The sequence below is a fragment of the Microbacterium ulmi genome (assembly GCF_011759705.1).
GTDB classification, from domain to species: Bacteria; Actinomycetota; Actinomycetes; order Actinomycetales; family Microbacteriaceae; genus Microbacterium; species Microbacterium ulmi.
In genome coordinates, this window is record NZ_JAAOZF010000001.1 from 2,457,634 (window position 1) to 2,513,556 (window position 55,923).

A 55,923-nucleotide genomic window follows, 5' to 3' on the forward strand; every position below is an offset into this window, starting at 1 on the left:
GCGTCGAGGACGGCGACCCCGCCGACTGGCAGTGGATGTTCGAGGTCAACGTCCTGTCGTCGCAGCGGCTCGTCGCGGCGCTTCTTCCCCTGCTGCGGGAGACCGCGGCATCCGACGGCCACGTCGACGCGCTCTTCGTCACATCGACCGCCGCGCAGACGGCGTACCCCGGGGGTGCCGGCTACAACGCGGCCAAGGCCGGCGAGTCGATGCTCCTGCACGCGCTGCGGCTCGAGCTCAACGGCGAGCCGATCAGGGTCGTCGAGGTCGCCCCCGGGATGGTGCGCACGGACGAGTTCACGCTCAACAGGCTCGGCGGCGACCGCGCGGCGGCCGACAAGGTCTACGACGGCGTCGAGGCCCCGCTGACGGCGGGCGACGTCGCGGACGTCATCCGCTACGCGCTCGAGACACCGGGGCACGTCAACCTCGACCTCATCACGATGCGGCCCGTCGCGCAGTCGGCCCAGCACCTCCTCGCGCGGGGGCCGCTGCGCCCGCGCGGCTACTGACGCACGCGGAGGATCCCGGGATGGCGATGACGCTTCCGGAGCTCGCCGGGGCGGGCCTCATCGACGCGGGGTGGGCAGACGCTCTCGCGCCCGTCGCCCCCGACATCGCGGCCCTGGGCGATCGCCTCCGCGCGGAGACTGCCGCCGGACGGCGGTACCTGCCGTCCGGCGACCGCGTCCTGCGCGCCTTCCAGCGCCCCCTCGACGACGTCAAGGTGCTCATCGTCGGCCAGGACCCGTACCCGACGCCGGGGCACCCGATCGGGCTCTCGTTCGCCGTCGACCGGCACGTGCGGCCGCTTCCGCGCAGCCTCGCGAACATCTATCAGGAGCTCGAAGCAGACCTCGGCATCCCCCGCGCGGCGCACGGCGATCTGTCCGCGTGGAGCGATCAGGGCGTGATGCTGCTCAACAGGGTGCTGACGGTCGCGCCGGGGATGCCGGCATCCCACCGCGGATGGGGCTGGGAGAAGGTCACGGAGCACGCGATCCGCACGCTCGTCGCGCGCGATGCGCCCCTCGTCGCGATCCTCTGGGGGAGGGACGCCGCCAACCTGCGACCCTTGCTGGGGCCGACCCCGATCATCGAGTCGCCGCATCCGTCGCCGCTGTCGGCGAGCCGCGGGTTCTTCGGGTCGAAGCCGTTCTCCCGCGCCGACGCGCTGCTCGAACGGCAGGGAGCCGCTCGGGTCGACTGGCGGCTGCCCGCGTAGGCTTGTCGGCATGCTGGAGGAGGAGTACGAGAAGAGCCGCCGCGTGCTTCCTGCACACCTGCGCAAGCGGCCGGAGCCCGAGCGGCCGTTCTCGTACGAGATCCGGTCCGTGCAGGAGCGCGACCTGCCCGACATCCGCGAGATCTACAACTACTACGTCACCAACTCGGTCGTCACCTTCGACGAGAAGAGGTGGACGATGGCGCAGTGGCGCGACAAGGCGCTCTACCTTCAGCGGCTCAAGATGCCCTTCCTCGTCGCGCAGTCGCCGTCGGGGCAGATCCTCGGCTACGCGCTCGTGCAGCCGCTCTCGGGCAAGTCGGCGTATCGCTTCACGGTCGAGAACTCGATCTACCTGGGGCACGCCGCCACCGGCAAGGGGCTCGGCCGGGCGCTCCTGGTCGCCCTCATCGAGGCGTGCGAGCAGGCGGGCATCCGTGAGATGGTCGCCGTCATCAGCGACAAGGGCGCCGAGGCATCCGTCGCGCTCCACGAGAAGCTGGGCTTCGTCGAGACGGGGCGGCTGGGTCGCGTCGGCTTCAAGTTCGGTCGCTGGCTCGGCACGATCTACCTGCAGAAGTCGCTCAAGCCCGTCAAGAAGAAGACCCTGTTCTCCCGGAAGGCCGACGCCTAGGCTCGTCCGGCGCTCCGTAGGCGCGCACCTCGTCGACGAGGTCCCGCCACGGGCCGCGCAGCTGATCGTCCGACAGGGCGGCACTGCGCGGCGGGTCGTCGGCGCACCGTGCACTGATCCGCCACTGGAACGTGTCGGCCCCGCGCGCAGGAGCGGGGGATGCCGCCGCCTCCCACGGGCACTCGTCGATGAGGCCGATCCAGCGGGGCGCCTCGTCCGGTGGGGGCTCGGCCTTCCACTCGCGCCGCAGCCCGGCGAAGCCGCCCGTGCGCACGACGCGCACGACGAGCAGCACGTCGCGCGCGTCGCCGCGTCCTGCGTCGTCAGCCGGCTCGTCCAGTCCCATCGTCGATGACGCCGACGTCCGTCCACCCCGTGCGGACGGCGGCGACCTCCTCAGATTCCTCACCGTACTCCGCGGTCGCGGTGTCGAGGGTCGCTCGCGCGAACTCGGCGAACGTCGCCGTCTTCGACAGGATGCCGGAGGTCAGCGTGCGATACCAGACGAGGCCCGCGCGCTCCCACGCGTGGCCCCCGAGAGCCGTCGCCGCGAGGTAGAACGCGTGGTTCGGGATGCCGGAGTTGATGTGGACGCCGCCGTTGTCGTCGGTCGTCTTCACGAAGTCCCGCATGTGCGCCGGCTGCGGGTCCTTGCCGAGCACGTCGTCGTCGTATGCCGTCCCCGGGGCCTTGAGGGAGCGGAGGGCGACGCCCTGCACGGCCTGCGTGAAGATCTCCGCGCCGACCAGCCAGTCCGCCTCGTCGGCCGTCTGGCCCCGCAGGTGCTGCTCGGCCAGGACGCCGAACACATCCGAGATCGACTCGTTGAGCGCACCGGACTGCCCGTCGTAGACGAGACCGCCCGCATGCTCGGTGACGCCGTGCGCGAGCTCGTGGGCGATGACGGTGAGCGAGTTCGTGAATCCTGTGAACACCTCGCCGTCGCCGTCGCCGAAGACCATGCGCTCGCCGTTCCAGAAGGCGTTGTCGTAGTCGCGGCCGAAGTGCACCGTCGCCAGCAGGGGGGCGTTGTCGCCGTCGATGCCCGTTCGCGCGAACGCCTCCCACCAGAAGTCGAAGGTCGCCCCGAGCCCGTCGAAGGCCTCGTCGACGGACTCGTCGCCCGTCGGCGGGTCGTCCTCGCCGCGAACGCGGACGCCGGGGAGCCGCTCGCGGTTCTGCGCATCGGACACGACCCGGTCGGGTGCCGGCGACGTCTCGGCGACGAGTGTCCCGGGCTCCTCGATCGACAGCACGAGGCGCTTGCGCACCGGCCGGTACTCTCGCGAGACCGCGAGCGTGGCCCGTGCGGCGTCGGCGGCGCGCGGGAAGCGCGGCTCGCCGATCGCGGCGATCCGGGCCAGGAGATACGGGGGGACGATCGCGGTCATGATCCGAGGCTATCCGCGCGGTGGGACACGCGGCCCCGGCGCGCGGAGGGCCGCACGTCGGCCCCGAGGTCAGTTCGGGTCGATGACGGGGATCGACGACAGGAGCCGTCGCGTGTATGCGACCTGGGGCTGCAGGAGCACCTTCTCGGTCGGCCCCTCCTCGACGATGCGCCCGTCCTTCATCACCACGACGTCATCGCACAGGTTCTGCACGATGCCGATGTCGTGCGAGACGAGCAGGAGGGTCAGGCCGTCACGGGCCTTGAGCTCGCCGAGCAGCCCGAGGACCTGCGCACGGACGGTCACATCCAGCGCCGACAGGGGCTCGTCGCCCACGAGCACGCGCGGCCGATGCACGATGGCCCGGGCGATCGCGATGCGCTGACGCTGCCCGCCCGAGAACTCGTGCGGGAAGCGGTCGGCCATCGCGGGCTCGAGCCCCACCTCCCTCAAGACCTCGCGAACGCGCGCGCGGTGATCGCCCGGGATGCCCAGCGCCCACAGCGGCTCCGCGACGATGCGGCCGACGCTCATGCGCGGGTCGAGCGACGCATAGGGGTCCTGGAACACGATGCCGGTCTCGCGGCGCAGCCAGTGCAGCGAGCGCGCCGGGGCCGCGGCATCCACGGGCCTGCCGTCGAACTCGACGGTGCCCGCCGTCGGAGCGTCCAGCGCCAGCAGCAGGCGCACGAGCGTCGACTTGCCCGAGCCCGACTCGCCGATGATGCCGACGGACGCGCCTTCGCGCACATCGAGGTCGACGTCGTCGAGCGCCGTCGTGAATCGCGCGGGCTCGAAGAGCCTGGTCTTGGGGGTCGGATACCGTCGCGTCAGCCCCCGCGCGCGGATGAGGTCGCTCACACCGGCCCTCCCTGGCCTTGGCCCCCGACCCCTGGCGCGCCGTCGGGCAGGCCACCCGGACGCCACAGGGTCGCCGTCGCGTCGCGCAGGAGACCCTGTGTGACGGGGGAGACGGGGGAGGTCAGCAGCGTCGGCACTGCGGCCTGCTCGACGACGCGCCCGTGTTCGAGCACGACCCCGTCCGTCGCGATCTGGGACAGGACCGCGAGGTCGTGCGTGATGAACACGAGCGACATCCCGTCGTCGTCGACGAGCGAGAGCAGCAGGTCGAGGATCTCGGCCTGGATCGTGACGTCGAGTGCCGTCGTGGGCTCGTCGGCGATGAGCAGCCGCGGCCGGCACGCGAGCGCCATCGCGATCGCGACGCGCTGCCGCTGTCCGCCGGAGAGCTGGTGCGGGTATCGCGCGACGATGTGCTCGGGATCCGGGAGCGCGACACGTGCCGCCTCGGCGACGGCGCGCTCTCGCGCTTCTCGCTTCGAGAGCCCCTCGTGGATGCGGATCGACTCCGCGATCTGCCGGCCGACCGTGCGGATCGGGTTGAGGGCCGTGCGCGGCTCCTGGAACACGATGCCGATGTCGTCCCCGCGCAGCCGCGCGAGCTCGCGGTCGGGAAGGCCCAGGAGCTCGCGGCCGTCCCATCGGATCGACCCGCCCGTCTCAGCCCCTTCCGGGAGCAGCCCCAGGATCGCGAGCGCGGTCAGCGACTTCCCCGAGCCCGACTCGCCGATGAGCCCGATCCGCGCGCCGTCGGGGACGTCGAACGACACGCCGTCGAGGACCCGGCGACCGCCGAGGTCGATCGTGAGATCGCGCACAGCGAGACTCATCTCATCGTCCCCTTCGGGCGATCGGCGCGCCGGCGCGCGGGACGCGTGCTCATCCGACGACCCCCGGGACGTGCCGGATCGCGCCGCGCGGCGGGTGCAGCGGGTCGCGCCCGTGCGACAGGGTCGGGTCGGTCGCCTCACGCAGGGCGTCTCCCAGGAGGTTGAGCCCGAGCACCGTCACGGTGATCGCGAGGCCGGGCCACACGACGGACAGCGGGTACACCGTCATGAACTGCTGCAGCTGCGCGAGGAGGAGCCCCCACGACGGCTCCGTGACGGGCGCGCCGAACCCCAGGTAGGACAGGCCCGCCTCCGCGAGGACGGCGACGGCCATCGCCCACGACAGCTGCACGATGAAGACGGGCGCGACGTTGGGCAGCAGGTGCCGGAGGAGGTTGCGGCCCGGGGTCAGGCCGGAGGCCCGGCCGGCGAGCACGAAGTCGCTGTGCAGCACGCGTCGCAGCTCGGGCCTCGTGACGCGGGCGATGTTGACGCCGAACCCGATTCCGACCGACACGATGACGACCCACAGCGACCCGCCCCAGATCGCCGAGATCATCATCGCGATCAGCAGGACGGGGAAGGCGATGAGGATGTCGACCAGGACGGCGACCGACTCGCGCACCCACCGCGCCGTGAGGGCCCCGAGCGCCGCGAGCGCGATCCCGATCGCCGTCGCGACGAGTCCTGCGCCGACCGCGACCCACACGGTCGTGCGGGCGCCCGCCATGAGAAGGCTCAGGATGTCGCGTCCCGATCCGTCCGTGCCGAGAACGTGCGGCCACCCGGGGCCGAGCCATCGCGCGGAGATCTGCACCTGCTGGGGGTTGAACGGCGTCCAGAACCGGGCGACGATCGCCGTCACGACGATGACGCCCACGACGATGAGGCCGAACCGTCCCGTCGAGATGCGCCAGAGGCGCCCGAGCCACGCCCAGCGCGACGGAGGGCCGTCGTCGACGGCGGGCACGGCATCCGCCGGCGTCTCGCGCGCAGCGCCGGCGTCGGGTCGCGAGCGCCTCGAAGGGTCGCTCATGCCGACTCCCTCTGCCGGGGGTCGATGACGCGGTGCACGAGGTCGACGAGGAACCCCACGATGAGGACGAAGCTCGTGAGCACGAGCAGCTCGCCCTGGACTTTCGGCAGATCGCGGTTGGCGACGTCCGCGACGAGCATCCGGCCGATGCCGGGAAGCCCGAACAGCTGCTCGATCACGACGGACCCGACGATGATGCCGGCGATCTGGAGCCCCAGCACCGTGATGACGGAGAGGCCGACGTTCGGCAGGCCGTGCCGGATGAGCGCCGCGTCGCGCGTGAGGCCCTTGGCGGCGGCCGTGCGCACATAGTCCTGACCGACCGCCTGCAGGGTCGCGCTGCGCACGAACCGCAACAGCATCGCCCCTTCGACGATCCCGATCGTGAGGGCGGGGAGCAGGAGGGACCGCAGCGCGAGCGCCGGCTGATCCCACCCCGCCCGCGGGAACCCCTGTGCCGGAAGCCAGCCGAGCCACACCGCGAAGACGACGACGAGCACCATGCCGGCCCACACGACGGGGACTGCGGCCAGGCCCTGCGCCGTCACGCTCAGGGCCGTGCCCGCCGCGCGCCCGCGCCACATGGCGGACAGGACGCCGAGCGGCAGGCTGATGGCGAGCGCGATGACGAGGGACAGGATGCCGAGCGGCACCGTGACCTCGGCCTTCTCCGCCAGCTCGTCGGCGACGGGCGTGCCCGTCAGCAGCGATCTCCCGAGGTCTGCGCGGAAGACTCCGCCGATCCAGTCCAGATACTGCACCGGGAGCGGACGGTCGAGCCCGAGCCGCTCCCGGATGCCCGCCACCTGCTCCGGCGTGCTGTTGGTTCCCGCGATCACCTGGGCGATGTCGCCCGGGAGCACGCGCAGGGTGAGGAAGATGACCGCGCTGGCGACGAAGAGCCCGAGCACAAGCAGGGCCAGACGTGTCAGCGCGTACCTGGTCACCCGTCGCTCTTGGTGAGCTCAGCGATGTTGAGACGCTCGTTCACGTTGACCGTCGGCATACCCGCGATGTTAGCGCCGACGGCCACGACGGAGGAGCCGTTGAAGAGCCAGTCGGCGGCCATGTCCTCCGAGACGATGCGCGCTGCCTGCTTCAGCAGATCCGCGGCCTCCTCATCGCTCGTCGCCGCGACCGACTCGGCGTACAGGCGCTGCACCTCGGGGTTGTCGTACGTGAAGTAGTAGTCCGGGTTCGCCCAGTTCTCGAAGTCGCGCGCCTCCGTGTGCAGGACGAAGCTGAGCTCGAAGTCCTTGTTGACGTAGACGTCGTTGAGCCACGTCGGGAACTCGACGGACTCGACCGTGAGCGTGATGCCGACGTCGTTGAGGTCGGAGACGAGCACCTGCGGGATCGTCGTGACGTAGAACGACGGGATCGTGAGCGTGAGGGAGAGGTTCTCGGCGCCGGCCTCCTTCAGGAGGGCCCTCGCGGCGTCGGGATCGTACGGCGCGACCTCGGAGAGGTCCTCGTAGCCGGGGTCGAGCTCGGGGATGGGCCCGAACTGCGTCTGACCCGCGCCGAGCGCCTCGACGAGGGCGTCGTGGTCGATCGCCTGACGGATGGCCTGGCGCACGCGCTTGTCGGCGAGCGGGCCCGTGGTCTGGTTGAACGCGAGCGTGCCCTTGTCGGTCGACTTCCCGAGCACGACCTCGAAGTCGCCGTTCGCCTCGATGCGGTCGCGCAGGTTGGCGTCGAAGCCCGTCACGACGTCGACCTCGCCGGCGAGCGCCGCGTTGAGGGCGGCCTGGTTGTCGGGGATGTAGTCGAAGACGACCTCGGCGACGGAGGGCTTGTCGCCCCAGTACGCGTCGTTGCGCTCGAACGTGATGCTGTCGCCCTGCCGCCACGACCCCAGCACGAACGGCCCCGTGCCGTTCGTCTTGGTCTTGTAGTCGATCGTGTCGCCCTCCTTCAAGACGAGGCCGGCGCGTCCCGTGAGGTTCCACAGCAGCGTCGAGTCGGGAGCCGACAGCGTCAGCGTGATCGTCTGGCCGTCGGCCGTGATCGACGAGACGTTCGCCAGACGTGCGGAGTCGCGCCAGGTGGGGGTGCTCTGGCGGGTCTGGAGCGACCACACGACGTCCTGTGCGGTGAGCTCCTGACCGTCGTGGAACGTGACGCCCTCGCGGAGGGTGAACGTGTAGGTGAGTCCGTCGGGCGAGATGTCCCAGTCGCTCGCGAGCGCGGGCACGATCTCCTGCTCGGGCGTGCGCGCGACCAGGCCCTGGTAGATGTTGTCGACGAGGATCTGATCGAGCGCGGCGCCCGCCGTCTCGCGGATGTCGAGGTTGCCGGGCTCCAGGACCAGACGGATCGCGACCGAGGCGTCGGCGTCGGGCGAGGCGCCGCTCGTCGGCGTCTGGCCGCCCCCGCCCGTGCAGGCGGTCAGGAGCAGTGCGCCGGCGGCGAGAGTCGCGGCGACGATGGCGGTGCGGCGAAGCATGGGATTCCTTTCGGAGGGGCATCCCGTGCTGCGGGGATGCCGGAGTGAGCCGGATGCTCGGTGCGGTAGACAAGCCTAGAGAACGCGGCAACCTCGTGTCGCACGGGGGTCCCGCAACGAAACAGAAGCGTCAGGCGCCGTCCGCGCGCGCCCGCAGACGCCTTCCCAGGTCGACGGGGAGCTCCTCCTGCACGTTGTGGCCCGACACGACGACCTCGACGGATGCCGCGGGCAGCCGCCGCGCGAACTCCGCGGCATCCTCGTCCGTCACGTAGCCGTGGTCTCCGCGGACGAGCGTGACGGGCGCCTGGACCCCTTCGAGGTCGTGCCATCCGCTCTCCGAGAGCACGGCGCCGAGGGCGTCCTGTCCTGCGGCGGCTGCCGCGGCCGCCTCGGGCGAGCGCGACAGCTCGTTCGCGAGGCGGGCGAAGTGATGCTTCCACTCGACCCGCCCGTCCGGGCGCACGCGCGAGTTGTGGAACACGCCCCGCTCGGCCGCCGCGCGGGACCCGCCGAGCCCGAAGGCGAGCGCACGGTCGACGAGCTCGTCGCGCGACGCCCAGTCGGCCGGCCCCGAGAAGAACTCGCGCAGCTGCGCGGGCCCGCCCGTCGACGCGATGCCTGGGGTGATGTCGACCACGACGAGCTCGCGGACGAGGTCGGGACGGGATGCCGCGACCGCCGCCGCAGTGAGCCCGCCGAGCGACTGCCCGACGAGAAGCTGCGGCCGGTCGGTCCACGCCTCGACGCCCGCGACGACGTCGGGGGCCAGCGTCGCGGCGACGTACGCGGCGTCGGGGCGCCACGAGGAGTCGCCGTGGCCGGGAAGGTCGACCGCGAGGGCGGGAAGGCCCAGAGCCAGGATGGTCGAGTCCCACGTGTGGGCGTTGAGCCCCGCGCCGTGCACGAAGGTGACGACGGGCGGGCCGTCTCCGTACCGCAGCGCGCTCAGAGTGCGTCCGTCGGGGAGCGCGATGCTCAGCCGCTCGCCGCGGGGGACGGGCCCGGGAATGCCCCAGTCGGAGGCCTGGGCCGGAAGGAACGAGAACTCGTCGACGGGTTCGGTCACCCGCCCATTCTGCCCCGCCCGGGCCTGGCCGGGCGCTGGGTAGGCTGACCGCATGAGCGAAGAACGACGCGTGCACCTCTCCCGCTCCGCCCCCGAGGCCTACAAGACCCTCGACGCGTTCTCGAAGACCGTCGGCACGATCGCGGCGGAGGCCGGCATCGACGGGCGTCTCAAGGAGCTCGTGCAGATCCACGCGTCGCAGCTGAACGGATGCGCGTTCTGCGTCCGGGTGCACGTCGACAGGGCCGTCGCGGCGGGACTCGACGCCGACCTGATCGCGCAGCTTCCGACGTGGCGCGAGTCCGGGGTCTTCACGGAGCGCGAGCGCGCCGCCCTCGAGCTGGCCGAGGCGTTCACGTTCATCCACGACGGAGGAGTGCCCGACGACGTGTACGAGCACGTCGGCGGCATCCTGAGCGAGCCGGAGTATGTCGCGCTGAGCTGGATCCTCGTCTCGATCAACGCGTTCAACCGGGTGGCGATCGCGGGGCGCTACCCCGTGCCGCCGCGTGTGCCCGCGGCGCAGGCATGACGACCGGCCCTCTCGTCCCCGGCGCCGTCAATCTCCGCGACGTCGGGGGGCTGCCGGCGCAAGAGGGCCGAACGCGCGCGGGCGTCCTGTACCGCGCAGGCCAGCCGGGCCGTCTCGGCGCGTCGGGGCGCGCAGCGCTCGCGGGCCTGCGGCTGCGCCGCGTCATCGACCTGCGGGCCGACGAGGAGATCGCCTCGGCTCCGAGCGTCTTCGAAGGCCTCGGCGTCACGGTCCAGCGCGTGCCGCTGTTCCTGGGCTCGGTCGGCTCGTTCTTCGCCGACGACGTGTCGCTCTCGGAGCTCTACCGCCACATCGTCGACGACGCCGCCCCCGCCGTGGTCGAGGTCGTGCGCGGGATCGTCGCCGACCAGCCCGTGCTCATCCAGTGCACGGCAGGCAAGGACCGCACGGGCGTCACGGTCGCCCTGACGCTCGCCGCCGCCGGCGTCGACGAGGAGGCGGTGGTCGCGGACTACGCGCGCACCGAGACGTTCCTCCCCGTTCGGCGCAGCCGCGCCGTTCTGGGTTGGCTGCGGGCGCAGCATCCGGATGCGCGCAATCTCGAGGACCTCGTGAGCAGATCGCCCGCACCCGTCATGCGGGAGCTCCTGGGCGGGCTCTCTGCCCGGTTCGGGTCGGCCGCCGGCTATCTCGAAGCGCACGGCCTCGAACCCGACGAGCTGCGCGAGCTGCGCCGCGTCCTCATCGAACGCGGAGAGAGCTCTCAGCACAGCAGAGGTTAGGCATGCCTATCTTCGGCGTATAGTGGGGGTGTCATGTCCAGCACCTCAGAGCACAACGCCGCGTCCTGCCGCTCCTCGCGCCACACGCGCGTGCAGCATCTCATCACGGCCGACGAGGCCTCGCTGGCCGAGCTCGAGGCTCTGCTGGCGACGCTGCCGATCTGCTCGACGGGCCGCGTGTTCATCGAGGTCCCCGATGGCTCGTGGGAGGCTCCGCTGTCGGTTCCCGCGCGCATGACGGTCACCTGGCTCGACCGTTCGCGCCGCACGGGCGACCCCGGCACGGGCCGCAGCTGCGTCTCTGGACAGGCGCTCGTGCGCGCCGTCACGGCATGGGCCGACGAGATGCTGTGCGATGCCGACGAGCGCGGCGACGCGACCCGCGTGCACCTGCTCGGCGGATACCTGGGCACTGCCGACATCGTCGACCACCTGACGTCGCACCTCGGCATCCCGGCCGCCGGCATCCACACCCCGGAGCGGTTCGGACTCGCGACCGCGCGCTGACGCGACATTCCGCCGCGGGCGGCTATCCTCGCGCCATGACCGCGACCGTCGCCGCCCCTGCCGTCCGCTCGAGCGACCTCCGGCTGCCGCCGTGGGTCGTCGTGTGGCTCACGATCTCGGCGATCATCCAGACCTACGACGCCCTCTATGTGCTGCTCGGGCCCGTCTCGCATGCGGGCGGACCGCTCGCGGGGATGTGGCCGGGGCACGTGTTCTACTCGTCGTTCGACCACCGGTACGCGGGGTTCGACGCCTTCGGCAGTGCGCAGAGCTGGGCGAACCTCGTCGAGGTCATCGCGATCGTGTGGGTGCTCGTCCACCGGAGGCGCTGGTCGGGCGTCGTCGTCGGGCTCATCGTGAGCGTCGCGACGTTCTGGAAGACGGTCATCTACTTCCTCGTCGAGGCCTCGAGCGGGCTCGAGATGACGCGCCAGTCGCTCGAGCGCGGCGACATCGTCGGATTCCTCATGGTGGCGCTCCTGCCGAACCTGTTCTGGATCGTCATCCCGGCCATCGTCATCGTGTCGCTGGGCCGCGCCGCGCATCGCGTGGGGCTCGCCGCGTCCGCGCACGCCTGACCAGGCGCCGCGCACGGGTCACAGACTTCGGAGGATCGTCCGAGCGCGGGATGCCGGCCCGAAACGGCGTGACTCGTCAGCGCGCGCCGCGCGGGATGTAGTTCCCGTCTTCGAGCCCCGCCTCGATCTCGAAGCGGTTGCGCAGCGGATCGCGCCCCGCGAGCGTGTACAGCAGCGGCATGAGGAAGCCGTAGCGGCGCCACTGCCGCGCGTGCACGGCCTCGTGCGCGAGCAGGCGCTCGGTCACGACGGCGTCGCCCGTCAGGAAGCAGCCGCCGACGCACACGCCGCCGCGGGGGAACGCCCAGGTCGGCAGGCCGGTGAAGACCCACAGGCCGCCGCGACGCTCGATGCGCCCCGTGCTCAGGATCGAGCCCCAGAGCCATCCCACCGCGCTGCCGTACCAGTACCCCGCCAGGCTGATCGGGCTCTCGAGCAGGAACGGGGGGATGAACCGGTCGATCGTGCGGCCGCGGACCAGGGCGCGCTCCGCGGCGGCCCGCCACCCAGAGGGAGGGGACGGGATCGGGCTCACGCGAGGGCCCCGACGATCCGCAGGATCGCGCCGAGGTCGTCGGCGGCGGCGTCGACGGATGCGGGGGAGTAGCCCGCGATGCTCGCCCCCACGAGCGGGAGCTCGGCGCGCAGGCGCGCGAGCGCGGCCGTGAGATCGGCGAGGGCCGCGCCGAACGGCTCGGGATGCGCGTTGCCGGCGATCGCGGACGGGTCGAGCGCGTCGACGTCGACGTGCACGTACACGGAATCGGCGCCCGTCGCGCGGACGGCCGCGAGCAGCGCCTCGGGATCGGCCAGTGCGTCCGCGGACACGACCTGGATCCCGCTCGCCCCGACGAACTCGTCCTCCTCGTCGTCGAAGGATCTCGCAGCCGCGAGCACGACGCGGGAGGCCGGGACCGAGCCCGTCGCGAGCGCGAGCCCCTCGGGGCCGTCGCCGAGGATCGCGCGCAGCACCATGCCGCTGAACGCGCCCGAGGGCGACGCCTCGGCCGTGTTGAGGTCGGGGTGGGCGTCGATCCACACGACGGCGAGCCCAGGATGGCGTGACACGGCGTGGGCCACGGGAGCGACAGCGACGCCGCAGTCTCCGCCCACGACGAGCACGGGCTCGGTGTGTCCTGCGAGCGCTTCGGCGAGGATGCCGCGCACGCGCAGGAGCGCGCTGAGCCGGTGCACGCCCGTCCCGAGCGATTCGCCGGCCTCCATGGGGACATCGAGCACCGTCGTCGCCGCGCGGGGGAGGTCGCCGGCGATGGCCTGCGCACCGTCGATGAGCTGCATCGCACGCGACGATGGGGATCCCTGCCATTGCGGCACCACGACGAATCGGGTCATCCCCTCATCTTGGTGCACGGCGCGGGGCCGCGGCATCCTGTGCAGCCGGTGACATGCCGCAGGCCGCGCACGCGTCGACGCCGGACCCCGAAGGAGCCCGGCGTCGACGTGCCGACGTGCGGCTACGGCGTGTACGGCGCGCTCGGCGCGTCGATGGCGGACTGTGCGGGGGTCGACCCCACCTTGAGCGCGGCGAGGCGCGCCTCGACCTCCGTGAGCTCGCCGAGGTCCTCCAGGTTCTCGAACTGCGCGTCCAGGCTCGACGCCGCGAGCTCGGCCTTGCCCTGAGCCTGCGCCTCGACGCGACGGACCTTCTCCTCGAAGCGGCCGAGGTCGCTCGTGGGATCCATGACGTCGATCGACTTGACGGCGTCGACGACCTTGTTCTGGGCCTCCGCGGTCTTCTGACGCGCGACGAGCTCCGCAGCCTTCGTCTTGAGCTCGCCGAGCTTCTGCTTCATGCCGTTCAGGCCGCTCTTGAGCTTGTCGACGACCTCGGTCTGCGCCGCGATCTGGGGCTCGGCCGCCCGCGCCTCGCGCTCGGAGCCGATCTGGCGCTGGAGGGCGATCTTGGCGAGGTCGTCGAACTTGTCGGCCTCGGCCGTGTGGCCGCTCGAGCGCAGCTCGTCGGCCTTTCGGCTCGCGGCGAGCGCCTTGTTGCCCCACTCCGAGGCCGCCTGGACGTCCTCTTCGTGGTCGCGCTCGAGCAGGCGCAGGTTGCCGATCGTCTCGGCGATCGCCGACTCCGCGTCCGCGATGTTGTTCGTGTAGTCGCGGACCAGCTGGTCGAGCATCTTCTGGGGGTCCTCGGCGGAGTCGAGGAGCGAGTTGATGTTGGCCTTCACGAGGGTCGAGATGCGACCGAAGATGGACTGCTTTGCCATCGGTGTTTCCTTCCTGATGAGGTTGGTCGTTCACTGGGAGAGTGGATGCCGCGGCGCGGCCTGCGCGGAGTGTGCCTAGAAGCGACCGCCTCCCCGGCGGGCGCGCGTTCCGCCTCCGCCGAAACTCCCGGGGCTGAGTCCGCCGCCACCGCCGCCACCGCCGAACCCGCCCCCGCCTCCTCCGCCGAAGATCCCGCCGAGTCCGCCGGACGAGCCTCTGCCGCCGCCGCCGCTGAGCAGGGAGTTGATGACGATGCCGCCCAGGACGGCGCCCAGCATCCCGCCTCCGCCGCTGTTGCCACCGCCCCCGCCGCCGAGCATCCCGCCGAGTCCGCCGCCGCCCTGGAAGGAGCCGACGTCGTTCTGCGCGTACTGGATCGCCTGGCCCGCGAGCTGGTTCGCGCGCTGCGCGTGCTGCAGCGCCTGTGCCGGGTCCGTCGCCTGCAGCTGCTGGGCCTGCACGATGGATGCGCCGGCCTCCGCGAGCCGCGTGCGGGCCTCGGCGCCGATCGCGCCGCGGCGGGCGGTGATGTAGTCCTCCGCCGCCGACACCTGGGCCTGCGCCTGCGTGATCGTCTGGCTCAGCTGCTGTCGCGCGCGCTGCGCCTGGGCCTGCGCGTCGCGGATGCCCTGCACGACGCCGTCGATCTGCTGGTTTGCTGCTTCCAGCGCCTTGAGCGTCGCGAGCGGGCGCTTCTGCGTGCCGGTCAGATCTGCGCGGGCGGCGTCGACCTGCTGACGCGTCGCTGCGACGATGCCCGCGAGCCGACCGTCCGGGTCGGGCAGGGCCGACGCTGCCGCGATGTCGCTCTCGAGGTCTGCGATGAGGGCGGACGCGTCGGTCTCGCCCTTCGCGAGGTCGCCGCCGAGCTTCTCGATCGCGTCTTCGAGGAGCGTCGCCTGCCCGACCGCCTCCTCCGCAGCGCGGATGCCGACGGCGGCCTGGCCGCCGTTGCCCGCGCCGATCGCCTGCTGCGCCGCGGCGAGCTGCTCGTCGGCGAAGGCGATGCGCTGACGCGCCTGGTCGGGGTTGTCTGCGACGGTCGCGAGGGCCTGCGGCGCGTACGAGCTCGCCAGCGCGTGCAGCATCGTCTCGGCGCGGTCGATCTCGGCCGCCGCCTTCGCGCGGAGCTCCTGCACGCGCGCGAGCGCTTCGGGCGCGTTCTGCTCGAGCTTGCGCAGCTCGTCGAAGGCCACGGCCTTCTCGTCGAGCTGCGAGTTCGCCTCGCCGAGCAGCTGCAGGATCTCGGAGTTCCACGAGCGGACCTCCGACTCGGAGTCCGGCGTCGCGTCGTCGAGCCTCTGCTTGATGGAGAAGGCCTTGTCGAGGTCGGCTTTGGCCGTCGCGAGCGCCTGCTCGAACTCGACGGTCGCGGCATCCCCGAACTGGGCCTTCGCGAAGCCGAGCTCCTGCTCGCTGGTCTTGACGGCGTCGTCGGTCTGCACGAGGGCGGATGCCGCGCGCCGCACGAGCTCCTTGGTGTCGAGCCCGTCGAGCTCGGACGGCGTCGGGGCGCCGACGACGGCAGGCTGCCTGGCTCTGCGACGGCTGCGGACGACGAGCCAGACGACGACGCCGATGATCGCCGCGATGACGACGAAGATGAGCAGGCCCGTGAACAGACCGCCCCCGCCTCCGCCTCCGCCGACGGCGTCGGTCAGTCCGTCGGCCGCTGCGATCGCGGCGCCCGCCCAGTCGTCGTCGCTGAGCGCGGGCTGGATGCGCTGCTGCTCGATCGCGTTGAGCTGCTCGGGCGACACCGGCCCGCTGGAGTCGCCCGAGAGGTAGAACTGGCGGCCCTCCGTGGCGACGGCGAGAAGGTACTGGCTGGGCCCGAGCCCGTTCTGCTCCGCGGTCGTGTTCGCCCAGTCCTCCGGGCCCGAAGCGCCCGTGAAGTCGTCGACGTAGACGACCCAGAGGTCGACGTCGGTGTCGGCCGACAGACGCTCCAGGCGCGCCTCCACCTCCGACGCCTGCGAGCCGAGCACCCCCGCCTCGTCCAGCACGTGGGCCGAGCCGAGCGTGACGGGATCGGTGGCGGATGCCGCGCCCCCCGCCGCCGCGAGCATCAACGCAAGAGCCGCTGTGAGCGCCGCTGCCCATCGCGCACGCATGTTCTCCCCTCCTCGGGGACGCAGATCCATGCCCCCGCTGGTGAGTCTATGCACGCGGGCGCATGCCGCGGTAGGTCCAGCGGGGCCCTGTGACGGGCGGGTCGCTGCTCCGCGTCGAACGGTCGCGCCGGTAGCGTTGCGGGTTCGGAGGCATCCCATGGACGATCGTTACGGCACCGACGTGCTCGCCGCCGGGTGGCGCGAGCGCCACCGGAAGACGGTGCCGCGGGTCGCGGCATCCCGCGATCTCGTCGTCGAGGTCGCGGGCGACGGCTTCTGCGGCGCCGTCGTCGCCGTCGCCGCGGGGCATGTCGAGCTCGAGGACAGGCTCGGACGACGGCGGCTGTTCCCGCTGGGACCCGGATTCCTCGTGGACGGCGAGGATGTCGTGCTCATGCCGCCCGCCGCAGCCTCCGCCGGCCCGAAGCGCACGGCGTCGGGGTCGTTCGCAGCTCCCGACACGCGTGCGCGCGTCGCGCGGCCGAGCCGGATCCTCGTCGAAGGGCGCCACGACGCCGAGCTCGTCGAGAAGGTCTGGGGCGACGATCTGCGGGCCGAGGGCGTCGTCGTCGAGTTCCTGCAGGGGGTCGATCTGCTGGAGGCCGCGCTCGACGAGGAGCCGCCGTCGGCGCAGCGTCGGTACGGCGTGCTGGTCGACCACCTCGTCCCGGGCTCCAAAGAGGCGCGCATCGCGGAGCGGGTCCTCGCCGGACGCCACGGCGCACACATCCGGATCGTGGGGCATCCCTTCATCGACGTGTGGCAATGCGTGACGCCGCGCGCGCTCGGCATCGCACGCTGGCCGGAGGTTCCGCGCGGCACCGAGTTCAAGGTCGGTGTGTGCCGCGCGCTCGGCTGGCCCGCCGACTCGCAGGCCGACATCGCGCGCGCCTGGCAGCGCATCCTCGCCCGCGTCTCCACGTACCGCGATCTCGAGCCGGCCCTCCTCGGGCGGGTCGAGGAGCTCATCGACTTCGTGACGGCGTAGTCGCGCCGGCCGCTGTCGACAGCAGGGACCCGCATCCCGAGTCTCGGTTCGATCCGCCGGCGGGATGCCGGCCGGGGCTCGCGCCGGGAGAGCCGTCCGGGTCGCCCGCCTCGCGTCGGTAGCCTGGAGAGGTGCCTGACAGTCCCGCCGAGCCGCGCGTCTTCCGCGAGCGCCCCGTCTCGTTCGTGCGGCGCAGCGGACGGATGTCGGAGGCGCAGGACCGCGCGTGGAGCGAGCTCGCACCGCAGTACGTCATCGGCGTGAGCCGCGACGTCGCGGCGACGAGCATCCTCCCCGGCTCCGCGATCGACCCCGTCGCCGTGTGGGGCCGCGAAGCGCCGCTCGTCGTGGAGATCGGGTCGGGCCAGGGGCACGCGATCGTGCATGCCGCGGCATCCCGCCCCGACACGGACTTCCTGGCGATCGAGGTCTTCCGCGCGGGGCTCGCCCGCACGATGCTCGACGCCGACCGTGCCGGCGCGCGCAACCTCCGCCTCGTCGAGGCGAACGCCCCCGAAGTCCTGCAGCACCTGCTGCCGCCTGCGAGCGCGACCGAGCTGTGGATCTTCTTCCCCGATCCGTGGCACAAGAAGAAGCACACGAAGCGCCGTCTCGTGACGCCGGAGTTCGCGGCCGTCGCAGCCGCCGCGCTGGAGGACGGCGGGATGCTGCGCCTGGCCACCGACTGGGAGGACTACGCGCTGCAGATGCGCGACACCCTCGACCCCGCCGACGACTTCGAGCGCGCGTTCGAGGGCGAGTGGGCCCCGCGCTTCGACGGGCGCGTCCTGACCGCGTTCGAGCGCAAGGGCGCGCGGGCGGGACGCGACATCCGCGACCTCGTGTACCGACGCGTGCCGCGCCCGACCGCCGGCGCGACGGACTGATCGGCATGCCGGCCCTCCCCGCATCCGGCTCCCGGCCCGCCTTCTCGTGGGCGCTCGCACCCGCGCTGCTCGTGTGCCTCGCGGCGCCCGCCTTCTTCGTCGCACGCGTGCCGTGGCTCGGATGGGCCCTGCTCGCGACGGGGCTCGCGGCGTCGGCCATCGTGGCGCGCGCGCCCGCCGAGGCGGATGCCGAGGTGCGCGCGGGCGCTCGGCTCGACACCGCACGGCTCGTCGGCGCGCGACGCGCTCCGAGCCTTCTGCGCGATCTGTCGCTCATCGCCGTGGGGCTTCTCATCGTCAGTGCGATCCCGCTCGCGGCCGAACTCGGCAACCTCGCCATGCTGCGGTTCGCGGTCGCGCTCGGCGGCGCGGTCGCGGTGCCGTACTTCGTGTCGAGGTTCGTCTTCGGCGACCGCGCGATCCGGTTCCCGTGGCGCGGCGGATCCCGGTGGTCGGCGTTCCAGTGGGTGTGGCTCGTCGCCGTGCTCGTGCTCGGGTGGCTGATCCTGCCGTTCTACTTCATCACGTCCGGCGTGTACCTCAACTGGCCGGTCGTCGACACGCCCGAGCTCATCGCGCGCCTGTTCGTGGGCGTCGGCGCCGTCGGCATCTGGGACGAGCTCTTCTTCGTCTGCACGGTCTTCGCGCTGCTGCGTCGGCACTTCCCGGACTGGCAGGCCAACATCCTGCAGTCCGTCGTCTTCGTGTCGTTCCTCTGGGAGCTGGGCTACCGCGCGTGGGGACCCGTGCTCACGGTCCCGTTCGCGCTGCTGCAGGGCTTCATCTTCCTGCGCACGCGCTCGCTCGCGTACGTCGTGACGGTGCACCTCCTGTTCGACGCGATCGTGTTCCTCGTCCTCGTGCACGCCCACAATCCGGGGATGCTGGACTGGCTCTTCCTCGTCTGAGGCGGCATCCCGAGCGCGACGTCTCGACTCTCACGTGAAGGTCGAAGTGACTTCGAGGTGAACTCTTGACGACGTCCGAGTTCGGAGTACGTTCGGTTCTGCGAGAGGAAAACGGAGACGAGGAACCCGAGAGGGAACCAGACACGGAGACCACGACTCGCACCTGATGATCGCCCCGAGGCCTCGGCCCCGGGGCGATCTTCATGTGCGCTGTCAGGATGCCGCGCGGCGCGGTGATAGCCTCGTTCGGTACGCCTCCGTAGCTCAGGGGATAGAGCGTTGGTTTCCGGTACCAAAGGTCGCAGGTTCGATTCCTGTCGGGGGCACTGAAGAAATCCCAGGTCGAGCCTGGGATTTCTTGCGTTCCGCGTCCGTGGCGCCGGTGCTGCTGCTCGATGCTCCGGCTACGCGAGCCGTGCGGCTGCGGCCCGCACGAGCGGCTCGCGGCGCTCCCGCATGATCGCGGGAAGGGCGTCGACCATTCCTCGATCGACATCGGGAGCGGTCGGCGACCCCGCATCGAACGGCGGTCGGGGGTCGTACTCCATCGACAGCTGGACGCGCTTGGCGGCGTCCGCCCCGAAGAGCTCGGCCGCGACGACCAGCCCGAAGTCGATCCCGCTCGTGATCCCGCCCCCCGTGATGAGGTCGCCGTCCTGCACGACCCGTGCCTGCACGGGGATGGCGCCGAGCATGCTCAGCATGGAATGCGATGCCCAGTGCGTCGTGGCCCGGCGGCCTCGCAGCAGGCCTGCCGCCCCGAGCACGAAGGCGCCCGTGCACACGCTCGTGACGTAGCGGGCGCGGGACCCCTGCCGGCGGACGAACTCGAGAGCCGCCTCGTCGGCCATCAGCTCGAACGCGCCCTGCCCGCCCGGCACGAGGAGGACGTCGGCCTGTGGCGCCGTGTCGAACGTCGTGCTGGGAAGGATCGAGAAGCCGCCGTCCGTCGCGATCGGCTCGATGCGGTGCCACGCGACGTCGACGACGGCTCCTGGCAGCTGCGCGAACACCTGAAGGGGACCGGTCAGGTCGAGCTGCGTGATCCCGGGGAAGACGAGGGCGACGAAGCGGATGCCGTTCTCCACGCGCCCATTCTGCCGGTCGGGCGCGAGGCCGCGCGCTCAGCCGCCGTCGGCGGTGACCGCGGCGCCCGTCGCGAACGCGGTGAGCGCGGCCGCGAGCCGCTCGGCCAGGTACGCGTGGCCGTCGGTCGAGGGGTGGTCCTTGCCCGCCCCGGTGTCGATCACCCAGGCGTAGTTCGCGTCCGTGATCCACGCCTCGCGGATCGGCGAGACGTACCGCCAGCCGCGCTCCGCCGCGAGATCCGCGAGATCCCGGTCGATGCGCGCCGTCGCCCTCTGCACCGGCAGGACCTGCGGCGCCGGGCCGAGGACGACGATCTCGGCGTCCGGGTAGAGCGCCGCCAGCGCGTCCCATGCGGCGGCCACGGCATCCCGGTATCCCTCCGCGGCGAGCCGGCGGTCGTTGATGGAGCCCTCGACGATGACGAGGTCGGGATCGAGGTCGGGGTCGAGCGCGGCGATCCGCTCGCCGTAGGTGCCTCCATCGATCCCGGGCTTGAGATAGCCGCTGCCGCGCACGCCGTCGACGACGGCATCCCATCCGAGCCGGTCGGCGAGGACGTACGCATAGCCGAGGGTCGGCGCCTTCGCGGCCGATCCGTACGTCCACGAGTCGCCGAAGACGAGGACTCTCGGATGCTCGGGCAGCGCGAGCGGCGCGGGGGCGGCGGCATCCGTCCCCGACGCCTGCGCGACCTGGGGAGCGGGAGCCGCCCACGGGCGCCAGAGCGCGACAGCGCACACGAGCGCGACGGCGACGGCCGCGGCGATCAGGATGCCGTACGGGCGCCGCACGCGCAGGCGCCCGGGCGGGTTCATGAGCCGAGGGTACGTCACGTCGGGGCGGGTGCGGCACGAGTCGTGCGAAGAAGGGGCACGAGTCGTGCGAAGAAGGGGCCGGACGGCGTCTTTCCGCGTGCATCGACAGCCCCGAACGGCCATTCCTGGCGCCCGTCGATGGACTGTGCACAAGCGATTGCGGCGCCCCCGATCCGCCGTGCGAGGATACCGAGGTGCAACGCCTCGTGACCGCCGAACTCGACCTCGAACTGGGGGCGTCGATCGACCTCATCCTGCAGATCACGGCGGCCCAGCAGGTGCCCGTCGTGAGCGAGGAGCTGACGTTCACACAGGGCGATCGCGTCTACACGCCGACCGAGATCGTCGACCAGTCCGGCAGCCGCCTGCACCGCCTCACGGGCGAGTCCGGACTCCTGCACGTGCGATACGAGGCCGCCGTCGAGGGGCAGACCTCGACGAGCCGCACGAGCGATCTCGAGGCCATCACCTACCTGCGCCCGAGCCGCTACTGCCAGTCCGACGAGGTGTTCCAGCAGGCGCGCCGCCAGTTCAAGGGGCTGCACGGCTACGAACTCATCGCCGCCGTGTCCGAGTTCGTCGCGTCGAGCACGACCTACACGCCGGGGCTCAGTCACGGCACCGACTCCGCCGTCACGACGCTCATGACGGGTCAGGGCGTGTGCCGCGACTACGCGCACGTCGTCATCGCGCTTCTGCGCGCCATGGACATGCCCGCCCGCTACGCCGCCTGCTTCGCGCCCGGGCTGCGCCCGATGGACTTCCACGCCGTCGCCGAGGCCTACTTCGACGGCGCCTGGTACGTCATCGACGCGACGCGCCTGTCGAACCGCCGCTCCCTCGTGCGCATCGCGACGGGACGCGACGCCGCCGACTGCGCGTTCCTCAGTTACCACGGCGGCTACGTGGGTCTCACGCGCATGCGCGTCGACGCGATCGTCGTGCCCGACGACGTCGCGGGCGACGACCTCGCACCGGATCTCGCGGATGTCTCCGACCCTTCCGCCGACGACTTCCTCGAGCTCGTCCAGCTCGCGTGACCCCGGGGACGCACAGGCCCTCCCCGTAGACTTGACGGGTTATGGATCCTGAAGCGCTCTCCGCCGTCCTCGTCTCCGTCATCGCCCCGCTCGCCGAGGCGCGACGCCCTGGCGCAGGCGACGGTCTGCTCGCATCCGACTTCCCCCTCGAGCGCCCCAGGAACCGCGACCACGGCGACTGGGCGTCCAACGCGGCGCTCAAGCTCGCGAAGGCCGTCGGCGCGAACCCGCGCGAGTTCGCGGCCGAGATCGCCGGCAGCCTCGCCGACGCGGACGGCATCGCGAGCGTCGAGGTCGCGGGCCCCGGCTTCATCAACATCCGACTGGATGCCGCCGCCGCCGGCTCGCTCGCCAAGACCATCGTCGACGCGGGCGACGCGTTCGGCACGGCGGCGACGCTGTCGGGCGAGATCATCAACCTCGAGTTCGTCTCGGCCAACCCCACCGGCCCGATCCACCTGGGAGGAACGCGCTGGGCCGCTGTCGGCGACTCCCTCGCACGCATCCTCGCGTCGCAGGGCGCGGCCGTGACGCGCGAGTACTACTTCAACGACCACGGCGCACAGATCGACCGCTTCTCGCGCAGTCTCGTCGCGGCGCACGAGGGCAGGCCGACGCCGGAGGACGGCTACGGCGGCGCCTACATCGGCGACATCGCGCGTCGCGTGGCGCTCGCGTACGAGGGCGACATCGACGCCCTCGACGCCGACGCGAAGCAGGAGGCGTTCCGCGAGATCGGCGTCGGCTTCATGTTCGACGAGATCAAGCAGTCGCTGCACGAGTTCGGCGTCGACTTCGACGTGTACTTCCACGAGAACGACCTGCACGACTCCGGCGCCGTCGAGCGCGCCGTCGCGCGCCTGCGCGAGCTCGGCCACATCTTCGAGGCCGACGGCGCGACCTGGCTGCGCACGACCGAGTTCGGCGACGACAAGGACCGTGTCGTCATCAAGTCCGACGGGCAGCCCGCCTACATCTCCGGCGACCTCGCGTACTACCTCGACAAGCGCGAGCGCGGCTTCAACCGCTGCATCATCATGCTCGGCGCCGACCACCACGGCTACGTCAAGCGGCTCATGGCGATGTGCGCCGCGTTCGGCGACGAGCCGTACGTCAACCTGCAGATCCTCATCGGCCAGCTCGTCAACCTCGTCAAAGAAGGCCAGCCCGTCCGCATGTCCAAGCGCGCCGGGACGGTCGTCACGATGGAGGATCTCGTCGAGATCGTCGGGGTGGATGCCGCGCGCTACGCGCTCACGCGCAGCTCGGCCGACTCCAACCTCGACGTCGACCTCGACGTCCTGCAGAAGCGGACGAACGACAACCCGGTCTTCTACGTGCAGTACGCGCACGCGCGGACCCACAACGTCGCGCGCAATGCCGCGGCATCCGGAGTCGACCGGTCGGAGTTCGCGCCCGAGCTGCTCGGCCACGAGACCGAGTCGGCGCTCCTCGGGGCGCTGCAGGAGTTCCCGCGCATCGTCGCGTTCGCGGCGGAGGTGCGCGAGCCGCACCGCGTCGCGCGCTATCTCGAGGAGCTCGCAGGCCTGTATCACCGCTGGTACGACAACTGCCGCGTCATCCCGCAGGGCGACGAGCCCGTCGAGGCGGTGCATCGCACGCGCCTGTGGCTCAACGACGCGACGGGCCAGGTGCTGCGCAACGGCCTCCGCCTTCTCGGCGTGAGCGCTCCGGAGCGGATGTAGCCGTGTCGCCGGGCGACACGCAGCCGACCCAGCCCCTGCCGGACTGGGCGTACGCGGAGCCCGAGCCCCGTCCGCGGCGCAGGGCCTGGCCGTGGATCATCGCGGTGGTCGTCGTCGTCGCGCTCGCGATCGTCGCGTGGCTCCTGGGGGACTGGATCGCCCGGGGCCTGGTCGAGAAGACGATCCGCGACCAGGTCGTGACGCGCCTCGCGCTGCCCGCCGACCAGGAGGTCGACGTCGGGATCGAGGGCGCCGTCATCCCGCAGCTCATCGCCGGGAGGTTCGACGAGATCACGGTCGCATCGGACGACGTCGCCTTCGGGCCGATCGCGGGAGATGTCACGGTGACGGCACGCGGCATCGGATTCTCCGGGACGGCGGATGCCGCGTCCGCGACCGTCTCGCTCGACGAGGCGCAGCTGCGCGCCCTCATGGCCACGGTCGAGGGATTCCCCGCCGACACGCTCGGGCTCGACGAGCCGGACGTCACGATGTCGACCGAGCTGAGCCTGTTCGGCGCGTCCTTCCCCGTGGGGGTGTCGCTCACCCCGAGCGCGTCCGAGACGGGCGATCTCGTCCTCACGCCCGCGTCGCTGCAGCTGGCGGGGGCCGACATCACGGCGGACGAGCTCAAGCGTCAGTTCGGCATCCTCTCGAACGCGGTCCTGCGCGACTGGGGCGTCTGCATCCGTCAGTACATCCCGGCGGGCATCGCGCTGACCGGTGCGCGCGTCGAGGGCGACAGGCTCGTCGCCGACCTCGCGATCGACGGCCGGATCGCGGCGGATGCTGCGCTGCGCGAGAACGGCTCGTGCGCCTGACGGTGCATGGACGGGCGCGCCGATTCGTGTGCCCTAGACTGCAAGGACAGCCCGGCGCGTGAGTCCACCGGCCGCGGCCGCCGCGCCGTACGGCATCTCCGATGCCTGCGGACGGCAGCCCGAGACCGGGCGCCGAAGCATCCACCGATTGGTCCCACTCCGTGTCCGCCGCCCCACCCAGCAGCAGCACCGCCGTACCGTCGTGGCTCGAGGCCCCCGCCGATGCGAACGCCCTCGTCCCGAGTGTCTGGCCCGCGAGCGCCGTCCGCGATCGCCACGGCCTCCTCGAGGTCGGAGGCGTGCCGGTCACCGAGCTCCGCGAGCGCTTCGGAACTCCTCTCTACGTGCTCGACGAGGACGAGGTCCGCGCGCACGCGCGCCGCGCGCTCGACGCGTTCCGTGCCGCGGCAGGCCTCCACGGCGTGCAGGCGCGCGTCTACTACGCCGGGAAGGCGTTCCTTTCGACCGAGGTCGTCCGGTGGGTGGCCGAGGAGGGCCTCGCGATCGACGTGTGCACGGGCGGCGAGCTCGCGGTCGCACTGGCGGCGGGCGCCGACCCCGCACGACTGGGGTTCCACGGCAACAACAAGAGCGTCCCCGAGCTCGAGCGGGCCGTCTCGGCGGGAGTCGGGTCCATCGTCATCGACAGCTGGATCGAGCTCGAGCGTCTCGCCGCGATCGTCGAGCGTCTCGACGCGACGCAGGCGGTGCTCGTACGGGTCAACAGCGGGGTGCACGCCGAGACGCACGACTTCCTCGCGACCGCGCACGAAGACCAGAAGTTCGGCTTCACGCTCGAGGATGCGCCGGCCGCGGTCGAGCGCATCCGCGAGCTCGACGGTCTCGTCTTCGTGGGTCTGCACTGCCACATCGGGTCGCAGATCTTCGGCTCGGCGGGCTTCCGCGAGTCCGCGGCTCGCGTCGTCGAGCTGCACGCGGCGCTGCTCGAGGGCGGCGACATCCCCGTCCTCAATCTCGGCGGCGGATTCGGCATCGCCTACACCTCCGCCGACGATCCGACGCCGATCGAGGTGCTGGCGCAGGGCATCGCCGACGCCGTCGCGCAGGAATGCGCCGTGCGCGGCATCCCGATCCCGAACCTCGCATTCGAGCCGGGCCGCGCGATCGTGGGCCAGGCAGGCGTCACGCTCTACGAGGTCGGCACGACCAAGCCCGTGCATCTCGACGACGGACTCACGCGCCTCTACGTGAGCGTCGACGGCGGCATGAGCGACAACCCGCGCCCCGCGCTGTACGGCGCGCAGTACTCGGCACGGATCGCGTCGCGGGAGTCGGATGCCGAGCCCGCGCTCGCCCGAGTGGTCGGCAAGCACTGCGAGTCCGGCGACATCGTCGTCGACGCGGAGTATCTGCCGGGCGACATCGCCCCCGGCGACCTCCTCGCGGTGCCCGCGACGGGCGCGTACTGCTTCGCCCTGTCGAGCAACTACAACTACGTCCCCCGCCCGCCCGTCGTGGCCGTGCGCGGCGGAACGGCGCGCGTCATCGTGCGCGGCGAGACGATCCACGACCTCCTCGCCCGGGACGCGGGCGTCGAGACCTCCGAAGAAGGGAACGCATGACCGACTACCGTCGCCTGCGGGTCGCGCTGCTGGGCGCGGGCGCCGTGGGCTCGCAGGTCGCCGATCTGCTCCGAAAGCACGGTCCCGAGCTCGCCGACCGCGCGGGCGCGACGCTCGAGCTCGTCGGCATCGCGGTGCGCGACGTCGACGCGGATCGCGACGTCGAGCTGCCGCGCGAGCTGCTGACGACGGATGCCGAGCCCCTCATCGTCGGCTCGGACATCGTCATCGAGCTCATGGGCGGCATCGAGCCCGCCCGCTCCTATCTCCTGCAGGCCATCAACTCCGGCGCCGACGTGGTGACCGCCAACAAGGCCCTGCTCGCCACCCACGGGCCCGAGATCTTCGACGCGGCCGACCAGGTCGGCGCGTCGGTGTACTACGAGGCCGCCGCAGCCGGCGCCATCCCGATCATCCGCCCCCTGCGCGACTCGCTCGCGGGCGACCGCGTGCAGCGGATCATGGGCATCGTCAACGGCACGACGAACTACATCCTCGACCGCATGGACTCCGAGGGCGCCGACTTCGCCGACGTCCTCGCCGACGCGCAGCGCCTGGGATACGCCGAGGCCGACCCGACGGCCGACGTCGAAGGCTTCGACGCGGCGCAGAAGGCCGCGATCCTCGCGTCGCTCGCCTTCCACACGACCGTGCCGCTCGGCGCCGTGCATCGCGAGGGCATCACGGCGATCGACAAGGCGATGATGGATGCCGCGCGCCACGCGGGCTATGTCATCAAGCTCCTCGCGGTGTGCGAGCGCCTCACCGGCGAGACCGAGACGGGGGGCGACGCCATCTCGGTGCGGGTGTATCCCGCGCTCATCAGCCGCAGCCACCCCCTCGCGAGCGTCCACGGCGCCAACAACGCCGTCTTCGTGCAGGCCGAGGCCGCGGGCAACCTCATGTTCTACGGCGCGGGCGCGGGCGGTGTGCAGACGGCGTCGGCCGTGCTGGGCGACGTCGTCTCGGCCGCGCGCCGCCATATCGCGGGCGGCGTCGGCGTGGGGGAGTCCACGCGCGCGAACCTCCCGATCGTCGAGATCGGCCGCGTCACGACTCGCTACCAGATCACTCTCGAGGTCGACGACCAGCCGGGGGTCCTCGCAACCGTCGCGGGCGTGCTGAGCGAGGGCCGCGTGTCGATCGCGACCGTCGAGCAGACCGTCATCGGAGACGGCGAGGAGGGATCGGGCGTGGCCCGCCTCGTCATCGGAACACACAAGGCACGTGAGCAGGACCTGAGCGAGACCGTCGACCGGCTCGCCGCGAGCGGCGTCGTGGAGCGCGTCGTCTCGGTCCTGCGGGTGGAAGGAGACTGACCATGGCACACCTCTGGCGCGGAGTCCTGCGCGAGTACGCCGACCGTCTGGGCGTCACGGATGCCTCGACCGTCGTGACCCTCGGCGAAGGCGGCACGCCGCTTCTCCCCGCCCCCGCGCTGTCGCAGCGCACGGGCGCGGACGTCTGGGTCAAGTTCGAGGGCATGAACCCGACGGGATCGTTCAAGGATCGCGGTATGACGGTCGCGCTGTCCCGCGCCGTCGAGCACGGCGCGAAGGCCGTCATCTGCGCGTCGACGGGCAACACGTCGGCGTCGGCCGCCGCCTACGCGGCGCACGCGGGCATCACGGCCGCCGTGCTCGTGCCGGAGGGGAAGATCGCGATGGGCAAGCTCAGCCAGGCCGTCGCGCACAACGGCAGGCTCATCCAGATCCGCGGCAACTTCGACGACTGCCTCGAGATCGCGCGCGAGCTCGCCGACCACTATCCCGTGCATCTGGTCAACTCGGTCAATCCCGACCGCATCGAGGGCCAGAAGACGGCGGCCTACGAGGTCGTCGAGGTGCTCGGCGACGCACCCGACTTCCACTTCATCCCCGTCGGAAACGCCGGCAACTACACGGCCTACTCGCGCGGCTACCGCGAGGAGGCGGCGCGCGGCGTCGCGACGCGCGTGCCCCGCATGTTCGGCTTCCAGGCCGAGGGCTCCGCGCCGCTCGTGCGCGGCGAGGTCGTGAAGAACCCCGAGACGATCGCCTCGGCGATCCGCATCGGCAACCCAGCGTCGTGGGAGCTCGCGCTCGAGGCGCGGGCCGCGACCGACGGGTACTTCGGCGCGATCGACGACGACCGCATCCTCGCGGCGCAGAAGCTCCTCGCGGGCGAGGTCGGGATCTTCGTCGAGCCCGCGTCGGCGATCAGCGTCGCAGGCCTGCTCGACCGTGCGGAGGCCGGCATCGTCCCGGCGGGATCGCGCGTCGTGCTCACGGTCACGGGGCACGGCCTCAAGGATCCGCAGTGGGCCCTGCGCAACGCCGACGGGTCGCAGGTGGCTCCGACGGTCGTCGACGCGACGACGTCCGAGGTCGCAGCGGTCCTCGAGCTGCAGCCCGTGGAGGCGACTGCGTGACGGGATCCGTCTCCGAGTCCGCGGCTGCGGCATCCGGGTCGCACAGCGGCGACGCGCGCACGGTCGTCGTGCGCGTGCCCGCCACGAGCGCCAACCTCGGGCCCGGGTTCGACACGCTCGGCCTCGCGCTCAGCGTGTACGACGAGCTCGTCGTCACGGCCCTGCCCGACGGCCGGCTCGAGGTCGACGTCGACGGAGAAGGATCGGAGTCCGTCCCGCGCGACGACTCGAACCTCGTCGTGCGCTCGATCGCCTACGCGTTCGAGGCCGTGGGGCGACGGATGCCGGGACTGCGCCTGCGCGCCCGCAACGTCATCCCGCACGGGCGGGGTCTCGGCTCCTCCGGCGCGGCCGTCGTGTCGGGCCTTCTCGCCGCCAAGGGTCTCCTCGAGGGCGATGTCGAGCTCGGTCCCGAGACGCTGCTGCGTCTCGCGACGGAGCTCGAAGGTCATCCTGACAACGTCGCACCCGCCCTGTTCGGGGGCCTCACGATCGCGTGGATGGACGAGGACGGCCCGCAGCACAAGAAGCTGCTCGTGCACAGAGGCGTCTCGCCGCTCGTCTTCATCCCCGAGTTCACGATGTCGACGAGCGTCGCGCGGAGCCTGCAGCCGCTTCAGGTCCCTCGCGAGGATGCCGTGTTCAACGTCTCGCGCTCGGCTCTGCTGATCGCCGCGCTCACGCAGAGCCCCGAGCTCCTGCTGGCGGCGACCGCAGACAAGCTGCACCAGAACTACCGTGCGCAGGCCATGCCCGAGACCGACAAGCTCGTGCGCGCACTGCGGGGGGCCGGCTTCGCGGCGGTCGTGTCGGGGGCGGGGCCGAGCGTCCTCGTCCTCGCCGACGGACCCGGTCGGCGACTGCAGGCGGCAGACGTCGCGGCGGCCGCGACGGACACCCCGTGGGAGGCCCTCATGCTCGCCGTCGACTTCAAGGGTGGTACAGTGAGGGAGTACGCGGAGGGTTCCACGTAAGCACGTGAATCTGGCCTCCGCCGCAAATCTGCGAAACCACCGCACACGCCCCCCGTCGTTCGTGCGCTCAGCAGCCGCCGGCCGCTGAGCCCATCGGACCGCGGGCGCGGGCAGTTCTTCTGCCCTGCGGGGCACCAGTGCGGTTCGTCACATCAATCCGTTTACCAAGGGAGTACTCGTGGAGTCCATCTCCGAGATCCACACGGTCGACGCCGAGTCGGAGGAGCGCACCGAAGCGCTTCAGTCCGAAGGCGTGACCGTCGACGGCGACATCGTCGCCCAGACCGAAGAAGCCGCCGAGCAGCCCGTCACCGACGAGGCCGAGCCCGCCGTGGAGCAGCCCGTCGCGGAGGCCGAGCCGGTCGCCGAGGCCGAGCCCGAGGCCGAGCCGGTCACCGAGGGCGAGCCGGTCGCCGAGGCCGTCGCCGACGAGCCGGTCGCCGAGGCCGAGCCGGTCGTCGAGGCCGACGTCCCCGTCGTCGCCGAGCCCGAAGCGCCGGCCGCAGATGCGCCGGCCGCAGATGCGCCAGCCGCAGATGCGCCCGCCGCCGAGACCGTCGAGCCCGCCGCCGAGGAGCCCGTGGCCCCGGCGAAGGCGGCACCCCGCAAGCGCGCGCCGCGTCGCGCCAAGAGCACCGACGTTCCCGTCGTGCCCGCCGAGGACGAGCAGCCTGTCCAGGTCGCCGTCGCCGTCGAGCCCGAAGCGCCGGCCGCAGATGCGCCTGCAGAGGCTGTCGCCGAGACCGGCGCGGTCGAGACGGCGCCCGCCGAGACTGCGGCGCCCGAGAACGCGCCAGCCGAGTCGGCAGAGCAGTCCGAGGACGAGGCATCCGAGGCCCCCGCCGACGGCGAAGCTCCGTCGCGCAGCCGGAGCCGGAGCCGCAGCCGCAGCCGAAGCCGCGGCGGCCAGAACGCGCAGGGCGGCCAGCAGGGCCAGAACACGCAGGGCAGCCCGCAGGCGCAGAGCCCGCAGAACCAGAGCCCGCAGAACCAGAGCCCGCAGAACCAGAACGCCCAGAACCAGAACGCCCAGAACCAGAACGCCCAGAACCAGAACGCCCAGAACCAGAACGGCGCGCAGCAGCCCGAGCAGGACGACGAGTCCGGGCAGGGGTCGGCACGCAATCGCCAGCGCAACAAGCGCCGCGGTCCCGCGGGCGTCTCGGACGAGTTCGAGACCGAGATCGGCGAGGACGACGTCCTCATCCCGATCGCGGGCATCCTCGACGTCCTCGACAACTACGCGTTCGTCCGCACGACCGGGTACCTGCCCGGCACGAGCGACGTCTACGTGTCGCTCGGCCAGGTCAAGAAGTACAACCTGCGCAAGGGCGACGCCGTCGTCGGCGCCATCAAGCAGCCGCGCGAGGGCGAGCAGTCGAGCCGTCAGAAGTACAACGCGCTCGTCAAGGTCGACGCCATCAACGGCCTGTCGGTCGAGGATGCCGCGACCCGCGTCGAGTTCGGCAAGCTCACGCCCCTCTACCCGCAGGAGCGCCTGCGCCTCGAGACGGCACCCGAGAAGCTGACGCAGCGCATCATCGACCTCGTCGCGCCGATCGGCAAGGGCCAGCGCGGCCTCATCGTCGCGCCTCCCAAGGCTGGCAAGACGATCGTGCTGCAGCAGATCGCGAACGCCATCGCGATCAACAACCCCGAGGTCCACCTCATGGTCGTGCTCGTCGACGAGCGCCCCGAAGAGGTCACCGACATGCAGCGCACCGTCAAGGGCGAGGTCATAGCCTCGACGTTCGACCGCCCCGCAGAGGACCACACGACGGTCGCCGAGCTCGCCATCGAGCGCGCCAAGCGCCTCGTCGAGCTGGGCCGCGATGTCGTCGTGCTCCTCGACTCGATCACGCGTCTCGGCCGCGCGTACAACCTCGCGGCCCCCACGTCGGGTCGCGTCCTCACGGGCGGCGTCGACGCGTCGGCGCTGTATCCGCCCAAGCGCTTCTTCGGCGCCGCGCGCAACATCGAGAACGGCGGATCACTCACGATCCTTGCGACCGCGCTCGTCGAGACCGGCTCCAAGATGGACGACGTCATCTTCGAGGAGTTCAAGGGCACGGGCAACAGCGAGCTGCGCCTGAGCCGTCAGCTCGCGGACAAGCGCATCTTCCCCGCCGTCGACGTCAACGCGTCGAGCACGCGTCGCGAAGAGATGCTGCTGTCGACCGACGAGGTCAAGATCACGTGGAAGCTGCGTCGCGCCCTCGCGGGGCTCGACCCGCAGCAGGCGCTCGAGGTCGTGCTCGGCAAGCTCAAGGAGACGCAGTCCAACGTCGAGTTCCTCGTGCAGATGCAGAAGTCGATCCCGGCTCCCGCGCACAACGGCCACGGCGGCGGACACAGCCACGCGCACGACAACAGCATCCGCTGACGACCCCGGGAGGACTGCGTGTTCGAGTCCGTCAAGGGGCTGATCGAGGAGCACAAGGCCGTCGAGCTCGAGCTCAACAACCCCGCCGTGCATGCCGACGCGTCGCGCGCGAAGCGCGTGAACCGTCGGTATGCGGAGCTGTCGAAGATCGTGAAGGCGTACGAGGACTGGGTCGCGGCATCCGACGACCTGGATGCCGCGCGCGAGCTCGCGCGTGAGGACGAGGCCTTCGCCGAGGAGGTCCCGGCTCTCGAGGAGAAGCTCGCACAGGCTCAGGAGCGGCTTCGGCGCCTCCTGATCCCGCGAGACCCCGACGACGCCCGCGACGTCATCCTCGAGGTGAAGGCGGGCGAGGGGGGCGCGGAGAGCGCGCTGTTCGCGGCCGACCTTCTGCGGATGTACCTGCAGTACGCGGCGTCGAAGGGCTGGAAGACCGAGCTCCTCGAGCGCAACGAGTCCGACCTCGGCGGCTACAAGGAAGTCCAGGTCGCGATCAAGGGCGCCTCGACCGACCCCGCGCAGGGGGTGTGGGCGCATCTCAAGTACGAGGGCGGCGTCCACCGCGTGCAGCGGGTGCCGGCGACCGAGTCGCAGGGGCGCATCCACACGTCGACGACGGGCGTGCTCGTGTTCCCCGAGGTCGACGAGCCGGACGAGATCGAGATCAGCCCGAACGATCTGAAGATCGATGTGTTCCGCTCGTCGGGGCCCGGCGGGCAGTCCGTCAACACGACGGACTCGGCGGTGCGCATCACGCACCTTCCGACCGGCATCGTCGTGTCGATGCAGAACGAGAAGTCGCAGCTGCAGAACCGCGAGGCCGGCATGCGGGTCCTGCGCGCGCGGCTGCTCGCCAGGCAGCAGGAGGAGCTCGAGGCGGCGGCATCCGACGCCCGCAAGTCGCAGATCCGCGGCATGGACCGCTCGGAGCGGATCCGCACCTACAACTTCCCGGAGAACCGCATCGCGGATCACCGCACGGGATACAAGGCGTACAACCTCGACCAGGTCATGGACGGAGCCCTCGACCCCCTCATCGAGTCGGCGATCGCCGCCGATGAGGAGGCGCGGCTCGCAGCTCTCGCCTCAGACGTCTGACCTCGCGCATCGCCGCAGCGCTCCATCCCCCACGGATCGAGGAGTCCGGACGCCACGCGCGCCACGTGGGGGCGACGGATGCCGCGGCGCTAGGCTCGGGCCGTGATCATGTTCCTCATCCGCGCGCTCATCTTCATCGTGTCGGCGGCTCTCGGCCTCCTCGTCGCGGACTGGATCCTGCCGGGGTTCCAGATCGACTGGAGCGACTGGTGGGGCTTCGTGATCTGCGCCCTCATCTTCGCGGTGCTCCAGAGCGTGCTGGCGCCCTGGCTCGCGACCGTCGCGCGCCGGAACGCGCCGGCGCTCCTGGGCGGAATCGGAATCATCTCGACGCTCATCGCGCTCGTCGTGGTCGTGCTGCTGCCGATCGGCGGCCTGCGCATCGCCGACGCCCTGTCGTGGATCCTCGCGCCCGTCATCGTGTGGGTCGTCACGGCGCTCGCGACGGTGTTCCTCCCCATGATCTTCATCAAGAAGAAGGTCCAGGAGCGCCGCGGGGACGGCTGACGCGCCGGTCTCAGATGGAAGCCAACCAGTGCGCCGCGTCGACGGCGGCGGGGAGGAGCCGCGCGAGGTCCCTCGTCACGCCTTCGCCCCATCGGTGGCCGCCGCGGGATTGAGCGGAACATCCTCGTCGACGTCGTCCGGGTCGTCGGGCTCGAGCCTCTCGGGCAGCTCCCCGCTGATGCGCCCCGGCATCCGGGTCGCGGGGATGATCGCCAGCACCGCGAGCCCCGCGAGCGCGAGGAGAGAGATCTTGAGGGAGAGCAGACGCGCGTCCTCGTTGATGTCGATCGCGGCCTGCACCTCGGCCTCCGGCCTCCCGGCATCCGCGAGCGCCGCCTCGAGCTGCGCGTTCGTCATGAAGTCGACGTCGTTGAAGTTGACCTCGCTGATGAGCTCGGGCGAGATCTCGGGGTGGTCGTGCGCCTGCGTCAGCAGAGTGCCCGACAGCAGGCCCACCGCGAGCGCGCTCGCGACGGCGATGCCCGCGGCCCCCGACGTGTTGTGCACGAGGCCGCGCCACGCGCCGACGTCGCCGGCGAGCTGCTTGGGCGCCGCCGACAGGAGTGTGTTGAACACGAGTGCGACGATCGAGCCCTGTCCGATGCCGAGAAGGACGAGACCCGTCACGACGAGCGCCTGCCCCCATTCTCCGCGGATCGTGAAGGCGAGCAGCGTCAGTGCCCCCGCGACGACGACGAACCCGACGGCGCCGAGCACGCGGGGCGGGAGGAACCGGTACAGGTACGCCACGAACGTCGACGAGAGGAAGATCGAGAGCGTGTACGGGATCACGGAGAACGAGGTCTGGATGCCCGTGAAGCCCTGCACGACCTGCATGTAGAGCGGGATGAGGAAGTTCGCCCCCGTGCCGACGAAGAGCATCGTCGACATGCACGCCGTCACGGCGAGCTCGGTGCGCGTCGCGAGGACGCGCAGGTCGAAGATGCGGGACGTGTGCGCGCGCTGCCGTGCGCCGATCCACACGAAGAAGAGCTGACCGAACAGCACCCCGCCGATCAGCAGGAGCGGAGCGGGGGAGACGCCGAACACGGAGAACGGCGCGCTCTCGGTCGCGCTCCACAGGCCCCAGGCGTTCAGCCCCGAGAAGCCGAAGCTCAACATGATGATCGCGATCGCGGCGATGATCGCACCCGTCCAGTCGATCGCGAGGTCGCGCTGCGGCGCGACGGGCTTGACCCCGAAACTCAAGAGCAGGTTCAGGATGCCGAGCGCCACCATGAGCCAGAACGACCAGCGCCATCCGATGGTCTCGGCGAACAGGCCCGCGATGAGCAGGGCGAGGACGCCGGCGAGCGGAATCGCGGCGGCGAGGAACCCGATCGCCTTGGCCTGAGCCGTGCCGTGGTAGTTGGTGGCGATGAAGACCGTGAGCGCGGGGGCGACGAGCGCAATGACGGCGCCCGACATCGCCTGGGCGACGAAGAGCATGGCGGGGCTCACGCTCAGCGCGACGAGAGCCATGGCTCCCGCGTGCACGCCGACCGCGATCTGGAACACGATCCGAGTGCCGAAGCGCGATCCCACCTTCGCGCCGAGGAGGATGAACGCCGCCATCGCGAACGTCCCCGCCGTGATCGCCGTGCCGACGGAGGTCGGCGGCGTGTCGAGCTCGCGCGTGATGGGCGTCATCGACACCGTGAGCGCGTTGATGGAGAACGACGCCTGGATCTGCGTCAACACGACGACGAGCAGCGGGAGCCAGGATGCCCCGACTCCCGTGCGATTCGCGGCCTGCTCGGTCATTCCGCCTCCGCTCCTACGATCCCGGTCCGCGGGGCGCCCCCTCGGCAGGGTCTCCCGTGGCTACGCTGAGTCGCGTGGACCCCGTCGTCGCTACGCTGCTGATCCTAGTGCTGGCGGTCGTGGCGTTCGTGAGCAATCGCGTGCCCCTCGGCGTCGTGGCGCTCGGGGTCGCGCTCGGGCTGTTCTTCACGGGCGTCCTCACGATCCAGCAGGCGCTCGCGGGGTTCGGCGACCCGACGGTGCTGTTCATCGCGGCGCTGTTCGTCGTGAGCGAGGCCCTCGACGCGACCGGCGTGACGGCGTGGACGGGGCAGAAGGTCATCGCGCGCGCCGGGACGGGACGGCGCGCTCTGCTGGTGGTCGTGTCGCTGCTCGTGGCCGGCACGACGGCGCTCATCAGCATCAACGGCGCCGTCGCCGCGCTCCTGCCGCTCGTCGTCGTGGTGGCGTCGCGGGCCGGGATCGCGACCTCGCAGCTGCTCATGCCGCTCGCGTTCGCGGCGCACGCGGGGTCGCTGCTGCTCCTGACGGGAACCCCCGTCAACCCGATCGTGTCGGAGATCGCCTCCGCGAGCGGCGGCCGCGAGTTCAACTACTTCGAGTTCGCCGCCGTCGGCGTCCCTCTGCTGATCGTGACGATCGTGTACGTCGTGCTCTTCGGAAAGCACCTGCTTCCCGCTCGGAACGGCGCCGAGATGCCCACCGACCTCATCCGGCACGCGCGGCTGCTTCGGCAGCAGTACGACGTGACCCTCGACACGAGCACCCTCCTGGGCAGGGACGACGGCGTCACCGAGGTCATCGTTCCGCCGCGGTCGCCGCTCATCGGGGCGCATCTCGCTCGCGGGATGACGACGCCGAGCGGAGATCTCGTCGTCCTGGCGGCGCGGCGCGGATCGGAGCGCCTCAAGGATGCCGACATCGTCGTGCAGGCGGGCGACGCTCTCCTGCTCCAGGGGTCGTGGGACGACCTGGAGCGCCACACGTCGCCCGGCGGCAAGGTCATCGCGGTGGACTCGCCGACGCAGCTGCGTCGGTCGGTGCCGCTCGGCAAGGGCGCCAAGCCCGCGATCGTCATCCTCGCGGCGATGGTCGTGCTCCTCGCGACGGGGCTCGTGCCGCCCGTCGTCGCGGCGCTCCTCGCCGCGGGGGCGCTCATCGTGAGCCGCACCGTGACCCCGTCACAGGCCTACCAGTCCATCTCGTGGACGACGATCGTCCTCATCGCGGGCATGATCCCGCTCTCGACCGCGTTCGTGCAGACGGGCACGGCCGACCTGATCGCCGGGTGGCTCCTGTCGTTCCTGGGCACGGCGGGGCCGCACATCGCGCTGCTCATCCTGTGCGTCCTGACGATCGTGCTGGGTCAGCTCATCAGCAACGTCGCGACGGTCCTCATCGTCGCGCCCGTCGCGGTCTCGGTGGCCGCGACGCTCGGCGTCTCCGTCCAGCCGTTCATGATGGCGCTGACGGTCGCCGGCGCCGCCGCCTTCCTCACGCCGATCGCGACGCCCGCCAACATGATGGTGATGGAGGCGGGAGGCTACCGGTTCGGCGACTACTGGAAGCTCGGACTGCCGCTCGCCTTCGTGTATCTCGTCGTCGCGGTCTTCTACGTCCCGCTCATCTGGCACTTCTGATGGGAGTCGCGCAGGTCGAGCGCATCGTCGCGGTCGAGAAGCGCGTCCTCACGGCGTCCATCGTCGTCGGCGGGCTCCTCTCGCTCGGCATCCTCGCCGTGGGTCTCGTGGGCGGCATGCGCATCCTCGTCTTCGACGGTGCGTTCGGCGTCTTCGACATCGCGATGTCCTGGCTCGCCCTGCACGCGTCCCGCGTCGCGGGGAGCGGGCCGACGGCGGCGTTCCCGTTCGGGCGGGATGCCATGGCCCCGCTCATCGTCCTCGCGCAGGGCATCGCGATGGCGGCCATGCTCGTGTACGCGGCGGCGGACGCCGTCATCCTCATCGCGCACGGCGGGCAGCGCGTGGACGCCGTCGTCGTCGCGATCGTCGCGTTCGCCTCAGGACTCTCGTCGTACGCCTTCGCGGCGTGGGCCCGGCGGCAGAACCCCGGCAGCGACCTCCTCGATGCCGAGGCGGTCGCGTGGCGCGCCTCGGGCATCCGCGGGCTCGTCGCGGCATCCGCAGCGGTGCTCGCCGCGATCGCGGCGGCCGCGAGCGCGGAGTGGGCGCTCTTCTACATCGATCCCGTCCTGGTGCTCGTCGCGTGCGCGCTCGTCGTGCCCATGCCCGTGCGCCTCGTGCGGCACGGACTCAACGAGCTGCTGGAGGGAACGCCGGACTCCGACACGATGCGGGGCCTGCGTGAGGTCGTGGCCGAGGTCACGCAGCGTTTCGACCTGCCCGAGCCCGGGTTCCGGGCGACGAAGCTGGGCCTGAAGGCCTACGTCGACGTCGTGTACGTCACGACCGAGCCGCGCGCGACGCTGGAGCTCGAGGACGACGTGCGGCGCGCGATCGCCGCAGGCTTCGACGCGCTGCCGCTCGACGTGTGGGCGACGGTCCAGCTCACGCGCGACGCCGCGCTCGAGCTCTGACGGGCCGCGTCGCCGGGAATCAGATGTGGTACTCCGGCGTGGTCAGCACGGCGCGCGTGTCGAGACCCTCGCGGCGTGCGCGGAGGCGGGCGGGGACGCCGACGAGGATGCTGTCCTCCGGCGCGTCCTTCGTCACGACGGCGTTCGCGCCGATGACGGATCCCGCGCCGATCACGATGGGTCCGAGCACCTTGGCGCCCGCGCCGATCGCGACGCCGTCGCCGATCGTGGGGTGGCGCTTGCCGCCCTCGCGCTGACGCCCGCCGAGCGTCACCCCGTGGTACAGCATGACGTCGTCGCCCACCTCGGCGGTCTCGCCGATGACGACGCCCATGCCGTGGTCGATGAAGAACCGTCGTCCGATCGCGGCGCCGGGATGGATCTCGATGCCCGTCAGCCACCGGGTGACCTGCGAGCCCGCGCGAGCGACGAACCGGAGGTCGCGGAGCCACAGCGCGTGCCATACGCGGTAGGCCCACACGGCGTGCAGGCCGGGGTAGAGGAGGGCGATCTCGACGGCGGAGCGCGCCGCGGGATCCCGCAGCTTCGCAGCTGCGAGATCCTCGCGGACGCGCCCCAGGAACGTCACTGTCAGTCCTCGCGCAGGTCCTCGAACAGCGCGGTGGAGAGGTAGCGCTCGCCGGTGTCGGGGATGATCACGACGATCTTCTTTCCCGCGTTCTCGGGGCGGCCCGCGACCTGCAGCGCGGCGAGCACGGCAGCGCCCGACGACATGCCGACCAGCAGGCCCTCCTTCACCGCGAGGTCGCGCGACACCTTGAGGGACTCCTCGAAGGGCACGTCGATGACCTCGTCGATGAGGTCGCGCTCGAGGATGGCGGGGACGAAGTTGGGCCCGATTCCCTGGATCTTGTGGGGGCCGGGGTGGCCCTCGGTCAGGATGGGCGAGTCCTTCGGCTCGACCGCGATGATCTGTACGCCCGGCTTGCGCTCCTTGAGCACCTGGCCGACGCCCGTGATGGTGCCGCCCGTGCCGATGCCCGCGACGAAGATGTCGACGCCGCCCTCGGTGTCGCGCCAGATCTCCTCCGCCGTCGTCTTGCGGTGGATGGCGGGGTTCGCGGCGTTCTCGAACTGCTTCGCGAGGATCGCACCCGGGGTCTTCTCGACGATCTCGGTCGCGACGCGCAACGACTCGGCCATGCCCTTCGTCGGGTCTGTCAGCACGAGCTCGGCGCCGAACGCCTTGAGCAGGAGCCGACGCTCCTTCGACATGGACGCGGGCATCGTCAGGATGACCTTGTAGCCGCGGGCGGCGCCGACGAGAGCGAGCGCGATGCCCGTGTTGCCGCTCGTGGCCTCGACGATCGTGCCGCCGGGCTCGAGCTCGCCGGACTCCTCTGCGGCGTTGACGAGCGCGATGCCGAGGCGGTCCTTGACGCTCGAACCGGGGTTGAAGAACTCGAGCTTCGCGTAGACCTCTGCGCCGAGGCCTTCCGTGACGCGGTTGAGTCTGACGAGCGGGGTGTTGCCGAATGCTGTCGTGATGTCGGCGTGGATTCCGGGCATGGCGTAAGGGCCTTTCGGGTCGGTCAAGAGGCGCAACCAGCCTAGGGTGGCGGGGTATTCCAGACCCTATTGTGACGAATCGTCACGTGCTCCGCCGCGATTAGGCTGGAAGCCTCCCATGCATTCCCTCGTCACGCCCGCCCCCGGCCCTCGCGCAGTGCCCCTCGCCACAGCCGTCCGCGCCGCCGTCGAGATCCTCTCGCGCGCAGGGATCGCGGACGCGGTCGTCGACGCGGAGCTGCTCGCGGCGCACGTGCACGGCCTCAGCCGCGGCGCTGTGCAGGCTGCGGCGTTCCGGGGCGACGAGCTCGCCGGCGCCCATGCCGTCCGCTTCGAGGAGCTCGTCGAGCGCCGCGCGACGCGCGAGCCGCTCCAGCACCTCACGGGCGTCGCGCCGTTCCGCCATCTCGAGCTGAGAGTGGGGCCCGGCGTCTTCGTGCCCCGGCCCGAGACCGAGACCGTCGCGCAGCTCGCGATCGACGCGCTGCGAGCCGCGGCATCCCCGTCGCCCGTCGCCGTCGACCTCGGGACCGGCAGCGGCGCGATCGCGCTGGCCCTGGCCACGGAGGTGCCCCACGCGCGGGTGTTCGCCGCGGAGAACTCGGTGGACGCGTTCGTGTGGGCCAAGGAGAACTTCGCGCTGACCGGGGCAGCCAACGCGCGCATCGCCTTCATCGACCTCGGGCACGCCTTCCCCGAGCTCGACGGAACGGTCTCGGTCGTCGCGTCGAACCCTCCGTACGTCCCGGATGCCGCGATCCCGCGCGATCCCGAGGTGCGCTTCTTCGATCCGCCCGCCGCGCTCTACGGAGGGGAGGACGGACTCGACGTCGTGCGTGTGCTCAGCCGTGTGGGGCTGCGGCTCGCGCACCCCGGCGGCGTCATCGTGATAGAGCACGGCGAATGGCAGGGCGAGGAGATCCGCGGCATCCTCTCCGCCGACGGCTGGCGGGCCGCCGCGACCCACCCCGATCTCACGCTGCGCGACCGCGCGACGACGGCTCTGCGACCCTGATCCGCGCTCGCGCCGCTCAGGATGCGCCCGGAGCGCGTGGATAGACTGGGGCCCGCTATGACCCCCCTCTACGACTGCCGCGACGAGGCGCAGCTGCTCGCAGGCATGCGTCACGCGCGCCAGGCGATCGGCCGCGGCCAGCTCGTCGTCCTTCCGACCGACACCGTGTACGGCGTCGCCGCCGACGCGTTCAACGCGCGGGCCGTCCAGGGCCTGCTCGACGCGAAGGGCCGAGGACGCCAGTCGCCGCCGCCCGTGCTCGTCGCCGGCGTGCCCACGCTCCGTGCGATCGCGGCGGAGGTCCCCCCGGCCGTCGAGCGGCTCGTGGACGCGTTCTGGCCGGGCGGGCTCACGATCGTGCTGCCCTCGCAGCCGTCGCTGACGTGGGACCTCGGCGAGACGCGCGGCACCGTCGCCGTGCGCATGCCCGCCCACCGGGTCGCGCTCGAGCTCCTGGAGGAGACCGGGCCGCTGGCCGTGTCCAGCGCGAACCTCACGGGGTTTCCGGCAGCGACGACGGCGCAGGCCGCGCAGGAGATGCTCGGCGAGGCCGTCGCGGCCTACCTCGACGCGGGCGAGAGCGAAGGCGGGATCGCATCGACGATCGTCGACGCGACGCCGCTCGTGGGCGGCGCCGAGCCCGTCGTCCGCGTGCTCCGAGAGGGGGCGATCGGCCGCGAGCGCCTGCGCGAGGTGCTCGGCGACCTCCTCGAGCCCGACCCGGCGCAGCCGGGGCGCCGCCCTGAGGCCGAGTCCGGCGGCGGCGCGTGAAGCAGTACATCTTCACGATCATCCTTACGGCCGCGATCACGTTCTGCCTCTCGTGGGGCGTGTGGCGGCTGAGCCTCAAGTACAAGCTGTATCCCGGCATCCGCGAGCGCGACGTGCACAAGAACCCGACGCCGCGGCTCGGCGGGATCGCGATGTTCATCGGCGTCGTCGTGACCTTCGCGGTGTCGTCGCAGCATCCCTACTTCGCGCTGTTCTGGGCGGACCCGTGGCCCATCGTGGCGATTCTGGGCGCGACGCTGTTGATCGTCGTCGTGGGCGTGCTCGACGACCTCATCGACCTCGACTGGATGATCAAGCTCGGTGCGCAGTTCCTCGCGGCGGGCATCATCGCGTGGTTCGGCAAACTGCAGATCCTCTCGCTGCCGATCGGCGGGATGACGGTGTGGTCGAGCTGGGTGAGCTTCACGCTCACGGTCTTCGCGATCGTCATCGTCATGAACGCCGTCAACTTCATCGACGGCCTCGACGGCCTCGTCGCGGGCGTCGTCCTGATCGCGAACATCGTGTTCTTCGCCTACTCCTACCTCCTGCTGCGCGACACGGGATCGAGCACGTACGCGCACCTCGCGTCGTTCATCGCGGCGGTGCTCATCGGGGTGTGCATCGGGTTCCTGCCGCTGAACTGGAGTCCCGCGAAGCTGTTCATGGGCGATGGCGGCGCGCTCATGCTCGGCCTGCTGATGGCCACGTCGGCCGTCGCGATCACGGGAGCGCTGACGCCTTCCGCGATCAACCCCGACAGCCCCGACGGGTTCGGCCGTTCGCAGATCCTCGGTGCCTTCATCCCGATCCTGCTTCCGATCGTCGTGGTGCTGCTCCCGCTGCTCGACTTCGGGATGGCGGTGGTCCGGCGCATGGGCGCGGGCAAGTCGCCGTTCTCGCCCGACCGCAAGCACCTGCATCACCGGATGCTCGACATGGGTCACTCCGATCGCGACGCCGTGCTCATCTTCTACGCGTGGACGGCCGTCGTGAGCCTTGCGGTGCTCATCATGTACATCGGCACGACCGCGGACTGGCCGGGGCTCTACCTCGCCGGGATCGCATTCGGCCTCGTCGGCGCCGCCGCGTGCCTCGTCGTCACATTCCTTCCCTCGCGCCGCAACGTACGGCGCCTCGCACCGGAGGTCGTCCCGTGAGCACCAGCCCCGTCTCCAGCACGCCCGTCCTGCGCACGACCCTCACGTGGTCCGCCGTCGTCACGGCGGTCCTCGCGGTCGTCGGCGGACTCGTCGGCTACTTCGCGGCGGGCGTGAACGGACTGTGGAGCGCCCTGGCGGGCGTGCTCATCGCCGCCCTGTTCCTCGCGATCACGGGGATCAGCATCCTCGTCGCGAACCGCTGGTACGACGACCCGCTCTATGTGCCCGTCTTCTTCGGGATCGTCCTGGGCGGATGGATCCTCAAGTTCATCGTGTTCATCGTGCTGCTGCTGGCGCTGCGTGGCCAGCCGTGGGTGAACCAAACCGTGTTCTTCATCGCCGTCGTCGTGAGCGTCCTGGCCTCCCTCGCCGTCGACGTCGTCGTCCTGATGCGCATGCGGATCCCGCACGTGAGCGACGTCGCGCTGCCGCGTGCGGAGGATGTCGTCGACCCGGCGGACGACGCTCACGGGTCCGCCCAGGGGGAGGACCCCTCCGAACGACGGTAGCGACCGCCGCCGCGGTCTCGGGAGGCGCGCGAGTTTGGTAGGGTTTATCTCGCGCCCGCCCGCTCGCCCTTGTGAGCGCTTGCGGAGTGACGCACACCGACCATCGTCGCCTCGGCTCACGCCGGTGCCCCGAAGCTGGAGCCAGCGCTGTTTACTCAAGCTGCGACCCTGATCGCCCCCCTCGCTGCCAGCGACAACGGGGGCTTTCACGCCCCGTCCATCTGGGAGTTCTTCCCTGACGCAGTCCTGTTCGAGGGCACGTGGTTCCAGATCACGCGCATCAACCTCATCCAGCTGCTCGCGACGGTCGTCCTCGTCCTGATCCTGTGGCTCGGCACGCGCCGGATGACGGTCGTCCCCGGCCGCTTCCAGAGCCTCGTCGAGATGGGTCTCGGGTTCGTCCGCGAGAACATCGCACACGACCTGCTCGGCAAGAAGGACGGCGACCGGTTCCTGCCGATCCTCACCACGATCTTCTTCATGATCCTGTTCATGAACCTGACGGGCGTCATCCCGTTCCTGAACATCGCGGGCACCGCGGTCGTCGCGGTCCCGCTGCTGCTCGCGGTGATCAGCTACGTCACGTTCATCTACGCCGGCATCAAGAAGAGCCCGAAGAACTTCTTCAAGAACTCGCTCTTCCCGTCGGGCGTGCCGTGGCCGATCTACATCATCGTCACGCCGATCGAGCTCATCTCGACCTTCATCATCCGGCCCGTCACCCTGACGCTCCGACTCCTCATGAACATGATGGTCGGCCACCTGCTGCTGGTCCTCTTCTTCTCGGCGACGCAGTTCTTCCTCTTCACGGCAGGCGGGTGGTGGTCGGCGCTCGCCGCCGGCAGCCTCGCCTTCGGCCTCGCCTTCACCCTCTTCGAAATCCTCGTGGCCGTCCTCCAGGCCTACGTCTTCGCCCTCCTCACCGCGGTCTACATCCAGCTCGCGGTGGCGGAAGAGCACTGAGCGGGTCGGCTCACAGCCGCCCACAACCGAAAGGAAACACTCCGTGGACGCAACTACGGTTCTCGCCCAGGTGCACGGTTCGATCGCGACCGTCGGCTACGGCCTCGCCGCCATCGGCCCGGCCATCGGCGTGGGCATCGTCGTCGGCAAGACGATCGAGGGCGTCGCACGCCAGCCCGAGCTCGCCGGCCGCCTGCAGGTGCTCATGTGGATCGGCATCGCCTTCACCGAGGCGCTGGCGTTCATCGGCATCGCGACCGCCTTCATCTTCGGCTTCTGATCCCCTCTCACGACGTAAGGAGACAGGATGCTCAGCACTCTTGTCACACTCGCCGCCGAGACTGAGGCCGCGCCCAATCCGCTGCTGCCGCAGCCGTACGACATCCTGTGGTCTGCGGTCTGCTTCATCGTCATCCTCTTCGTGGTGTGGAAGGTCGCCCTTCCCCGGCTGAAGAAGCTGCTCGACGAGCGCAGCGCCGCCATCGAGGGCAACATCGCGAAGGCCGACGAGGCGCAGCGCCGTGCCGAGGCGGCTCTCGTGGAGTACACCGCTCAGCTCGCCGAGGCCCGCAAGGAAGCCGGAGAGATCCGCGACGCCGCCCGCGAGGACGGCAAGAAGATCGTCGCAGAGGCGAAGGATGCGGCATCCGCCGAGGCGTCCCGTCTCACGGCCGCCGCGCACACGCAGATCGAGGCCGAGCGCCAGTCGGCGCTCGTGTCGCTGCGCAGCGAGGTCGGCACGCTCGCGATCGACCTGGCAGGCGGAGTCATCGGCGAGACGCTCTCGGACGACAAGAAGGCTCAGGCCGTCGTCGACCGGTTCCTCGCCGAGCTCGAGGCATCCGAGACCGCAGGGAAGGCGTAATGGGCAGCGCGACCACTCAGGCGCTCGAGGCGACCGAAGCGGCGCTGCGCGCCGCCAAGGGCGTCGACCTGAGCGTCGCCCGCGAGCTCTTCGCGGCGGCGCAGACCGTGGGCGACTCGTCGCAGCTGAGCGGCGCGCTCGCCGACTCGGCCGCGCCGCGGACCGCCCGCACGGCTGTCGTGGCCGCTGTCTTCGGATCCTTCCGGCCCGTGACGGTCGCGCTCCTCACGACCGTCGTCGAACAGCGCTGGTCGAACGCCGACGAGCTCGTCACCGGCATCGAGGAGCTGGCCGTGCGTGGGGCCAGCATCGCCGGGGGCGCAGCCGACGTCGAGGGCGAGCTGTTCCGCTTCTCGCGCACGATCGCCGACAACCCCGAGCTCGAGCTGGCACTCGGCAGCCGGCTCGGCGACACCGCGGCCAAGGGCGCTCTCATCGAGACCCTCCTCAAGGGTCGCGCGAGCGATGCCACGACGCTCATCGTGGCATCCCTCGTGCAGCAGCCCCGCGAGCGGCGCGTCCGGCAGATCCTCGCCCGCGCGATGGGGATCGTCGCCGACCAGCGTGGCCGCACGGTCGCCTCGGTCGTGTCGGCGGCTCCGCTGAGCGCGGCGCAGCTCGACCGTCTCGCGACGGCGCTCTCGGCGCGCTACGGCGCCGCCGTGTCGCTGAACACGCAGGTCGATCCGACGGTCGTCGGCGGACTGCGCGTCCAGATCGGCGACGACGTCATCGACGCGAGCGTCGCGACCCGCCTGCACGATCTCCGCCAGCGACTGGCGGGCTAGGACTTCCCGCCCCACCGGCGGAGAGCCTCGGGGTCATCGCCCCACGAACGAAGGAAGACGGCTTACCCCGCTGGAACCGGCGGCGGACTTCGGGGCCCATGGCCCCTCAACAAAGGAAAGCAAATGGCAGAACTCTCTATCAGCCCCGACGTCATCCGTGACGCGCTGAAGGACTTCGTCGCAGCCTACGAGCCCTCGGGTGCCGCGGCCACCGAGGTGGGCACCGTCATCGACGCCGCCGACGGCATCGCGCACGTCGAGGGACTGCCCGGTGTCATGGCCAACGAGCTCGTCCGCTTCGGCGACGGCACGGAGGGCCTCGCACTCAACCTGGACGAGCACGAGATCGGTGTCGTCGTCCTGGGCGAGTTCTCCGGCATCGAGGCCGGTCAGCAGGTCACGCGCACGGGCGAGGTCCTGTCGGTCGCTGTCGGCGACGGCTACCTCGGCCGCGTCGTCGACCCGCTCGGCAACCCGATCGACGGCCTCGGCGACGTCGCGACGACGGGTCGTCGCGCGCTGGAGCTGCAGGCGCCGGGCGTCATGCAGCGCAAGAGCGTGCACGAGCCCATGCAGACCGGCATCAAGGCGATCGACGCCATGATCCCGATCGGCCGCGGCCAGCGCCAGCTCATCATCGGCGACCGCCAGACGGGCAAGACGGCGATCGCGATCGACACGATCATCAACCAGCGCGCGAACTGGGAGTCGGGCGACCCGACGAAGCAGGTGCGCTGCATCTACGTCGCGATCGGGCAGAAGGGCTCGACGATCGCAGCCGTCAAGGGCGCGCTCGAGGACGCCGGCGCGATGGAGTACACGACGATCGTCGCGGCTCCGGCATCCGACCCCGCAGGCTTCAAGTACCTCGCGCCCTACACCGGCTCGGCGATCGGGCAGCACTGGATGTACGAGGGCAAGCACGTCCTGATCATCTTCGACGACCTGTCGAAGCAGGCCGAGGCCTACCGTGCCGTCTCGCTCCTGCTCCGCCGCCCGCCGGGCCGCGAGGCCTACCCCGGCGACGTCTTCTACCTGCACTCCCGCCTCCTCGAGCGCTGCGCGAAGCTGTCGGACGAGCTGGGCGCCGGCTCGATGACGGGTCTGCCGATCATCGAGACCAAGGCGAACGACGTCTCGGCGTACATCCCGACCAACGTCATCTCGATCACCGACGGCCAGATCTTCCTGCAGTCCGACCTGTTCAACGCCAACCAGCGTCCTGCTGTCGACGTCGGCATCTCGGTCTCGCGCGTCGGCGGCGACGCGCAGGTCAAGTCGATCAAGAAGGTCTCCGGCACGCTCAAGCTCGAGCTCGCCCAGTACCGCTCGCTCGAGGCGTTCGCGATGTTCGCGAGCGACCTGGACGCGGCATCCCGTCGTCAGCTCGACCGCGGTGCGCGCCTGACGGAGCTGCTCAAGCAGCCGCAGTACTCGCCGTACCCCGTCGAGGAGCAGGTCGTCTCGATCTGGGCCGGCACCAACGGCAAGCTCGACACGATCGCGGTCGAGGACGTGCTGCCGTTCGAGCGCGAGCTGCTGGACTACCTGCGTCGCAACACGACGATCCTCGACACGCTGCGCGAGACCAACGTGCTCGACGACGCGACGCTCGCCGAGCTCGAGAAGGTCACCGACTCGTTCATCCTCGAGTTCCGCTCCGGCAAGGGCCAGGCGATCGACAACCCCGGTCACGAGGAGGTCGCCGCAGCTGAGGCGGCCGACGTCAACCAGGAGCAGATCGTCAAGGGCCGCCGCTAAGGGCGGCGACGCGAGACAGGGACCATGGGCGCACAGCTGAGGGTCTACAAGCAGAAGATCTCTTCTGCTCAGACGACCAAGAAGATCACGAAGGCGATGGAGCTCATCGCGGCTTCGCGCATCCAGAAGGCGATGGCACGCGTGCGCGCGGCCGCCCCCTTCGCGCGAGCCGTGACGCGCGCCGTCTCCGCCGTGGCGACGCACTCGAACATCGATCACCCGCTCACGAGCGAGCGCGAGGTCATCCGCCGGTCGGCGGTCGTGATCTTCGCGTCCGACCGGGGACTGGCGGGCGCCTTCAACTCGCAGATCCTGCGTGAGGGCCTGCAGCTCGCCGAGCTGCTGCGCTCGCAGGGCAAGGAGCCGGTGTTCTACCTCGTCGGACGCAAGGCGGTGGGGTACTTCCAGTTCCGCGGCATGCAGGCCGCCGCGGAGTGGACGGGCGACACGGACACGCCGCACTTCACGACGGCCGAGCACATCGCGGGAACGCTCCTGGAGGCGTACGACCGCGGTGGCGACCAGCACGGCGTCGACGAGATCCACCTCGTCTACAACCGCTTCGTCAGCATGATGACGCAGAGCCCCGAGTCGGTGCGACTCCTGCCGCTCGCCGTCGTCGAGGCCGAGGAGTCGGCCACGGCGCAGGTGTACCCGCTCTACGAGTTCGAACCGGATGCCGAGGTCGTCCTGGACGCGCTCCTTCCGGTGTACATCCAGAGCCGCGTCTTCAACGCGCTCCTGCAGTCGTCGGCGGCCAAGCACGCCGCGACGCAGAAGGCCATGAAGTCCGCGAGCGACAACGCCGACAAGCTCATCACCGACTACACCCGTCTGCGCAACAACGCGCGTCAGGCGGAGATCACGCAGCAGATCGCCGAGATCGTCGGCGGCGCCGACGCACTGGCCTCGGGCAAGTGATCGCTGCGCACGCGGACCATACGAAAGAGAAGACAATGACCACCACCGCACCCGAGAAGACCACGGTCGTCGGCCGCGTCGCGCGCGTCACGGGCCCCGTCGTCGACATCGAGTTCCCGCACGACGCGATCCCCGAGATCTACAACGCGCTCAAGACGACGATCACGATCGACGGCGAGTCGACCGAGATCACGCTCGAGGTCGCGCAGCACCTCGGCGACGACCTCGTGCGTGCCATCTCGCTCAAGCCCACCGACGGCATGGTCCGCGGCCAGGAGGTGCGCGACACGGGCGGGCAGATCACGGTGCCCGTCGGCGACGTCACCAAGGGCAAGGTCTTCAACGTCACGGGCGACGTCCTCAACGCGGCCCCCGGCGAGAAGATCGAGGTCACGGAGCGCTGGCCCATCCACCGCCAGGCGCCCAACTTCGACCAGCTCGAGTCGAAGACCCAGATGTTCGAGACCGGCATCAAGGTCATCGACCTGCTCACGCCCTACGTGCTGGGCGGCAAGATCGGCCTCTTCGGCGGTGCGGGCGTCGGCAAGACGGTCCTCATCCAGGAGATGATCCAGCGCGTCGCGCAGGACCACGGCGGCGTGTCGGTGTTCGCCGGCGTCGGCGAGCGCACGCGTGAGGGCAACGACCTCATCCACGAGATGGAGGAGGCGGGCGTCTTCGACAAGACCGCTCTCGTCTTCGGCCAGATGGACGAGCCGCCGGGGACGCGCCTGCGCGTGGCCCTGTCGGCCCTGACGATGGCGGAGTACTTCCGCGATGTGCAGAAGCAGGACGTGCTCCTGTTCATCGACAACATCTTCCGCTTCACGCAGGCGGGCTCCGAGGTGTCGACGCTGCTGGGCCGCATGCCCTCCGCCGTGGGCTACCAGCCCAACCTCGCCGACGAGATGGGCGTGCTCCAGGAGCGCATCACCTCCACGCGCGGACACTCGATCACCTCGCTCCAGGCGATCTACGTGCCTGCGGACGACTACACCGACCCCGCGCCGGCGACGACGTTCGCGCACCTGGACGCGACCACCGAGCTCTCGCGTGAGATCGCATCGAAGGGCCTGTACCCCGCCGTCGACCCGCTCACCTCGACGAGCCGCATCCTCGACCCGCGGTACATCGGCGCAGACCACTACCGTGTCGCGACCGCCGTCAAGCAGATCCTCCAGAAGAACAAGGAGCTGCAGGAGATCATCGCGATCCTCGGCGTCGACGAGCTCTCCGAGGAGGACAAGGTCGTCGTCGCCCGCGCGCGCCGCATCCAGCAGTTCCTCTCGCAGAACACCTACATGGCGAAGAAGTTCACGGGCGTCGAGGGCTCCACGGTCCCGATCGCGGAGACGATCGAGTCGTTCGACGCGATCGTCCGCGGCGACTTCGACCACGTCGCCGAGCAGGCGTTCTTCAACGTCGGCGGCATCTCGGACGTCGAAGAGCGCTGGGCGCAGATCCAGAAGGAGAACGGCTGACATGGCGCTCTCTGTCCACCTCGTCTCCGCGGATGCGGAGGTCTGGTCGGGGGAGGCGTCGCTCGTCGTCGCCAAGACCGTCATGGGCGAGATCGGGTTCATGCCCGGGCACGAGCCGGTGCTCGCGATCCTCGCCGAGGGCCAGGTGCGCATCACCCAGCTCGACGGCGAGAAGATCGTCGCCAACGCGCAGGACGGGTTCCTCTCGCTCGAGGCGGACGAGCTGACGATCGTCGCGGGCAACGCGGCGCTCATCGCCTGACGCGACACACATTCACGCGCGCGCCGCTCGGGTCTCCCGGGCGGCGCGGCGTCTTTCCGGGATGTCCATGCTGATCCTTCTGCCTCCGTCGGAGACCAAGCGCGCGGGCGGCGCGGGCGCGCCGTGGGATGCGGCGGCCCTCTCGTTCGCGGCGCTGAGCCCCGTGCGCGAGTCGGTCGTCGACGCGCTGGTCGCGCTGTCCGCCGACGAGGACACGGCCGTGCGCATCCTCAGGCTCGGCGCGCGTCAGCGCGGCGAGGTCGCCGTGAACGCCGCTCTGCGCATGTCGCCGACGATGCCCGCCGTGGACCGGTACACGGGCGTCCTCTACGACGCGCTGGCGGCGGCATCCCTCGACGCCGTGTCACGTCGGTGGCTCGGCCGGCACGTCGTCGTGCACTCCGCGCCCTTCGGCCCAGTGCGCGCGCTCGACCCGATCCCGTCGTATCGACTCGGCGCGACGGCATCGCTGCCGGGGCTCGCGCCGCTGCCCCGCGTCTGGGCGGATGCCGTCACCGCCGCCATCGAGGAGGCCGCACCCGCGTTCGTGCTCGATCTGCGCTCGGAGGCGTACGTCGCGCTCGGGCCGCTCCCGGCATCCGTCCGCTCCGTCTACGTGCGGGTCGTGAGCGAAGGCGCCGACGGCGTCGCGCGTGCCCTCAACCACTTCAACAAGCACGCGAAGGGCGCGCTCGTTCGCAGGCTCGCGCAGGAGCGCCCGCGGATCGCATCGGCGCGCGGCCTCGTCTCCTGGGCGGATGCCGCCGGCCTGCGCGTCCGCGCGCGAGCGCAGGGAGAGCTCGAGCTGTTCGCCTAGGACTTCTCGGTGTTGTCCGCCGTCTGCTGCGTGTTCTCCGCGATCGCGATGAGAGCCACGACGCTCTCGATGACGAACCGGAGGACCACGACGGCGAGGAACGCGAACAGGGGCACGAGGATGACCGTGGCGACGATGAGCGAGATCCCCGCGCCGACGTTGCCGGGGAAGAACCGCACGCCGCCGGTGATCCCGCTGACGAGGTAGACGACGAAGCCGATCGCGATGACGACGAGCCCTGCGAGGTAGAAGACGCTCGCGAGCCTGCGCGTGATGAAGGTCTTGAACGACAGGTCGAACAGGGCGCGGAAGAAGCCGCGGCCGATGTCGTCGACATCCCCGGCGAGAGTCGGCACGCCCGTGTCGTCGGGGTCGGTCGCGGGGTCGTACGCGGGAGCGGCTGCCGGTGCCGGCACGGCTGCACGCGCCGCCTCCTCGGCCGGCGTGCGGGGGAGGGGCGGAGGAGGCGGGGGCGTCTGATCGCTCATGGGTGCGGATCCCTTCGTTTCCGCCAGGCTAGCGAGAGGGGCCGCGCCCGGTCGAGGAGCGACGCGCCATCTGCCCCTGACGGCGTCGCGTGGCTAGCATGTGAACAAGGGGCGGTCGCCCCGTCGGCGGGGCACTCTCCGTCTTCCGGCTCGGGAAAGGATTCCCATGTTGCCCAGCTATCCGGACGGCGTCCCGGTGTGGTTCTTCGTCGGCTTCGGCTTCTTCTGGTTCGTCGTCGTCGTCGGCTTCTACGTTCTCAGCGCGATCTTCCTCATGAAGATCTTCGACAAGGCGGGCGTGCAGGGACGGTGGCGCGCGTGGGTGCCGGTCTACAACTTCATGGTGTTCTCGAAGCTCGGTGACCTGAGCCCGTGGCTCATCCTCTATGCGGTCGGGGCGACGATCCTGCTCAGCTGGGTTCCGCTCGTCGGATGGATCATCGCTCTCACTCCGCTCATCGTGACGCTGCTCGCTGCGTGGCGGGTCGGGCTCAAGCTCCAGAAGGAGGCCGTCTGGGTCATCCTGTACTTCTTCCTCTCGATCGTGTGGCTCGGCATCAACGCCTTCGACGGGTCGCGCTGGAACACCGTCATCCCTGCGGCTCCGTGGGCGGCCAACGCCTTCCTCGCCGACCGCACGGTGTGGCAGGGCATCCCCGTGCAGGCGCCCGTCGGCGGCTACCCCGTCAACCCCGTGACCCAGCCCGGCTATCCGTCGGCGCCCGGTGCATACCCGCCTGCGGGATACCAGGCGCCCCCTCCCGGCTACCAGGCGCCTCCTCCGGGGTACCAGGCTCCGCCCGCGGGATATCAGGCACCCGGCTACCAGGCTCCGCCCCCGGGATATCAGCCGCCGCCCGCGGGTCAGCAGCCGCCTGCAGGACCGTCGCAGAGCTATGTCCCGCCTGGGGCACCCGTCGTGCCGCCCGCCGGTCCGCCGGCTCCGCCCGCGCCGTCGGCCGACTACCAGGCGCCGCCGACCTTCTCCGCGCCCGCTGCGTCGACGCCCGTTCCGCCCTCCGCCCCTGAGCCTCCTGCCGCGCCTCCCGCTGCTCCTGAGCCGCCTGCCGCCCCCGAGCCGCCTGCTGCTCCCGAGCCTCCTGCCGCTCCCGAGCCGCCCACGTTCGAGACGGCTGCCGACGCCGCAGAGGATGCCGCGACCGCGGCCGTGGGTCGGGCGGACGCCGTCGACGACGCCTCCGCCGAGACGACGGCCGACCATGCGGCAGACGGACCCGTCATCGACTTCGGCGACGGGCCGAAGGACGACAAGGCCTGAGCCGACAGGAGCGCCCTCGCCGCCCGGCGAGGGCGCTCCTGCGTGCCGCTAACGTGGAGCGATGACGTCCTCCCCTCCCCAGCGCCGCGTCGGCGCATCCGGTCTGCTCGTCTCCGCGGTCGGTCTCGGCTGCAACAACCTCGGACGCGCGGGCACGCGCACCGAGACGCTCGAGGGAACACGGGATGTGCTCGACGCGGCGATCGACGCCGGCGTCACGTTCCTGGACACGGCCGACATCTACGGCAGGGAGCCCGGGCTGTCGGAGACCCTCATGGGCGAGGCGCTCAAGGGGCGTCGCGACAGCGTCGTGCTCGCCACGAAGTTCGGGCACGGCACCTTCCCCGCCGGCATCGAAGGCGGGTCGAGGGGGTCGCGCAGCTACATCCGGCGGGCGGTCGAGGCATCCCTCACGCGTCTTCAGACCGACTGGATCGACCTGTACCAGCTGCACACGCCCGATCCGGGCACGCCGATCGAGGAGACCCTGGACGCTCTCGGCGACCTCGTGCGCGAGGGCAAGGTCCGCTATATCGGCCACTCGAACCTCGCGGGCTGGCAGATCGCCGAGGCCGACGTCACGGCCCGACAGCGCAGCGGAATCCCGTTCGTCTCGTCGCAGAACCACTACAGCCTGCTCGCGCGCGGCGCCGAGCGCGAGGTGCTGCCCGCCGTCGAGCGGTTCGGGCTCGGATTCCTCCCGTTCTTCCCTCTGCACAACGGCCTTCTGACGGGCAAGTTCACGCGCGAGCACGCGCCCGCCGACTCGCGGATCATGCGCCAGCGTCGCCACCTGTACGAGACAGCCCCGTGGGACGCGCTCGAGGCGTACCAGCGTTTCTGCGACGAGCGCGGCATCACGATGCTCGAGGCGACGTTCGGCTGGCTGCTCGCCCGCCCCGCGCTGTCGAGCGTCATCGCCGGCGCGACGAGCCCAGAGCAGGTGCGTGCGAACGCGGCCGCCGCCGATGCGTGGACGCCGGCACCCGACGATCTCGCCGCGATCGACGCCCTCTTCCCGCTCCCCGTCGACCCCGCGGCGTAGCCTCGGGACCGAGCGCGGGCTCGGCATCCCGCGCCGCTGAACGGGCTTCGCGGACGGTGTCGTCCGGTTCGCTGAGAGCGCACGGATCCGACTTGGAGCCGCGTGGCGCGCAGGCGTAGCGTCATTCGACGTGCGCGGTCCGCCCGGAGGGCGGAGACAGCCCGCGCGTCGGAAGGATCTCCGTGCTCGGCAAGCTTCTCGTCCGGTATCTCAGCCCCGCCTGGCCGCTCATCGTCGCCGTCGTCGTCTTCCAGCTCGCTCAGTCGATCGCGTCCCTGTGGCTGCCGACGCTCAACGCCGACATCATCGACCAGGGCGTCGTGACGGGAGACATCGGCTTCATCTGGCGCACGGGCGCGATCATGCTCGGGGTGAGTCTCGCCCAGATCGCCTGCGCGATCGTCGCGGTGTACTTCGGCTCGCGTCTGGCGATGGGCATGGGCCGGAGCCTGCGCGGAGACCTCTTCCACCGCGTCGTCGCGTTTTCCCAGCGCGAGGTCGGGCAGTTCGGGGCGCCGTCGCTCATCACGCGCAACACGAACGACGTGCAGCAGGTGCAGATGCTCGTGCAGGTGTCGGCGACCCTCATGGTCTCGGCCCCGATCCTCGCGATCGGCGGCGTGATCTTCGCCGTGCAGCAGGATGCCGGCCTCTCCTGGCTCATGGCGGTGTCGGTGCCGGCGCTGCTCATCATCGTGTCGCTCATCGTCGTGCGGATGGTCCCCGCGTTCACGCAGATGCAGGCGCGCATCGACCGCGTCAACCAGATCATGCGCGAGCAGCTGAGCGGCATCCGCGTCGTCCGCGCGTTCGTGCGCGAGCGCGAAGAGCGCGCGCGGTTCCAGGGTGCGAGCGAAGGCGTCATGGAGACGGCCCTGCGCGCGGGCAACCTGATGGCGCTCATGTTCCCCGCCGTCATGCTCGTCATGAACCTGTCGAGCGTCGCCGTCATCTGGTTCGGCGCATCGCAGGTGCAGGACAACGGCGTCCAGATCGGCACCCTGTTCGCGTTCCTCAACTACCTCATGCAGATCCTCATGGGCGTCATGATGGCCACGTTCATGTTCGTCATGATCCCGCGCGCCGCCGTGTGCGCGGACCGCATCGGCGACGTGCTCGAGACGGCGCCCTCCGTCTCGGCGCCCGAGGCCCCTGTCGCGGTCGCAGCGACGGCCGGCCGCATCGACTTCGACCACGTGAGCTTCGCCTACCCCGGGGCCGAGGACGCGGTGCTGCACGACCTGACGTTCACGGTGCGGCCGGGCACGACGACGGCCATCATCGGATCGACCGGCGCGGGCAAGACGACGCTCGTGGGCCTGGTGCCCCGTCTGTTCGACGCGACGGAGGGGAGCGTCCGCGTCGACGGCACAGACGTGCGCGACTACGACCCGGACGCGCTCTGGCATCGCATCGGCCTCGTCCCTCAACGCGCATTCCTCTTCTCGGGAACGATCGCCTCCAATCTGCGGTACGGCGATCCCGAGGCGACGGACGACGACCTGTGGCGGGCGCTCGAGCTGGCGCAGGCCAGGGACTTCGTCGAGGAGCTGCCCGAAGGACTCGACGCCCCGATCGCTCAGGGCGGCACCAATCTGTCTGGTGGTCAGCGGCAGCGCGTCGCGATCGCGCGCGCCCTCGTGAAGCGGCCCGAGATCTACATCTTCGACGACTCGTTCTCGGCCCTCGATCTGCGCACGGATGCCGCGCTGCGCCACGCCCTCGACAGTCAGCTGCCGGACGCGACCCGCCTCGTCGTCGCGCAGCGGGTGTCGACGATCCGGTACGCCGACCAGATCGTCGTGCTCGACCACGGCCGCATCGTCGGCATCGGCACGCACGACGAGCTCGTCGAGACGAGCGGGACGTATCGCGAGATCGTCGACTCGCAGCTCGCGGTGGAGGCGGCGGCATGAGCGGCTCGCCCGCTCCTCGCACCGCCGGCGCGTCGCACGGAGCCTCCGCGCGCATGGCGCCCGGCTCGCAGAGCACGCAGGCTCCCCGTCGGATGCCGATGCCGCGCGGCCCGATGGGTCAGGCGGGCCCTGGCGAGAAGGCGCAGAACTTCGGCCCGAGCGCGAAGCGCCTCCTCGGCACGCTGCGCACGGACGTCCCGCAGCTCGTGACGGTGCTCGCGCTCGGCATCCTGAGCGTGGCGCTGAGCGTCACGGGTCCGAAGATCCTCGGCGAGGGCACGAACGTCGTGTTCGCCGGGTTCATCTCGAACCAGGTGCCCGCCGGCGTCACGAGGCAGCAGGTCATCGACCAGCTCATCGCGTCAGGCAACCAGCAGCAGGCCGACATGCTGTCGTCGATGGATTTCGTGCCCGGCGCAGGCATCGACTTCGACAGGCTCGGCTGGATCCTCTCCGGCGTCCTCGCGATCTACCTCTTCGCCTCGATCTTCGGATGGCTGCAGGCCCGCATCCTCAACGGCGTCGTGCAGCGCGCGATGCACCGGCTGCGCATGCAGGTGGAGGACAAGGTCCAGCGTCTGCCCCTCTCCTACTTCGACAAGGTGCAGCGCG

At 71.0% G+C, this 55,923-nt stretch carries 57 protein-coding genes and 1 tRNA gene (2 of these 58 cut by a window edge); 40 read left to right on the forward strand and 18 right to left on the reverse strand.

Annotation, left to right across the window (positions count from 1 at the left end):
- The 3 genes in view from FHS08_RS11460 to FHS08_RS11470 are tightly spaced (at most 20 nt apart) and all read left to right on the forward strand, a layout consistent with a single transcriptional unit that may run on beyond the window.
- A protein-coding gene (locus FHS08_RS11460; RefSeq protein WP_167039066.1) for an SDR family oxidoreductase crosses the window boundary here: on the forward strand, positions 1-512 show its 3' portion. It extends 265 nt beyond the left edge of the window; 512 of the gene's 777 nt are visible here — the last part of the coding sequence; the start codon falls outside the window, past its left edge; it ends in the stop codon at positions 510-512.
- Positions 513-532: 20 nt separating this feature from the next.
- Positions 533-1,225: a uracil-DNA glycosylase gene (locus FHS08_RS11465; RefSeq protein WP_167039068.1), complete on the forward strand. Its 693-nt coding sequence runs from the start codon at positions 533-535 to the stop codon at positions 1,223-1,225.
- Between the two features lie 10 nt (positions 1,226-1,235).
- On the forward strand, positions 1,236-1,859 hold the full coding sequence (locus FHS08_RS11470) for a GNAT family N-acetyltransferase (protein ID WP_167039070.1): 624 nt from the start codon (positions 1,236-1,238) through the stop codon (positions 1,857-1,859).
- On the opposite strand, the gene FHS08_RS11475 is transcribed toward FHS08_RS11470, so the two are convergent.
- The 8 genes from FHS08_RS11475 to FHS08_RS11510 form a co-directional block, all read right to left on the reverse strand.
- Positions 1,819-2,205 carry a protealysin inhibitor emfourin gene (locus tag FHS08_RS11475; RefSeq protein ID WP_167039072.1) on the reverse strand — a complete coding sequence of 129 codons (387 nt, stop codon included), beginning with the start codon at positions 2,203-2,205 and terminating at the stop codon, positions 1,819-1,821. The two genes, FHS08_RS11470 and FHS08_RS11475, sit on opposite strands and share 41 nt — an antisense overlap.
- Entirely contained in the window at positions 2,183-3,250 is a 1,068-nt protein-coding gene (locus FHS08_RS11480; protein WP_167039074.1) for a M4 family metallopeptidase, read from the reverse strand. The genes FHS08_RS11475 and FHS08_RS11480 overlap by 23 nt, the downstream gene beginning before the upstream one ends.
- A 69-nt stretch (positions 3,251-3,319) precedes the next feature.
- Positions 3,320-4,111 (reverse strand): ATP-binding cassette domain-containing protein, encoded by a 792-nt coding sequence (locus tag FHS08_RS11485; RefSeq protein WP_167039076.1) that lies wholly within the window; start codon positions 4,109-4,111, stop codon positions 3,320-3,322.
- Positions 4,108-4,941 carry an ATP-binding cassette domain-containing protein gene (locus FHS08_RS11490; RefSeq protein ID WP_167039078.1) on the reverse strand — a complete coding sequence of 278 codons (834 nt, stop codon included), beginning with the start codon at positions 4,939-4,941 and terminating at the stop codon, positions 4,108-4,110. Before FHS08_RS11490 ends, FHS08_RS11485 begins: the two co-directional genes overlap by 4 nt.
- Before the next feature lie 49 nt (positions 4,942-4,990).
- Positions 4,991-5,977, reverse strand: a complete 987-nt coding sequence (locus FHS08_RS11495) for an ABC transporter permease (protein WP_167039080.1) — start codon at positions 5,975-5,977, stop codon at positions 4,991-4,993.
- Positions 5,974-6,924: an ABC transporter permease subunit gene (locus tag FHS08_RS11500; protein WP_167039082.1), complete on the reverse strand. Its 951-nt coding sequence runs from the start codon at positions 6,922-6,924 to the stop codon at positions 5,974-5,976. The genes FHS08_RS11495 and FHS08_RS11500 overlap by 4 nt, the downstream gene beginning before the upstream one ends.
- Positions 6,921-8,426 carry an ABC transporter substrate-binding protein gene (locus tag FHS08_RS11505; RefSeq protein WP_167039084.1) on the reverse strand — a complete coding sequence of 502 codons (1,506 nt, stop codon included), beginning with the start codon at positions 8,424-8,426 and terminating at the stop codon, positions 6,921-6,923. Before FHS08_RS11505 ends, FHS08_RS11500 begins: the two co-directional genes overlap by 4 nt.
- A gap of 130 nt (positions 8,427-8,556) precedes the next feature.
- Positions 8,557-9,495: an alpha/beta fold hydrolase gene (locus tag FHS08_RS11510; protein ID WP_341800390.1), complete on the reverse strand. Its 939-nt coding sequence runs from the start codon at positions 9,493-9,495 to the stop codon at positions 8,557-8,559.
- A gap of 52 nt (positions 9,496-9,547) precedes the next feature.
- Here FHS08_RS11510 and FHS08_RS11515 point away from each other — a divergent pair, with 52 nt between their 5' ends.
- Genes FHS08_RS11515 through FHS08_RS11530 form a run of 4 tightly spaced genes read left to right on the forward strand, consistent with a single transcriptional unit; the run spans position 9,548 to position 11,855 of the window.
- The gene (locus FHS08_RS11515) at positions 9,548-10,027 is read left to right on the forward strand and encodes a carboxymuconolactone decarboxylase family protein (RefSeq protein WP_167039088.1); all 480 of its coding nucleotides are present in this window, start codon (positions 9,548-9,550) and stop codon (positions 10,025-10,027) included.
- Entirely contained in the window at positions 10,024-10,770 is a 747-nt protein-coding gene (locus FHS08_RS11520) for a tyrosine-protein phosphatase (protein ID WP_167039090.1), read from the forward strand. The genes FHS08_RS11515 and FHS08_RS11520 overlap by 4 nt, the downstream gene beginning before the upstream one ends.
- 33 nt (positions 10,771-10,803) lie before the next feature.
- Positions 10,804-11,277 carry an SIP domain-containing protein gene (locus FHS08_RS11525; RefSeq protein WP_167039092.1) on the forward strand — a complete coding sequence of 158 codons (474 nt, stop codon included), beginning with the start codon at positions 10,804-10,806 and terminating at the stop codon, positions 11,275-11,277.
- 35 nt (positions 11,278-11,312) lie between these two features.
- Complete coding sequence (locus FHS08_RS11530) at positions 11,313-11,855, forward strand: hypothetical protein (protein ID WP_167039094.1); 543 nt, start codon at positions 11,313-11,315, stop codon at positions 11,853-11,855.
- 76 nt (positions 11,856-11,931) lie between these two features.
- Here FHS08_RS11530 and FHS08_RS11535 read toward each other — a convergent pair whose 3' ends face one another.
- The 4 genes from FHS08_RS11535 to FHS08_RS11550 form a co-directional block, all read right to left on the reverse strand.
- A complete protein-coding gene (locus tag FHS08_RS11535) occupies positions 11,932-12,390 on the reverse strand; it encodes a Fe-S oxidoreductase (protein WP_167039096.1) in 459 nt (152 codons plus the stop codon).
- Positions 12,387-13,208: an arginase family protein gene (locus FHS08_RS11540; RefSeq protein WP_167039098.1), complete on the reverse strand. Its 822-nt coding sequence runs from the start codon at positions 13,206-13,208 to the stop codon at positions 12,387-12,389. Before FHS08_RS11540 ends, FHS08_RS11535 begins: the two co-directional genes overlap by 4 nt.
- Positions 13,209-13,330: 122 nt before the next feature.
- Positions 13,331-14,092, reverse strand: coding sequence for a PspA/IM30 family protein (locus tag FHS08_RS11545; RefSeq protein WP_167039100.1), 762 nt, complete (start codon positions 14,090-14,092; stop codon positions 13,331-13,333).
- 75 nt (positions 14,093-14,167) lie between these two features.
- Positions 14,168-16,207, reverse strand: a complete 2,040-nt coding sequence (locus FHS08_RS11550; RefSeq protein ID WP_167039102.1) for a TPM domain-containing protein — start codon at positions 16,205-16,207, stop codon at positions 14,168-14,170.
- Between the two features lie 157 nt (positions 16,208-16,364).
- Between FHS08_RS11550 and FHS08_RS11555 the strand changes: the two genes are divergently transcribed.
- From FHS08_RS11555 to FHS08_RS11570, 4 genes are all read left to right on the forward strand, one after another.
- Positions 16,365-17,195: a DUF3097 family protein gene (locus FHS08_RS11555; protein ID WP_167039104.1), complete on the forward strand. Its 831-nt coding sequence runs from the start codon at positions 16,365-16,367 to the stop codon at positions 17,193-17,195.
- Between the two features lie 203 nt (positions 17,196-17,398).
- Positions 17,399-18,082, forward strand: a complete 684-nt coding sequence (trmB, locus tag FHS08_RS11560) for a tRNA (guanosine(46)-N7)-methyltransferase TrmB (RefSeq protein WP_208382529.1) — start codon at positions 17,399-17,401, stop codon at positions 18,080-18,082.
- Between the two features lie 5 nt (positions 18,083-18,087).
- A complete protein-coding gene (locus FHS08_RS11565) occupies positions 18,088-18,990 on the forward strand; it encodes a type II CAAX endopeptidase family protein (protein ID WP_167039108.1) in 903 nt (300 codons plus the stop codon).
- 253 nt (positions 18,991-19,243) lie between these two features.
- Positions 19,244-19,316: transfer RNA gene (locus tag FHS08_RS11570), tRNA-Arg, on the forward strand.
- Positions 19,317-19,394: 78 nt separating this feature from the next.
- On the opposite strand, the gene FHS08_RS11575 is transcribed toward FHS08_RS11570, so the two are convergent.
- Both FHS08_RS11575 and FHS08_RS11580 read right to left on the reverse strand, forming a co-directional pair.
- Positions 19,395-20,078: a DJ-1/PfpI family protein gene (locus tag FHS08_RS11575; RefSeq protein ID WP_167039110.1), complete on the reverse strand. Its 684-nt coding sequence runs from the start codon at positions 20,076-20,078 to the stop codon at positions 19,395-19,397.
- A 36-nt stretch (positions 20,079-20,114) separates the two neighbouring features.
- Positions 20,115-20,894 carry an SGNH/GDSL hydrolase family protein gene (locus FHS08_RS11580; protein WP_167039112.1) on the reverse strand — a complete coding sequence of 260 codons (780 nt, stop codon included), beginning with the start codon at positions 20,892-20,894 and terminating at the stop codon, positions 20,115-20,117.
- 194 nt (positions 20,895-21,088) lie between these two features.
- On the opposite strand from FHS08_RS11580, the gene FHS08_RS11585 reads away from it, so the two are divergent.
- The 10 genes from FHS08_RS11585 to FHS08_RS11630 all read left to right on the forward strand — a co-directional run bounded on the left by FHS08_RS11585 (position 21,089) and on the right by FHS08_RS11630 (position 33,416).
- Positions 21,089-21,934 carry a transglutaminase domain-containing protein gene (locus FHS08_RS11585; protein WP_167039114.1) on the forward strand — a complete coding sequence of 282 codons (846 nt, stop codon included), beginning with the start codon at positions 21,089-21,091 and terminating at the stop codon, positions 21,932-21,934.
- A 41-nt stretch (positions 21,935-21,975) separates the two neighbouring features.
- Entirely contained in the window at positions 21,976-23,640 is a 1,665-nt protein-coding gene (argS, locus tag FHS08_RS11590; RefSeq protein WP_167039116.1) for an arginine--tRNA ligase, read from the forward strand.
- A gap of 2 nt (positions 23,641-23,642) precedes the next feature.
- Positions 23,643-24,461, forward strand: a complete 819-nt coding sequence (locus tag FHS08_RS11595) for an LmeA family phospholipid-binding protein (RefSeq protein WP_167039118.1) — start codon at positions 23,643-23,645, stop codon at positions 24,459-24,461.
- Positions 24,462-24,622: 161 nt separating this feature from the next.
- On the forward strand, positions 24,623-26,044 hold the full coding sequence (gene lysA, locus FHS08_RS11600; RefSeq protein ID WP_341800391.1) for a diaminopimelate decarboxylase: 1,422 nt from the start codon (positions 24,623-24,625) through the stop codon (positions 26,042-26,044).
- Positions 26,041-27,363 carry a homoserine dehydrogenase gene (locus tag FHS08_RS11605; protein ID WP_167039122.1) on the forward strand — a complete coding sequence of 441 codons (1,323 nt, stop codon included), beginning with the start codon at positions 26,041-26,043 and terminating at the stop codon, positions 27,361-27,363. Before lysA ends, FHS08_RS11605 begins: the two co-directional genes overlap by 4 nt.
- A gap of 2 nt (positions 27,364-27,365) precedes the next feature.
- A complete protein-coding gene (gene thrC, locus FHS08_RS11610; RefSeq protein WP_167039124.1) occupies positions 27,366-28,454 on the forward strand; it encodes a threonine synthase in 1,089 nt (362 codons plus the stop codon).
- On the forward strand, positions 28,451-29,428 hold the full coding sequence (gene thrB / locus FHS08_RS11615; protein ID WP_167039125.1) for a homoserine kinase: 978 nt from the start codon (positions 28,451-28,453) through the stop codon (positions 29,426-29,428). The genes thrC and thrB overlap by 4 nt, the downstream gene beginning before the upstream one ends.
- 178 nt (positions 29,429-29,606) lie before the next feature.
- Positions 29,607-31,811 (forward strand): transcription termination factor Rho, encoded by a 2,205-nt coding sequence (gene rho, locus FHS08_RS11620; RefSeq protein ID WP_167039127.1) that lies wholly within the window; start codon positions 29,607-29,609, stop codon positions 31,809-31,811.
- 18 nt (positions 31,812-31,829) lie between these two features.
- Positions 31,830-32,909: a peptide chain release factor 1 gene (gene prfA, locus FHS08_RS11625; RefSeq protein WP_167039129.1), complete on the forward strand. Its 1,080-nt coding sequence runs from the start codon at positions 31,830-31,832 to the stop codon at positions 32,907-32,909.
- A 108-nt stretch (positions 32,910-33,017) separates the two neighbouring features.
- Positions 33,018-33,416, forward strand: coding sequence for a phage holin family protein (locus FHS08_RS11630; RefSeq protein ID WP_208382534.1), 399 nt, complete (start codon positions 33,018-33,020; stop codon positions 33,414-33,416).
- Between the two features lie 75 nt (positions 33,417-33,491).
- Here FHS08_RS11630 and FHS08_RS11635 read toward each other — a convergent pair whose 3' ends face one another.
- Positions 33,492-35,180, reverse strand: coding sequence for an MFS transporter (locus FHS08_RS11635; RefSeq protein ID WP_167039133.1), 1,689 nt, complete (start codon positions 35,178-35,180; stop codon positions 33,492-33,494).
- Positions 35,181-35,254: 74 nt separating this feature from the next.
- Here FHS08_RS11635 and FHS08_RS11640 point away from each other — a divergent pair, with 74 nt between their 5' ends.
- Together FHS08_RS11640 and FHS08_RS11645 are read left to right on the forward strand one after the other, a co-directional pair.
- The gene (locus tag FHS08_RS11640; protein WP_167039135.1) at positions 35,255-36,820 is read left to right on the forward strand and encodes an SLC13 family permease; all 1,566 of its coding nucleotides are present in this window, start codon (positions 35,255-35,257) and stop codon (positions 36,818-36,820) included.
- Positions 36,820-37,737: a cation efflux transmembrane domain-containing protein gene (locus FHS08_RS11645; RefSeq protein WP_167039137.1), complete on the forward strand. Its 918-nt coding sequence runs from the start codon at positions 36,820-36,822 to the stop codon at positions 37,735-37,737. Before FHS08_RS11640 ends, FHS08_RS11645 begins: the two co-directional genes overlap by 1 nt.
- A 19-nt stretch (positions 37,738-37,756) precedes the next feature.
- Here the strand turns inward: FHS08_RS11645 and epsC are convergent, their stop codons facing one another.
- On the reverse strand, positions 37,757-38,326 hold the full coding sequence (gene epsC / locus FHS08_RS11650; RefSeq protein ID WP_167039139.1) for a serine O-acetyltransferase EpsC: 570 nt from the start codon (positions 38,324-38,326) through the stop codon (positions 37,757-37,759).
- Between the two features lie 2 nt (positions 38,327-38,328).
- Positions 38,329-39,267, reverse strand: a complete 939-nt coding sequence (gene cysK, locus FHS08_RS11655; protein ID WP_167039141.1) for a cysteine synthase A — start codon at positions 39,265-39,267, stop codon at positions 38,329-38,331.
- A 118-nt stretch (positions 39,268-39,385) separates the two neighbouring features.
- On the opposite strand from cysK, the gene prmC reads away from it, so the two are divergent.
- From prmC to FHS08_RS11720, 13 genes are all read left to right on the forward strand, one after another.
- A complete protein-coding gene (gene prmC, locus FHS08_RS11660; protein ID WP_167039143.1) occupies positions 39,386-40,282 on the forward strand; it encodes a peptide chain release factor N(5)-glutamine methyltransferase in 897 nt (298 codons plus the stop codon).
- A 57-nt stretch (positions 40,283-40,339) separates the two neighbouring features.
- On the forward strand, positions 40,340-41,053 hold the full coding sequence (locus tag FHS08_RS11665) for an L-threonylcarbamoyladenylate synthase (protein WP_167039145.1): 714 nt from the start codon (positions 40,340-40,342) through the stop codon (positions 41,051-41,053).
- Entirely contained in the window at positions 41,050-42,213 is a 1,164-nt protein-coding gene (locus FHS08_RS11670) for an MraY family glycosyltransferase (protein WP_167039147.1), read from the forward strand. The genes FHS08_RS11665 and FHS08_RS11670 overlap by 4 nt, the downstream gene beginning before the upstream one ends.
- The gene (locus tag FHS08_RS11675; RefSeq protein WP_341800392.1) at positions 42,210-42,725 is read left to right on the forward strand and encodes a Cg1360 family ATP-synthase-associated protein; all 516 of its coding nucleotides are present in this window, start codon (positions 42,210-42,212) and stop codon (positions 42,723-42,725) included. The genes FHS08_RS11670 and FHS08_RS11675 overlap by 4 nt, the downstream gene beginning before the upstream one ends.
- Positions 42,726-42,872: 147 nt before the next feature.
- Positions 42,873-43,688: a F0F1 ATP synthase subunit A gene (atpB, locus tag FHS08_RS11680; protein WP_167039853.1), complete on the forward strand. Its 816-nt coding sequence runs from the start codon at positions 42,873-42,875 to the stop codon at positions 43,686-43,688.
- 43 nt (positions 43,689-43,731) lie between these two features.
- Positions 43,732-43,968 carry an ATP synthase F0 subunit C gene (atpE, locus tag FHS08_RS11685; RefSeq protein WP_167039149.1) on the forward strand — a complete coding sequence of 79 codons (237 nt, stop codon included), beginning with the start codon at positions 43,732-43,734 and terminating at the stop codon, positions 43,966-43,968.
- 27 nt (positions 43,969-43,995) lie between these two features.
- A complete protein-coding gene (locus FHS08_RS11690; protein WP_167039151.1) occupies positions 43,996-44,553 on the forward strand; it encodes a F0F1 ATP synthase subunit B in 558 nt (185 codons plus the stop codon).
- Positions 44,553-45,341: a F0F1 ATP synthase subunit delta gene (locus FHS08_RS11695; protein ID WP_167039153.1), complete on the forward strand. Its 789-nt coding sequence runs from the start codon at positions 44,553-44,555 to the stop codon at positions 45,339-45,341. The genes FHS08_RS11690 and FHS08_RS11695 overlap by 1 nt, the downstream gene beginning before the upstream one ends.
- Before the next feature lie 123 nt (positions 45,342-45,464).
- A complete protein-coding gene (gene atpA / locus FHS08_RS11700) occupies positions 45,465-47,102 on the forward strand; it encodes a F0F1 ATP synthase subunit alpha (RefSeq protein ID WP_167039155.1) in 1,638 nt (545 codons plus the stop codon).
- Between the two features lie 24 nt (positions 47,103-47,126).
- A complete protein-coding gene (locus tag FHS08_RS11705; protein WP_167039157.1) occupies positions 47,127-48,023 on the forward strand; it encodes a F0F1 ATP synthase subunit gamma in 897 nt (298 codons plus the stop codon).
- 35 nt (positions 48,024-48,058) lie between these two features.
- Positions 48,059-49,504: a F0F1 ATP synthase subunit beta gene (gene atpD, locus FHS08_RS11710; protein WP_167039159.1), complete on the forward strand. Its 1,446-nt coding sequence runs from the start codon at positions 48,059-48,061 to the stop codon at positions 49,502-49,504.
- A gap of 1 nt (position 49,505) precedes the next feature.
- Entirely contained in the window at positions 49,506-49,766 is a 261-nt protein-coding gene (locus FHS08_RS11715; protein ID WP_167039161.1) for a F0F1 ATP synthase subunit epsilon, read from the forward strand.
- Between the two features lie 67 nt (positions 49,767-49,833).
- Positions 49,834-50,583, forward strand: coding sequence for a YaaA family protein (locus FHS08_RS11720; RefSeq protein ID WP_167039856.1), 750 nt, complete (start codon positions 49,834-49,836; stop codon positions 50,581-50,583).
- Here FHS08_RS11720 and FHS08_RS11725 read toward each other — a convergent pair.
- Positions 50,580-51,071 (reverse strand): DUF4282 domain-containing protein, encoded by a 492-nt coding sequence (locus FHS08_RS11725; RefSeq protein ID WP_167039163.1) that lies wholly within the window; start codon positions 51,069-51,071, stop codon positions 50,580-50,582. The genes FHS08_RS11720 and FHS08_RS11725 overlap by 4 nt on opposite strands.
- A gap of 166 nt (positions 51,072-51,237) precedes the next feature.
- Between FHS08_RS11725 and FHS08_RS16615 the strand changes: the two genes are divergently transcribed.
- The 4 genes from FHS08_RS16615 to FHS08_RS11745 all read left to right on the forward strand — a co-directional run.
- A complete protein-coding gene (locus tag FHS08_RS16615) occupies positions 51,238-52,350 on the forward strand; it encodes a hypothetical protein (protein ID WP_208382264.1) in 1,113 nt (370 codons plus the stop codon).
- Positions 52,351-52,411: 61 nt separating this feature from the next.
- Entirely contained in the window at positions 52,412-53,395 is a 984-nt protein-coding gene (locus FHS08_RS11735) for an aldo/keto reductase (protein WP_167039165.1), read from the forward strand.
- A gap of 182 nt (positions 53,396-53,577) precedes the next feature.
- Positions 53,578-55,311, forward strand: coding sequence for an ABC transporter transmembrane domain-containing protein (locus FHS08_RS11740; RefSeq protein ID WP_167039167.1), 1,734 nt, complete (start codon positions 53,578-53,580; stop codon positions 55,309-55,311).
- Positions 55,308-55,923, forward strand: the 5' portion of a protein-coding gene (locus FHS08_RS11745; RefSeq protein WP_424960799.1) for an ABC transporter ATP-binding protein. The gene runs 1,511 nt beyond the window's last position; 616 of the gene's 2,127 nt are visible here — the first part of the coding sequence; its start codon is at positions 55,308-55,310; its stop codon lies off the right edge, out of view. Before FHS08_RS11740 ends, FHS08_RS11745 begins: the two co-directional genes overlap by 4 nt.

Coding starts and splice junctions, on each gene's coding strand:
- argS (WP_167039116.1), top strand. CDS start 21,976: ATGGATCCTGAAGCGCTCTCCGCCGTCCTCGTCTCCGTCATCGCCCCG.
- prmC (WP_167039143.1), top strand. CDS start 39,386: ATGCATTCCCTCGTCACGCCCGCCCCCGGCCCTCGCGCAGTGCCCCTC.
- FHS08_RS11735 (WP_167039165.1), top strand. CDS start 52,412: ATGACGTCCTCCCCTCCCCAGCGCCGCGTCGGCGCATCCGGTCTGCTC.
- thrC (WP_167039124.1), top strand. CDS start 27,366: ATGGCACACCTCTGGCGCGGAGTCCTGCGCGAGTACGCCGACCGTCTG.
- FHS08_RS11525 (WP_167039092.1), top strand. CDS start 10,804: ATGTCCAGCACCTCAGAGCACAACGCCGCGTCCTGCCGCTCCTCGCGC.
- FHS08_RS11555 (WP_167039104.1), top strand. CDS start 16,365: ATGGACGATCGTTACGGCACCGACGTGCTCGCCGCCGGGTGGCGCGAG.
- FHS08_RS11465 (WP_167039068.1), top strand. CDS start 533: ATGGCGATGACGCTTCCGGAGCTCGCCGGGGCGGGCCTCATCGACGCG.
- FHS08_RS11530 (WP_167039094.1), top strand. CDS start 11,313: ATGACCGCGACCGTCGCCGCCCCTGCCGTCCGCTCGAGCGACCTCCGG.
- cysK (WP_167039141.1), bottom strand. CDS start 39,267: ATGCCCGGAATCCACGCCGACATCACGACAGCATTCGGCAACACCCCG.
- atpD (WP_167039159.1), top strand. CDS start 48,059: ATGACCACCACCGCACCCGAGAAGACCACGGTCGTCGGCCGCGTCGCG.
- FHS08_RS11720 (WP_167039856.1), top strand. CDS start 49,834: ATGCTGATCCTTCTGCCTCCGTCGGAGACCAAGCGCGCGGGCGGCGCG.
- FHS08_RS11480 (WP_167039074.1), bottom strand. CDS start 3,250: ATGACCGCGATCGTCCCCCCGTATCTCCTGGCCCGGATCGCCGCGATC.
- FHS08_RS11580 (WP_167039112.1), bottom strand. CDS start 20,894: ATGAACCCGCCCGGGCGCCTGCGCGTGCGGCGCCCGTACGGCATCCTG.
- FHS08_RS11705 (WP_167039157.1), top strand. CDS start 47,127: ATGGGCGCACAGCTGAGGGTCTACAAGCAGAAGATCTCTTCTGCTCAG.
- FHS08_RS11475 (WP_167039072.1), bottom strand. CDS start 2,205: ATGGGACTGGACGAGCCGGCTGACGACGCAGGACGCGGCGACGCGCGC.
- FHS08_RS11515 (WP_167039088.1), top strand. CDS start 9,548: ATGAGCGAAGAACGACGCGTGCACCTCTCCCGCTCCGCCCCCGAGGCC.
- FHS08_RS11605 (WP_167039122.1), top strand. CDS start 26,041: ATGACCGACTACCGTCGCCTGCGGGTCGCGCTGCTGGGCGCGGGCGCC.
- FHS08_RS11725 (WP_167039163.1), bottom strand. CDS start 51,071: ATGAGCGATCAGACGCCCCCGCCTCCTCCGCCCCTCCCCCGCACGCCG.
- FHS08_RS11520 (WP_167039090.1), top strand. CDS start 10,024: ATGACGACCGGCCCTCTCGTCCCCGGCGCCGTCAATCTCCGCGACGTC.
- FHS08_RS11695 (WP_167039153.1), top strand. CDS start 44,553: ATGGGCAGCGCGACCACTCAGGCGCTCGAGGCGACCGAAGCGGCGCTG.
- FHS08_RS11550 (WP_167039102.1), bottom strand. CDS start 16,207: ATGCGTGCGCGATGGGCAGCGGCGCTCACAGCGGCTCTTGCGTTGATG.
- FHS08_RS11545 (WP_167039100.1), bottom strand. CDS start 14,092: ATGGCAAAGCAGTCCATCTTCGGTCGCATCTCGACCCTCGTGAAGGCC.
- FHS08_RS11645 (WP_167039137.1), top strand. CDS start 36,820: ATGGGAGTCGCGCAGGTCGAGCGCATCGTCGCGGTCGAGAAGCGCGTC.
- FHS08_RS11630 (WP_208382534.1), top strand. CDS start 33,018: ATGTTCCTCATCCGCGCGCTCATCTTCATCGTGTCGGCGGCTCTCGGC.
- FHS08_RS11540 (WP_167039098.1), bottom strand. CDS start 13,208: ATGACCCGATTCGTCGTGGTGCCGCAATGGCAGGGATCCCCATCGTCG.
- FHS08_RS11715 (WP_167039161.1), top strand. CDS start 49,506: ATGGCGCTCTCTGTCCACCTCGTCTCCGCGGATGCGGAGGTCTGGTCG.
- FHS08_RS11505 (WP_167039084.1), bottom strand. CDS start 8,426: ATGCTTCGCCGCACCGCCATCGTCGCCGCGACTCTCGCCGCCGGCGCA.
- atpA (WP_167039155.1), top strand. CDS start 45,465: ATGGCAGAACTCTCTATCAGCCCCGACGTCATCCGTGACGCGCTGAAG.
- FHS08_RS11565 (WP_167039108.1), top strand. CDS start 18,088: ATGCCGGCCCTCCCCGCATCCGGCTCCCGGCCCGCCTTCTCGTGGGCG.
- FHS08_RS11635 (WP_167039133.1), bottom strand. CDS start 35,180: ATGACCGAGCAGGCCGCGAATCGCACGGGAGTCGGGGCATCCTGGCTC.
- FHS08_RS11495 (WP_167039080.1), bottom strand. CDS start 5,977: ATGAGCGACCCTTCGAGGCGCTCGCGACCCGACGCCGGCGCTGCGCGC.
- FHS08_RS11470 (WP_167039070.1), top strand. CDS start 1,236: ATGCTGGAGGAGGAGTACGAGAAGAGCCGCCGCGTGCTTCCTGCACAC.
- FHS08_RS11665 (WP_167039145.1), top strand. CDS start 40,340: ATGACCCCCCTCTACGACTGCCGCGACGAGGCGCAGCTGCTCGCAGGC.
- FHS08_RS11690 (WP_167039151.1), top strand. CDS start 43,996: ATGCTCAGCACTCTTGTCACACTCGCCGCCGAGACTGAGGCCGCGCCC.
- FHS08_RS11490 (WP_167039078.1), bottom strand. CDS start 4,941: ATGAGTCTCGCTGTGCGCGATCTCACGATCGACCTCGGCGGTCGCCGG.
- FHS08_RS16615 (WP_208382264.1), top strand. CDS start 51,238: ATGTTGCCCAGCTATCCGGACGGCGTCCCGGTGTGGTTCTTCGTCGGC.
- trmB (WP_208382529.1), top strand. CDS start 17,399: ATGTCGGAGGCGCAGGACCGCGCGTGGAGCGAGCTCGCACCGCAGTAC.